This window comes from Endomicrobiales bacterium (assembly GCA_023228045.1).
In the GTDB taxonomy this organism is placed as follows: domain Bacteria; phylum Elusimicrobiota; class Endomicrobiia; order Endomicrobiales; family JALOBY01; genus JALOBY01.
This window is the reverse complement of the sequence record JALOBY010000005.1, coordinates 1-57,671: the sequence shown is the minus strand read 5'-3', so window position 1 is coordinate 57,671 and position 57,671 is coordinate 1. Positions and strand designations below refer to the sequence as shown.

At 39.2% G+C, this 57,671-nt stretch carries 55 protein-coding genes and 1 tRNA gene (1 of these 56 running past the window's edge); 44 read left to right on the top strand and 12 right to left on the bottom strand.

Features of this window, described 5'->3' with window-relative positions; all coding sequences use genetic code 11:
* The 11 genes from M0Q46_02140 to ppdK all read left to right on the top strand — a co-directional run.
* Positions 1 to 351, top strand: the end of a protein-coding gene (locus M0Q46_02140) for a hypothetical protein (protein MCK9582412.1). Its footprint begins 2,241 nt before the window's first position; only the last 351 of its 2,592 coding nucleotides appear in the window; its start codon lies beyond the left edge, outside the window; it ends in the stop codon at positions 349 to 351.
* Between the two features lie 847 nt (positions 352 to 1,198).
* The gene (rpsF, locus tag M0Q46_02135) at positions 1,199 to 1,597 is read left to right on the top strand and encodes a 30S ribosomal protein S6 (protein MCK9582411.1); all 399 of its coding nucleotides are present in this window, start codon (positions 1,199 to 1,201) and stop codon (positions 1,595 to 1,597) included.
* Positions 1,578 to 2,030 carry a single-stranded DNA-binding protein gene (locus M0Q46_02130; protein ID MCK9582410.1) on the top strand — a complete coding sequence of 151 codons (453 nt, stop codon included), beginning with the start codon at positions 1,578 to 1,580 and terminating at the stop codon, positions 2,028 to 2,030. The genes rpsF and M0Q46_02130 overlap by 20 nt, the downstream gene beginning before the upstream one ends.
* 386 nt (positions 2,031 to 2,416) lie before the next feature.
* Positions 2,417 to 2,647, top strand: coding sequence for a 30S ribosomal protein S18 (gene rpsR, locus M0Q46_02125; GenBank protein ID MCK9582409.1), 231 nt, complete (start codon positions 2,417 to 2,419; stop codon positions 2,645 to 2,647).
* 27 nt (positions 2,648 to 2,674) lie between these two features.
* Positions 2,675 to 3,154, top strand: a complete 480-nt coding sequence (gene rplI / locus M0Q46_02120; protein MCK9582408.1) for a 50S ribosomal protein L9 — start codon at positions 2,675 to 2,677, stop codon at positions 3,152 to 3,154.
* A 31-nt stretch (positions 3,155 to 3,185) separates the two neighbouring features.
* Positions 3,186 to 4,538 carry a replicative DNA helicase gene (dnaB, locus tag M0Q46_02115; GenBank protein ID MCK9582407.1) on the top strand — a complete coding sequence of 451 codons (1,353 nt, stop codon included), beginning with the start codon at positions 3,186 to 3,188 and terminating at the stop codon, positions 4,536 to 4,538.
* Between the two features lie 19 nt (positions 4,539 to 4,557).
* Positions 4,558 to 5,772: an alanine racemase gene (alr, locus tag M0Q46_02110; GenBank protein ID MCK9582406.1), complete on the top strand. Its 1,215-nt coding sequence runs from the start codon at positions 4,558 to 4,560 to the stop codon at positions 5,770 to 5,772.
* Positions 5,769 to 6,569, top strand: coding sequence for an ABC transporter permease (locus M0Q46_02105; GenBank protein ID MCK9582405.1), 801 nt, complete (start codon positions 5,769 to 5,771; stop codon positions 6,567 to 6,569). Before alr ends, M0Q46_02105 begins: the two co-directional genes overlap by 4 nt.
* Before the next feature lie 306 nt (positions 6,570 to 6,875).
* On the top strand, positions 6,876 to 7,637 hold the full coding sequence (locus M0Q46_02100) for an ABC transporter ATP-binding protein (protein MCK9582404.1): 762 nt from the start codon (positions 6,876 to 6,878) through the stop codon (positions 7,635 to 7,637).
* 57 nt (positions 7,638 to 7,694) lie between these two features.
* Positions 7,695 to 9,023: an MlaD family protein gene (locus M0Q46_02095; GenBank protein ID MCK9582403.1), complete on the top strand. Its 1,329-nt coding sequence runs from the start codon at positions 7,695 to 7,697 to the stop codon at positions 9,021 to 9,023.
* Positions 9,024 to 9,381: 358 nt separating this feature from the next.
* Positions 9,382 to 12,039 (top strand): pyruvate, phosphate dikinase, encoded by a 2,658-nt coding sequence (gene ppdK / locus M0Q46_02090; protein ID MCK9582402.1) that lies wholly within the window; start codon positions 9,382 to 9,384, stop codon positions 12,037 to 12,039.
* Positions 12,040 to 12,524: 485 nt separating this feature from the next.
* Here the strand turns inward: ppdK and M0Q46_02085 are convergent, their stop codons facing one another.
* Positions 12,525 to 14,660, bottom strand: coding sequence for a PBP1A family penicillin-binding protein (locus M0Q46_02085; GenBank protein ID MCK9582401.1), 2,136 nt, complete (start codon positions 14,658 to 14,660; stop codon positions 12,525 to 12,527).
* A 135-nt stretch (positions 14,661 to 14,795) separates the two neighbouring features.
* Between M0Q46_02085 and M0Q46_02080 the strand changes: the two genes are divergently transcribed.
* From M0Q46_02080 to tsaB, 23 genes are all read left to right on the top strand, one after another.
* Positions 14,796 to 15,239 (top strand): CBS domain-containing protein, encoded by a 444-nt coding sequence (locus M0Q46_02080; GenBank protein ID MCK9582400.1) that lies wholly within the window; start codon positions 14,796 to 14,798, stop codon positions 15,237 to 15,239.
* Between the two features lie 148 nt (positions 15,240 to 15,387).
* The gene (locus tag M0Q46_02075) at positions 15,388 to 17,229 is read left to right on the top strand and encodes an AAA family ATPase (GenBank protein ID MCK9582399.1); all 1,842 of its coding nucleotides are present in this window, start codon (positions 15,388 to 15,390) and stop codon (positions 17,227 to 17,229) included.
* Positions 17,226 to 18,023 carry a hypothetical protein gene (locus tag M0Q46_02070; GenBank protein MCK9582398.1) on the top strand — a complete coding sequence of 266 codons (798 nt, stop codon included), beginning with the start codon at positions 17,226 to 17,228 and terminating at the stop codon, positions 18,021 to 18,023. The genes M0Q46_02075 and M0Q46_02070 overlap by 4 nt, the downstream gene beginning before the upstream one ends.
* A 323-nt stretch (positions 18,024 to 18,346) precedes the next feature.
* Entirely contained in the window at positions 18,347 to 18,736 is a 390-nt protein-coding gene (locus M0Q46_02065) for a hypothetical protein (GenBank protein MCK9582397.1), read from the top strand.
* Positions 18,737 to 18,918: 182 nt separating this feature from the next.
* A complete protein-coding gene (locus M0Q46_02060) occupies positions 18,919 to 19,131 on the top strand; it encodes a helix-turn-helix domain-containing protein (protein ID MCK9582396.1) in 213 nt (70 codons plus the stop codon).
* A gap of 53 nt (positions 19,132 to 19,184) precedes the next feature.
* A complete protein-coding gene (locus M0Q46_02055) occupies positions 19,185 to 19,448 on the top strand; it encodes a hypothetical protein (protein MCK9582395.1) in 264 nt (87 codons plus the stop codon).
* A 148-nt stretch (positions 19,449 to 19,596) separates the two neighbouring features.
* Positions 19,597 to 20,583 (top strand): tRNA lysidine(34) synthetase TilS, encoded by a 987-nt coding sequence (gene tilS / locus M0Q46_02050; GenBank protein MCK9582394.1) that lies wholly within the window; start codon positions 19,597 to 19,599, stop codon positions 20,581 to 20,583.
* Positions 20,570 to 21,109 (top strand): hypoxanthine phosphoribosyltransferase, encoded by a 540-nt coding sequence (gene hpt, locus M0Q46_02045; protein ID MCK9582393.1) that lies wholly within the window; start codon positions 20,570 to 20,572, stop codon positions 21,107 to 21,109. The genes tilS and hpt overlap by 14 nt, the downstream gene beginning before the upstream one ends.
* Positions 21,109 to 23,004 carry an ATP-dependent zinc metalloprotease FtsH gene (ftsH, locus tag M0Q46_02040; protein ID MCK9582392.1) on the top strand — a complete coding sequence of 632 codons (1,896 nt, stop codon included), beginning with the start codon at positions 21,109 to 21,111 and terminating at the stop codon, positions 23,002 to 23,004. The genes hpt and ftsH overlap by 1 nt, the downstream gene beginning before the upstream one ends.
* Entirely contained in the window at positions 23,004 to 23,561 is a 558-nt protein-coding gene (folE, locus tag M0Q46_02035; GenBank protein MCK9582391.1) for a GTP cyclohydrolase I FolE, read from the top strand. Before ftsH ends, folE begins: the two co-directional genes overlap by 1 nt.
* A gap of 31 nt (positions 23,562 to 23,592) precedes the next feature.
* The gene (gene folP, locus M0Q46_02030) at positions 23,593 to 24,807 is read left to right on the top strand and encodes a dihydropteroate synthase (GenBank protein MCK9582390.1); all 1,215 of its coding nucleotides are present in this window, start codon (positions 23,593 to 23,595) and stop codon (positions 24,805 to 24,807) included.
* Entirely contained in the window at positions 24,807 to 25,574 is a 768-nt protein-coding gene (gene cdaA, locus M0Q46_02025) for a diadenylate cyclase CdaA (GenBank protein MCK9582389.1), read from the top strand. Before folP ends, cdaA begins: the two co-directional genes overlap by 1 nt.
* A gap of 159 nt (positions 25,575 to 25,733) precedes the next feature.
* Positions 25,734 to 27,092: a phosphoglucosamine mutase gene (gene glmM, locus M0Q46_02020; GenBank protein ID MCK9582388.1), complete on the top strand. Its 1,359-nt coding sequence runs from the start codon at positions 25,734 to 25,736 to the stop codon at positions 27,090 to 27,092.
* Positions 27,073 to 27,837, top strand: a complete 765-nt coding sequence (locus tag M0Q46_02015; protein MCK9582387.1) for a pyridoxine 5'-phosphate synthase — start codon at positions 27,073 to 27,075, stop codon at positions 27,835 to 27,837. Before glmM ends, M0Q46_02015 begins: the two co-directional genes overlap by 20 nt.
* A gap of 48 nt (positions 27,838 to 27,885) precedes the next feature.
* Positions 27,886 to 29,715, top strand: coding sequence for a glutamine--fructose-6-phosphate transaminase (isomerizing) (gene glmS / locus M0Q46_02010; GenBank protein ID MCK9582386.1), 1,830 nt, complete (start codon positions 27,886 to 27,888; stop codon positions 29,713 to 29,715).
* Positions 29,716 to 29,717: 2 nt separating this feature from the next.
* The gene (gene acpS, locus M0Q46_02005; GenBank protein ID MCK9582385.1) at positions 29,718 to 30,062 is read left to right on the top strand and encodes a holo-ACP synthase; all 345 of its coding nucleotides are present in this window, start codon (positions 29,718 to 29,720) and stop codon (positions 30,060 to 30,062) included.
* Positions 30,059 to 31,024: an NAD(P)H-hydrate dehydratase gene (locus M0Q46_02000; protein MCK9582384.1), complete on the top strand. Its 966-nt coding sequence runs from the start codon at positions 30,059 to 30,061 to the stop codon at positions 31,022 to 31,024. Before acpS ends, M0Q46_02000 begins: the two co-directional genes overlap by 4 nt.
* 118 nt (positions 31,025 to 31,142) lie before the next feature.
* Positions 31,143 to 33,209, top strand: a complete 2,067-nt coding sequence (locus M0Q46_01995) for an LTA synthase family protein (GenBank protein ID MCK9582383.1) — start codon at positions 31,143 to 31,145, stop codon at positions 33,207 to 33,209.
* Positions 33,210 to 33,237: 28 nt separating this feature from the next.
* A complete protein-coding gene (locus M0Q46_01990) occupies positions 33,238 to 34,389 on the top strand; it encodes a M20 family metallopeptidase (protein MCK9582382.1) in 1,152 nt (383 codons plus the stop codon).
* Positions 34,390 to 34,506: 117 nt separating this feature from the next.
* Positions 34,507 to 34,695, top strand: coding sequence for a hypothetical protein (locus tag M0Q46_01985; protein MCK9582381.1), 189 nt, complete (start codon positions 34,507 to 34,509; stop codon positions 34,693 to 34,695).
* A 21-nt stretch (positions 34,696 to 34,716) separates the two neighbouring features.
* Positions 34,717 to 35,718, top strand: coding sequence for a thiamine-phosphate kinase (gene thiL, locus M0Q46_01980; protein ID MCK9582380.1), 1,002 nt, complete (start codon positions 34,717 to 34,719; stop codon positions 35,716 to 35,718).
* A gap of 4 nt (positions 35,719 to 35,722) precedes the next feature.
* Entirely contained in the window at positions 35,723 to 36,163 is a 441-nt protein-coding gene (gene tsaE / locus M0Q46_01975) for a tRNA (adenosine(37)-N6)-threonylcarbamoyltransferase complex ATPase subunit type 1 TsaE (protein ID MCK9582379.1), read from the top strand.
* On the top strand, positions 36,151 to 36,837 hold the full coding sequence (gene tsaB, locus M0Q46_01970; GenBank protein ID MCK9582378.1) for a tRNA (adenosine(37)-N6)-threonylcarbamoyltransferase complex dimerization subunit type 1 TsaB: 687 nt from the start codon (positions 36,151 to 36,153) through the stop codon (positions 36,835 to 36,837). The genes tsaE and tsaB overlap by 13 nt, the downstream gene beginning before the upstream one ends.
* Before the next feature lie 410 nt (positions 36,838 to 37,247).
* On the opposite strand, the gene M0Q46_01965 is transcribed toward tsaB, so the two are convergent.
* From M0Q46_01965 to tmk, 7 genes are all read right to left on the bottom strand, one after another.
* The gene (locus M0Q46_01965; protein MCK9582377.1) at positions 37,248 to 38,084 is read right to left on the bottom strand and encodes a 3D domain-containing protein; all 837 of its coding nucleotides are present in this window, start codon (positions 38,082 to 38,084) and stop codon (positions 37,248 to 37,250) included.
* Positions 38,065 to 38,667, bottom strand: coding sequence for a TatD family nuclease-associated radical SAM protein (locus M0Q46_01960; protein ID MCK9582376.1), 603 nt, complete (start codon positions 38,665 to 38,667; stop codon positions 38,065 to 38,067). Before M0Q46_01960 ends, M0Q46_01965 begins: the two co-directional genes overlap by 20 nt.
* Before the next feature lie 177 nt (positions 38,668 to 38,844).
* Positions 38,845 to 39,618 (bottom strand): TatD family hydrolase, encoded by a 774-nt coding sequence (locus M0Q46_01955; protein MCK9582375.1) that lies wholly within the window; start codon positions 39,616 to 39,618, stop codon positions 38,845 to 38,847.
* Entirely contained in the window at positions 39,615 to 41,150 is a 1,536-nt protein-coding gene (gene metG, locus M0Q46_01950) for a methionine--tRNA ligase (protein ID MCK9582374.1), read from the bottom strand. The genes M0Q46_01955 and metG overlap by 4 nt, the downstream gene beginning before the upstream one ends.
* A 55-nt stretch (positions 41,151 to 41,205) precedes the next feature.
* Positions 41,206 to 42,018: a signal peptidase II gene (locus tag M0Q46_01945; GenBank protein ID MCK9582373.1), complete on the bottom strand. Its 813-nt coding sequence runs from the start codon at positions 42,016 to 42,018 to the stop codon at positions 41,206 to 41,208.
* Complete coding sequence (gene holB, locus M0Q46_01940) at positions 42,009 to 42,944, bottom strand: DNA polymerase III subunit delta' (protein ID MCK9582372.1); 936 nt, start codon at positions 42,942 to 42,944, stop codon at positions 42,009 to 42,011. Before holB ends, M0Q46_01945 begins: the two co-directional genes overlap by 10 nt.
* Positions 42,929 to 43,570, bottom strand: coding sequence for a dTMP kinase (gene tmk, locus M0Q46_01935; GenBank protein MCK9582371.1), 642 nt, complete (start codon positions 43,568 to 43,570; stop codon positions 42,929 to 42,931). Before tmk ends, holB begins: the two co-directional genes overlap by 16 nt.
* Before the next feature lie 88 nt (positions 43,571 to 43,658).
* On the opposite strand from tmk, the gene M0Q46_01930 reads away from it, so the two are divergent.
* Positions 43,659 to 45,221: a hypothetical protein gene (locus tag M0Q46_01930; GenBank protein MCK9582370.1), complete on the top strand. Its 1,563-nt coding sequence runs from the start codon at positions 43,659 to 43,661 to the stop codon at positions 45,219 to 45,221.
* Between the two features lie 36 nt (positions 45,222 to 45,257).
* Here the strand turns inward: M0Q46_01930 and M0Q46_01925 are convergent, their stop codons facing one another.
* Positions 45,258 to 46,412: a M23 family metallopeptidase gene (locus M0Q46_01925; GenBank protein ID MCK9582369.1), complete on the bottom strand. Its 1,155-nt coding sequence runs from the start codon at positions 46,410 to 46,412 to the stop codon at positions 45,258 to 45,260.
* A 106-nt stretch (positions 46,413 to 46,518) separates the two neighbouring features.
* On the opposite strand from M0Q46_01925, the gene M0Q46_01920 reads away from it, so the two are divergent.
* The 9 genes from M0Q46_01920 (at position 46,519) to M0Q46_01880 (ending at position 53,274) form a co-directional block, all read left to right on the top strand.
* Positions 46,519 to 47,730: a DUF1015 domain-containing protein gene (locus M0Q46_01920; GenBank protein MCK9582368.1), complete on the top strand. Its 1,212-nt coding sequence runs from the start codon at positions 46,519 to 46,521 to the stop codon at positions 47,728 to 47,730.
* Between the two features lies 1 nt (position 47,731).
* Complete coding sequence (locus M0Q46_01915; protein ID MCK9582367.1) at positions 47,732 to 48,220, top strand: CvpA family protein; 489 nt, start codon at positions 47,732 to 47,734, stop codon at positions 48,218 to 48,220.
* A 24-nt stretch (positions 48,221 to 48,244) separates the two neighbouring features.
* The gene (gene hisG / locus M0Q46_01910) at positions 48,245 to 49,117 is read left to right on the top strand and encodes an ATP phosphoribosyltransferase (GenBank protein MCK9582366.1); all 873 of its coding nucleotides are present in this window, start codon (positions 48,245 to 48,247) and stop codon (positions 49,115 to 49,117) included.
* 11 nt (positions 49,118 to 49,128) lie between these two features.
* Positions 49,129 to 50,616 carry a glutamate--tRNA ligase gene (gene gltX / locus M0Q46_01905; GenBank protein MCK9582365.1) on the top strand — a complete coding sequence of 496 codons (1,488 nt, stop codon included), beginning with the start codon at positions 49,129 to 49,131 and terminating at the stop codon, positions 50,614 to 50,616.
* 20 nt (positions 50,617 to 50,636) lie between these two features.
* Complete coding sequence (locus M0Q46_01900; GenBank protein MCK9582364.1) at positions 50,637 to 50,906, top strand: DUF1844 domain-containing protein; 270 nt, start codon at positions 50,637 to 50,639, stop codon at positions 50,904 to 50,906.
* 86 nt (positions 50,907 to 50,992) lie between these two features.
* A tRNA-Gln gene (locus M0Q46_01895) sits at positions 50,993 to 51,068 on the top strand.
* A gap of 166 nt (positions 51,069 to 51,234) precedes the next feature.
* A complete protein-coding gene (locus M0Q46_01890) occupies positions 51,235 to 51,867 on the top strand; it encodes a hypothetical protein (GenBank protein ID MCK9582363.1) in 633 nt (210 codons plus the stop codon).
* Positions 51,868 to 52,061: 194 nt separating this feature from the next.
* Complete coding sequence (locus M0Q46_01885) at positions 52,062 to 52,307, top strand: GIY-YIG nuclease family protein (protein MCK9582362.1); 246 nt, start codon at positions 52,062 to 52,064, stop codon at positions 52,305 to 52,307.
* Positions 52,294 to 53,274, top strand: a complete 981-nt coding sequence (locus M0Q46_01880) for a polysaccharide deacetylase family protein (protein MCK9582361.1) — start codon at positions 52,294 to 52,296, stop codon at positions 53,272 to 53,274. The genes M0Q46_01885 and M0Q46_01880 overlap by 14 nt, the downstream gene beginning before the upstream one ends.
* Positions 53,275 to 53,314: 40 nt before the next feature.
* Here M0Q46_01880 and M0Q46_01875 read toward each other — a convergent pair whose 3' ends face one another.
* The 3 genes from M0Q46_01875 to M0Q46_01865 form a co-directional block, all read right to left on the bottom strand.
* Positions 53,315 to 54,646 (bottom strand): TolC family protein, encoded by a 1,332-nt coding sequence (locus M0Q46_01875; protein ID MCK9582360.1) that lies wholly within the window; start codon positions 54,644 to 54,646, stop codon positions 53,315 to 53,317.
* Positions 54,647 to 54,841: 195 nt separating this feature from the next.
* Complete coding sequence (locus M0Q46_01870) at positions 54,842 to 56,461, bottom strand: DHA2 family efflux MFS transporter permease subunit (protein ID MCK9582359.1); 1,620 nt, start codon at positions 56,459 to 56,461, stop codon at positions 54,842 to 54,844.
* Between the two features lie 10 nt (positions 56,462 to 56,471).
* Entirely contained in the window at positions 56,472 to 57,458 is a 987-nt protein-coding gene (locus M0Q46_01865; protein ID MCK9582358.1) for an HlyD family secretion protein, read from the bottom strand.
* Positions 57,459 to 57,671: the final 213 nt, after the last annotated feature.

Below are 57,671 nucleotides of genomic sequence, written 5' to 3'. Positions count from 1 at the left end.
CCTACAGGTTCGTATGTTGGAACATATATGTTATTTGGCGGTACTACTACTTTGTGGGGACAGTGTCCACATGACTTTTCACAATATTCAAAGCTAAAGTTTAGAATGAAAGCAAACTCTAGTACTGAAAACCCTGAAACTTTTAAGCTAGAACTTGTGGACTCAGGCGGTACTCGTAATGTTGTACCTACAGGTATTACAACATCTTGGCAAGAATACTCAATAGATTTAACTTCATTTTCAGGCCTTGATAAAACCACAATACAAAAGCTTTCAACGGTTTTTGAAGATTGGCGTGTCGTAGATAAAACCGGTGTCGTTTATTTTGATGACATCAGGTTTGAAAAATAAATGACCTCTAATGTGGTGTCAGGCTTTACTTGCTTTACTTATTATTGGAAATTCCAATTTTATAGATTCCCGATTATCCGCCCGCCCACCCTCGCCTGTCATTGCAAGTGAAAATTTTAGTCATTGCGAGAAGCGGTAGCGACGAAGCAATCTTAAGTCATTGCGAGCGAAGCGCGGCAATCTGGTCGTTAAGACGAGATTGCTTCATCCAAAGTGGATTCGCAATAATGCAGTGTCAGGCCCGCCAACAACGAGTTGGCGAGGTCTAGCCTGCGGCTGACGCAATGACAACCAAACAAAAGTGTTGAAAATCCCGCAGTATGCGGTGAGGCGCAATAGTGCGACTTACAAAAATCTCCCACTTTGGCTGACAATGAGTGAGTATTTTTTTGGGGCATTCGTCGAGGATGTTTGAGCCCGCCACAAAGTGGCGAGGCGAGTTTCCGAAGACGCCAAAAAAATGCGAAAAAATAGCCACCGTGGGTGCATTTCTTTTGGTTACTTTTCTTTGGGCATTCAAAGAAAAGTATCACAGGGGTGCAGGGGCAGAATAGCCCCGCGGTTTAAATCAATTCTGTAATTTTATGATTTGCTTAAAAAATCTGTATCCCTCTCACCCTGCCTGTCATTCCCCCGCCTTGGGCGGGCAATAGGCAACATAGGCAGGAAAACAGGATAGTTGACATTTCCCGCCCGCCACTGCTTAGATAATTTGATACGCTGTGTTGCTAAATAAAAATGAATTTTCTATAATCCTACAATACCCGAAGCCCTTGCTCTAAGGCAGTGTTCTTAGGGCTAAACTTGTGCCGCAATGGCATAAGAAATCCAAAAAGGAGGTGCAGAAATGCCCAATTATGAGAGTACATTTATTTGCTCGCCAGAAACACCAGCCGAAAAGATTGAAGAACTTACCGAGAAAGCAAAAAAAATCATTGAGTCAAACGGCGGCAAGGTAACCTTAGTTCAAAACTTAGGTAAAAAACGCCTTGCTTATCCAATCAACAAACTTCGCGAAGGCAGCTATGTTTATTTTGAAATAACAGCTCCTGGCGTTATTGTGTCGGTGTTAGAAAACTTTTATAAGGTTAACGAACCTATTATCCGTTCTCTTACAGTCAAGGTTGAGAAAAAGGCCCCGCCAAAACCAGTTGTAGTTGCCGCGCCAGAAACAACACCAGAAGTTAAAGCGGATGCAGAAGTAAAAACTGTGGAGGTAAAAACCGATGGCGAACAGCAATCTTAGGTTACCCGAGCAAAATAGCGTAAACCTTGTGGGCCGTGTTGTTAGAGACCCTGAGGTAAAAAGTACAAAAACAGGCAGTTCAGTTTGCAACTTTTCTATTGCTTTAAACAGCCGCTACAAAGATAAGCTCACAGGTGTATGGAAAGACGGCGAACCTACTTATGTGCAAATAGTTGTTTGGGGTGATTCTGGCGTAAGGTGTGGTGAGCGTTTAAAAAAAGGCAGCCCGGTGCATATTGAAGGCCGTTTGCAAAGCCGCGCTTGGGAAACAAAAGACGGCGAGAAAAGAAATTCTTTGGAAGTTGTTGCAAAAAGGGTTCAGTTTCTTTCATTTGAGAGCGCGGATAAACAAGGGCAAGGCGCCGATTCTGACGATTCAAAACAAGTAAGTGCCCCGGCTGAAGTTGCCGACGATGAAGAGATACCTTTTTAATTTGTAATTTTGTCATCCCGATGAGCGAAGCGAAGAGGGATCTTAAATCAACAACAAGATACCTCATCCCGCAAAAGGCGGGATTCGGTATGACATAAAAAAATACTAAGTCCGCCGACAGGCGAGACGCGATAAATGTTCTTTTACAATTTAGGAAAGGGTTCAGTGAACGAAGTGAGCGACGACGAAATGGGAAAACCTAAGGTTTTCCCTTGTAGAGCGGTTTGGCGAAATCATATTAGCCAAACCAAGTATGAACGAAGTGAATACTAAGTCCCGCCTTGGCGGGACGCGATATAGGAGAATATAAAATGGTTCAAGGAAGAGCCCCATTTAAAAAAAGCGGATCTCACGGCTCCACGGCTTCTAAAGGTGCTGCGGGTGGCATGAGGCCGCGTAAAGGTGGCATGTTTGCCAAAAGAAAAGTTTGCCGTTTTTGTGCGGAAAAAATGGAGATAGATTATAAAAACTTAAACCTTATCCGCAGCTTTATGAGTGATAAGGGTAAAATAATTTCTGGCAGAGTTACCGGCGTTTGCGCAAAACATCAAAGACACTTAACAACAGCAATTAAAAGGGCAAGAATGCTTGCGTTATTGCCCTTTACCGTAGAGTAAATAATTACAAGATAAGGGGAATTATAAATGAAAGTAATTTTTCGTTCCGACATAAAAGGGGTGGGCCGCCTTGGCGATGTGAAAAATGTTGCCGATGGTTATGCCCGTAATTATCTTTTTCCAAGACAACTTGCGTTTGAGGCAACCGTTGCCAATGCAAAAAAGTGGGAACTGGAAAAAGCAAAGTTTGAAAAACAAAGAGAGCAGGTTGTGGAAGATGCCAAGAATTTAGCCACGCAAGTTGAGGCGACATCTTTAACGATTAGCGTTAATGTCGGCGAAAATGGCAAGCTTTTTGGCTCTGTTACAAATGCCGACATTGCAAAAGCATTGGCAGAGCGCGGTTTTATCGTTGAAAAACGTGATGTGCTTATGGCTGAACCTCTAAAAGAAATTGGTGCATATACAATTGATGTCCGTTTGCACCATGATGTAACTGCCAAAGTAAAAGTTTGGCTTGTTTCTGCAAAGCCCGCAGAGAAACAAGAAACTGCAGAAACAAAATAAAGTTATTGCGATTGGCAATACATAGGAAATTATGGCAGAGATGCTTGGTAAAATACCGCCGCAATCCCCTGAGGCCGAAATGGCTGTTTTGGGGGCTATGCTTATTGAAAAAGAAGCCGTAGTAAGGGCCATTGAAATCCTTGACTCAGGCGACTTTTACAAAAGCGCGCACAGGGCAATTTATAATGCCATAACGGAACTTTTTTCAAACAACGAGCCGGTTGATGAAATAACCGTGGTGGAAAAGCTGAAAAAAGAAAAAGTGCTTCAGGATATTGGCGGCGCAAGTTATATTACATCGCTTACCAACTTTGTTTCTACCGCCGCGAATATTGAAAACTACGCTAAAATTGTAAAAGAAAAATCCATCTTGCGTGCTATAATTGTTGCCGGTACAAATATGGTTGAGTTGGGCTACCGCGACGATTCTATCCCCGATGAAATTCTTGACCGGTCAGAAGCAAAGCTTTTTGAAATAAATAACAGCCGTACCCAAAAGGGTTTTTCAGACCTGCCGAAGGCCTTGCGAGAAACCCTTAAATATATGGAGCAGATTCACAAAGACCGGCGCGATGTTCCCGGCCTTGCAACAGGTTTTACTGACCTTGACGATTTAACCACTGGTTTTAACCCGGGCGAGCTTATAATAATTGCCGGAAGGCCTGGTATGGGCAAAACCGCTTTTGCACTAAACATAGTTGAGCATGTGGCTGTAAAAGAAAAAAAATCAGTGGCTGTTTTCTCGCTTGAAATGTCGGTTAGCTCTATGCTTACTCGTTTGGTTTGCTCGCTTGCCAGAGTTAACCTGCAAGATGTAAGAAAAGGCAAAATAGCAAACCACTGGGCAGATATTACAACTGTTGTTAGTAAAATTTCTGAAGCCCCTATTTTTATAGACGATAGTTCCAGTATTAATGCTTTAGACATTCGCGCAAAATCAAGGCGGCTTGCACTTGAGTTAAAATCGCAGGGTAAAAAACTTTCAATGATAGTTATTGATTATTTGCAGTTTATGACAACTTCCCGCAGGGTTGAATCACGCGAAAAAGAAGTGGCAGAAATGAGCCGTGCCCTTAAATCACTTGCAAAAGACCTTGCAGTTCCTGTTGTTGTTCTCTCTCAGCTTTCAAGAAAACCAGAAGAGGGTGGCAGAGAAGGCAAACCAAAACTTTCAGACCTTAGAGAGTCGGGTGCTATTGAACAAGATGCCGATGTGGTAATGTTCATTTATCGCGACGGTTACTATGATAAAAATGACCCGGATAAAGCTAAAACCGCGAGCATAATTGTGGCAAAACAACGCAACGGCCCAACGGGAGATATAAAGCTTGTATTTAATGGAGAGTACACCAGATTTGATAATCTTTCAGCAAGAGAAAGCTAAGCTAAAAGTAATTTAAACTATGCCAAGTAACGCGCCTTCTAACCATGAACAGGGAAGCAGGTCTAAAAAAGAAACTGTGTATACATGGCAGTTTACCCGCTCACGCAACAAAATACTCCGTCCCAACTACTCAGTTATTGATACCGCCGCATTCGCAGCTAATATAAAATCCATCAAAAAATTTCTTGAAAAAAAACTTGGCAAAAAGCCGGGCATTATTGCTGTTATTAAGGCAAATGCTTACGGGCATGGGGCAGTACCATTGGCAAAAGTTGCCGTTGAAAATGGTGTTGCGTATTTAGGTGTTGCGTCTATTGAAGAAGGCATTGCCTTGCGTGAAGAAGGCATTAAAGCGCCCATATTAATTCTTGGCAGTATATTTCCATTAGAAAATTTGCAGTATGCGGCGCGTTATAATCTGGTTCCTACAATTTCAAGTTTATATGGTGTTAACGCCCTTAGCCGTCTTGCAAAAAAATTAGGCAGAAAACTTAGTTTCCACTTGAAAGTTGATGTGGGTATGGGTAGAATTGGGCTTAGCGCGCCGTCTGCTTTTGCGGTTCTTAAAAAAATTGTTTCACTAAAAGAAATTGTTATGGAAGGGCTTTACACACATTTTCCGTGCGCCGATAACGATGTTGCCTGCACAAAGGCGCAGTTTGAAAAGTTCTTAGAGGTTGTAAAATTCGCAAAGTCGCTGAAGTTAAAGTTTGGCTCGCATTGTGCGAACTCATCAGCGCTTTTAAAAATGCCGCAAACAGCATTAGATTTAGTTAGACCAGGTCTTTTACTTTATGGTCTTGAGCCATTTGAGGGTGCCGGTAAAAAAATATCAATAAAGCCGGTTCTAAGTTGGAAGGCCGCGATAGTTTTTTTAAAAAGAGTACGCAAAGCCACGCCAATAAGTTACGGTGCGGCATTCGTTACAAAAAGAAATTCTGTCATTGCAACAATTCCAACTGGCTACGCCGATGGTTACGCACGGTTGCTTTCAGGCAAGGCGCAAGTTTTAGTTAGGGGTGTCAGGTGCCCTGTGCTCGGGCGTGTAACAATGGATATGATTATGGCAGATGTTAGCGATGTGCCGGGTGTTTCAATCGGCGATGAGGTTGTGCTGCTTGGTGTGCAGGGTGCTCAAAGAATATCCGCGCAAGAGCTATCCAAGTATTGTGATACAATAAACTACGAAATAACCTGTCAAATAAGTGCCAGAGTGCCAAGGGTTCTCATATGAAACATTATTTTAACACGATATTAAGGGTTATAGGCGCAAAGTTAATAGATACCGCCACCTCTTTAGGTGAAGTGACTAAACTTTTTACACAAACATTTTATTGGATATTCCGGTTAAAAATAGATGCAAAAAACACAGTTGCTCAAATGCTTGAAGTGGGTTGGGCATCGGTGCCGGTTATTGCTTTAACATCTCTTTTTACAGGAATGGTTTTAGCGTTGCAAACCGGCGCGTCTTCAAAAAACATTTTTAATGATCCTGTATACATAGGTACAATAGTTGGATTTTCTCTTGTTAAAGAGCTTGGTCCGGTGCTTACATCTGTAATAATTGCCGGGCGCGTTGGCGCTTCAATTGCTGCGGAACTTGGCACTATGAAAGTTACCGAACAGCTTGATGCCTTAAAAACACTTGGGACAAATCCTGTGCGTTATTTGGCTGTTCCCAGATTCTTAGCATTTATAACTATGGTGCCGTTGCTTAGCGCATTTGCAAATGTTGTAGGTATTTTAGGTGGTATGCTGGTGTGTTCATCAATGTGGCGAATACCCTCAACAATTTATTATGACGATATTTTCAACTATATGGTAATTGGTGATTTTTTTCATGGCATGATTAAATCTATGATTTTTGGGTTGATAATAGTAACAACCGCGTGCTATAAAGGTTTTAACTGTGAGGGTGGCGCTGAAGGTGTAGGTAAGGCAACAACAAGCGCGGTTATGATAGCAATGGTAATGATACTAGTTTCAGATTATTTTTTATCTGTCGCACTGGTTGCCATAGGCATTGGTTGATAGCAGATGTTTAACTAAAATTACAACTGTCAGGTTAAAAGTCGTCTCAAAACCGCAACTGTGTCATTCGATGAGCAGTAGCGACGAAACAATCTTGGTGTCATTGCGAGCGAAGCGTGGCAATCTGGTAGTTAAGACGAGATTGCTTCACCCCTTCGGGTTTCGCAAAGACAACAAAAAATAGATTGCTTCACCCAAAGTGGATTTCCGCCTTGGGCGGGGGCTGACGGGATGACAAATAGAAACAACTGATATTGCAATGGTTTTTAATGGGATTTGTTAATAGTAAATGTGTAACTAAAATATATGATTAAAGTACGAAATCTTTTTAAAAGTTTTAGAAATAATCAGGTTCTTTCCGGCCTTGATTTGGATATTGTTGACGGTGAAACTATAACAATTATAGGCGGCTCAGGCAGCGGAAAGAGTGTTTTGCTTAAAAATATAATGGGGCTTTTAAACCCCGATAGCGGCAGTGTTGAAATTGACGGCACTGAAATTACAACGCTAAATGACGAGCAACTCCTTGATGTGCAAAAAAAGTTTGGCTATCTTTTTCAGGGTGCCGCGCTTTTTGACTCACTTACGGTGCAAGACAATGTTGCTTTTGGTATAAGGAATATGGTTGATGCTGGTAAATTTGATATAACAAAAAGGGTTAGCGATTGCCTTGCAATGGTTGGGCTAAAAAACATTGAAGAGCTAAAACCTTCAGAGCTTTCCGGCGGTATGCGCAAAAGAGTTGGGCTTGCAAGGGCCATTGCTTACAGTCCAAAATACATTCTTTACGATGAGCCAACAACTGGTTTAGACCCCATAATGGCGGATGTTATAAATAATTTGATATTGCACCTTCAAAAAACAATAAATGTAACATCAATTGTTGTTACGCACGATATGAAATCGGCTTATAAAGTTTCAAATAGAATTGCTATGCTTTATCAGGGTAAAATAGTTGGCATTGGCACGCCAAATGAAATTGAAAATACAAAAGACCCTATAATCAGACAATTTATAGACGGCAAAAGTGATGGGCCGATTAAAATTGACACAGATATAACTTTGTGATGCAATAAAATTTTTAGATATATTCTAAGTCCAACGACCGCAGGAAATGGAGAAATTATGAAACAAGAAACTAAATTGGGCTTTTTTGTTCTGCTTGGCGTTGCAATTTTTGTAACCTCAATTATTTTACTTGGGGACTTCCAATTTCAAAGCCGCTATTACCTTAACATTCTTTTTGGAGATGTTGCCGGCCTGCCTGTGAAAGCAAAAGTGAAAATTGCAGGTGTTGAGGTTGGTGCAGTAAAAGACATAACCCTTGAGGGGGATAAGGCAAAAGTTAGAATTTGGCTTAAAAGCAATATAAAAATTCGCAAAAATGCGCGAGCGGGCATTGTTTCAACAGGCATTATAGGATCTAAGTATCTTGAGCTTACAATGGGTAGCAAACCATTTGAGTTTTTTAAAAATGAAGATGTTTTTGATGGTGTTGACCCTGTGCAGTTAGATAAAATGATTTCTAATGCTACGCAGCAACTTAATGAGTTGGTTCAGTCGTTAAAAAGTTATTCGGGCAAATCTCCGGGTGAAACAATTGGGGAAATACTTGAAAATATTCGCCTCACATCAAGATCGCTTAAAACTATTGTTTCAGAGCATGAGAACAACTTTGTAAATATAGTTAAAAATATTGAAAATGCCACCTCGGATATTTCAGATATTACATCTGAAAATAAAGATGACATTCGCAGTGTAATTGCTAGTATGAAAAATGTCAGTCAAAACCTAAATGCAATACTCGCAAAAATTGAAAGCGGCGAAGGTATGCTTGGTAAAATTGTAAATGATAAAGAAATGGGCGAAGACCTTAAAACAGCCGTTGTGGAAATAAAAGAAACCATAAAAGAAACAAAGAAAGTAATGCGCCGGTTAAACCTTATAGAAACCGACTGGGATTACACTATGCGCTATGACAGTAAAAATGATGTTTATCGTAGCGATGTTGGCCTTAGAATTTACCCGGTACCTGATAAGTTTTACTATATAGGTGTTTCAAACCTTGGTGATAGTTCGGTTGTTACTACCGACCCAGAAAAAATAAACACTATAAACCTTATGCTTGGCAAACGCTGGAAACCGCTTGAAATTTATGGCGGTATTATGCGTTCTAAAGGTGGTGTAGGCGCAAGAATAAAGCCGTTCTGGCGCTTTGAGCCATGGCGCAGGGTTGAAATAACAGCCGAAGCGTATGATTTTCCACGAAAAATACCCGTAGCTAAAGCAAATGTTAATTTAGGTGCCAGAGTGGAGCTTTTACCATGGGCATTTGTTGGCGCTCAAGTTGAAGATACCTTCAACACTTCAAGTATAAATTCTTATGTGAACTTGGTTGCAAGAGACGACGATATCGCATACCTGCTTGGCCTTGTAGGCCTTGCAAAACCGTAAAAGATAAACAATGTGTAAATTTGCATAAATACTATTTTGTGGTTTTTTGTTTGACAATAATCGGCGGAAATTGTAAAATCTGCGCCAATGGTTTGTGAATAATAAGGTTGAACATATCTGGCTAAATCAGCCAATCACCGATAATTAACAAAACCCCATCGTTGGGAACCATTCAATAACCTCAGAGCTAACCCTAATAAGCACAGGGTAAGCCCCTTGGTGAGTTTAATGTGTATAGCGTTAAAACAAAATGAAATACAAAGTCTCGCCATAGGCGGGACGTCCGCCTCGCCAAATTTGAAGAACAAATTTGGAGGGCGAGACCTCACCCAAAGGGTGGGCGATATAGGAGAAAAAGATGGTTAAGAAAGCTATGAAGTACATTTACCATTTCGGCAACGGAAAAGCTGATGGTACAGGTAAAATGAAAGATTTGCTCGGCGGCAAAGGTGCCGGCCTTGCGGAAATGTCCACAATCGGAGTTCCAGTTCCAGCCGGTTTTACCGTTACCACAGATGTTTGCCGTTACTATTATGCGAACGGAAGAAAGCTTCCTGTTGAATTTAAAGCTCAGTTTGAAGCGTCTGTTAAAAAACTTGAAATTATGACTGGTAAAAAGTTTGGTTCAAATACATTTCCATTGCTTGTGGCTGTTCGTTCTGGCGCGAAGTTCTCAATGCCCGGAATGATGGACACTATTTTAAACCTTGGTATGAACGATACCACTGTTGAAGCAATGTCTAAGGCAACAAACAACCCTCGTTTCGCATGGGATGCCTACCGTAGATTTATTCAAATGTATGGCAATGTGGTTATGGGCATTGAAAAAAGCGAGTTTGAGCATGTGCTTGAAGCTCAAAAGAAAAATAAAGGTGTTAAGTTAGACACCGATCTTGACACAAAAGACCTGCAAGAAATAGTTATTAACTATAAAGAGCTTTTCAAAAATAAAACCGGAAAAACATTCCCGTCAGATCCAATGGAACAGCTTGCCGGTGCAAGAGACGCGGTTTTTAAATCGTGGATGAATGACCGCGCAATTTATTACCGCAAAATGAATAGAATTGACGATAACCTTGGTACTGCTGTTAATGTTCAATCAATGGTTTTCGGAAATATGGGTGAAGATTCAGCCACAGGCGTTGGTTTTACAAGAAATCCCTCTACCGGCGAAAAAATGTTTTATGGTGAGTTCCTTACAAATGCGCAAGGCGAAGATGTGGTTGCTGGCGTTCGTACACCGCGCCCAATAATAGAGCTTAACAAAGTTCTTCCGCCAGCATACAAACAACTTAGAGAAATTACCTCAAAACTTGAACAACACTATCGCGATGTGCAAGATTTTGAGTTTACAATTGAAAAAGGCAAACTTTATATGCTTCAAACCAGAACAGGTAAACGCACCGCTCAAGCCGCAATAAAGATTGCCGTAGATATGGTTAAAGAAAAGCTCATCACAAAAGAAGAAGCCCTTATGCGCATTGAACCGCAACAAATAGACCAGCTTTTACACCCTATTTTTAACCCAAAAGCGAAACTTGAAGTTATTGCAAAAGGCCTTCCGGCATCACCGGGCGCGGCTGTTGGTAAAGCTGTTTTTGATGCAGACGATGCGGTTATAGAATCAGCAAAAGGCCCCGTTATATTGATTCGCCAGGAAACTTCTCCCGATGATATTGAAGGTATGGAAGTTTCAAAAGGTATTCTTACCGCAAGAGGCGGTATGACTTCTCATGCGGCTGTTGTTGCCCGCGGTATGGGTAAGCCATGTGTTGCAGGTTGTGAAGACATAAAGGTTAGCGAAGCAAAGAAAGAGTTTGAAGTTAACGGCAAGGTTATTAAAGAGGGTGAATGGATTTCGCTTGATGGTGCAACCGGCCGAGTAATTTTGGGCAGAGTTGAAACTATGGAAGCTACCGTTTCAGGCGAGTTTGGCGTATTTATGAAATGGGCTGACGCAGTGAGAAAACTTAAAGTTCGCGCAAATGCCGACATTCCAAGAGATGCCGTTACCGCCAGAGGTTTTGGAGCTGAAGGTATTGGTCTTTGCCGTACAGAACATATGTTTTTTGCCGCCGAGCGTTTACCGTTTATGCAAGAGATGATTCTTGCCGATAACGAAGCTGATCGCAGAAAAGCACTTGCAAAACTCCTGCCATTTCAAAAAGACGACTTTAAAGGGCTATTCAAAGAAATGAAGGGCTACGGAGTTACAATTCGATTCCTTGACCCGCCACTTCACGAGTTCCTTCCTAAAACTATGGAAGATGCGCAGGAGCTTTCGCATAAAATAGGTATTCCAGCCGAAAAAATTATGGATAAAGCTCACGAGTTGCATGAGTTTAACCCAATGCTTGGCCACAGAGGCTGCCGCCTTGGGATAACATATCCAGAAATAAGCGAAATGCAGGCAAGAGCAGTTATATCTGCCGCTTGTGAGCTTGCAAAAGATAAAATTAAAGTTATTCCAGAAATAATGATTCCTCTTGTTGGCAATGTCAACGAGTTTAAGAATCAAAAAGACATTGTTGATGCTGTAGCGCAGGAAACAATGAAAAAGTATGGTGTGAAAATTCAATATATGGTTGGTACAATGATAGAAGTTCCCCGCGGAGCTATAACCGCCGATGAAATTGCGGAAGTTGCGCAATTCTTCTCGTTTGGTACCAACGACCTTACCCAAATGGGTTTTGGTTTCTCTCGCGACGATGCCGGCAAGTTCATAAAAATCTACTTGGACAAAAAAATATTCTCAGATGATCCATTTCAAACTTTAGATCAGGTGGGTATTGGCGGCCTTATGAAAATCGCAATTGAAAAAGGTAAAAAGACCCGCAAAGATATCAAGCTTGGAATTTGTGGCGAACACGGTGGAGATCCGGAATCGGTTAAGTTCTGCCATAGAATTGGGCTTGACTATGTTTCTTGCTCGCCATTTAGAGTTCCTGTTGCCCGCCTTGCCGCGGCTCAGGTCGTAATTGAACAAAAGAAAGGAATCAGCTACACTTCAAAATAATAGTTATTGATAAGTTTTTTGGTAACTTAAAGTTTAATAAGAAAGGTTGAAAAAAGAACGGTTGAATGCTTTTGCATCCAACCGTTCTTTTTTAGTCAAAAAATTCAATGAAGTATTGGAAAGTTAATGCATCTTTTCACATTTAATTGTCATGCCGAAACCTCGCCAAAGGCGGGGATGGATCTTGATATTGATTTAAGATCTCTCCGCGCTTTGCTCGTCGAGATGACAGAATGATAAACCCGTCAGCCCAAGTGGGGGGTCTTGGTTTTACTGTCATTGCGAACCCATCAGGGGTGAAGCAATCTCGTCTTAACTGTTAGATTGCCACGGGCTAAAGCCCTCGCAATGACACCAAGATTGTTTCGTCGCTACTGCTCGTCGATGACAAGAGGGACAGTTGTCATCCTAAGATGACAACTGAAAGAATGAGAAGCAATAGGGTAACAACTGAAAGAATTAGAACCAATGTGTGCGAATCTTTCTTAAAATCCGCTGGTATCTTCTGTTATTGCGGTTACTTTTTCAACTTTTCCGCCTTTTCCAAAAACAGATGCTTTTTGGGTTTTGTTCATATAATAATCTTTTGGCTCAGTTCCTTTTATAAATGCTTCTAAATACGCACCCGGAGTGTTTTCAAATGCAAGTAGCCCGGTAGCAGGGTCAATTAATTTAAATATCACATCTTCGGGTGGTGTAAAGTCAACTTTTGGCTCGTTATTTAAGGCATCACGCATAAAATCGGTCCAGATTGGGCACGATATTCTTCCGCCAGTATTTTTGGAACCAAGTTGTATGCTTCTATCGTCATAACCCACCCACACACCGGCAACTATCTGAGGGGTATAACCAATAAACCATGCGTCTGTAAAGTCGTTGGTGGTTCCTGTTTTGCCAGCGCAGGGCCTGTTGAGCGCTAAAGCGCCCATACCAGTGCCGTGTTGCACAACGCCTTTTAATAAGTTTGTTATTATATAAGCACTTTGCGCATTAAGCACGCTTTCTTCTTTTGGGGAGTGTTCTTCTAAAATCTTACCGTCTTTGTCTTGCACTCTTTCAATTGCGTATGGCTCTGCAAGTATGCCGTTGTTTGCAAAAACTCCAAAAACGCCTGTAAGTTCTATTAATGTTACATCACTTGAGCCAAGAGCAAGTGATAGTGTGTTTGTAAGAGGTGTTGTTATGCCAAGTTTTCTTGCGTATTCAATGGCTCGTTGTGGACCTATTGCCATAAGTAGTTCAATTGAGCAGGCGTTTAGCGAATGTTCTAACGCCGAACGCAAAAGCACTTTTTCGTAATATTTATTTTCATAGTTTTTGGGGTGCCAGTACTTCATTGGGTCTTTTAAGGTTTCTGCACTTTGGCTTTTTGCAAAATCTACATCGCGTGATTGTAGTTTCCAGTCGCGCCCGTCATTTAAAAAAAACATTGGTTTATCGGTTAATATTGATGTTGGGGTGTAACCGTTTTCAATTGCCGCGGTATAAACAATTGGTTTAAAAGATGAGCCCGGTTGCCTATGCGCCTGCATAGTGCGGTTAAACTGTGACTCTCTAAAATCTCTGCCGCCAACCATGGCTACTATGCCACCGGTTTTTGGGTCTAATGCAATTAAACCACTTTGTGCCGGTATCGGTGTTGACTTTGTGGTTTCAAAATCAATTTTTCTTTCAATGTCAAATGCGCTAAGGTGCTCAGAAACAGATTTTTCAGCGGCGTTTTGTGCTTTTAAATCTAATGTTGTGTATATAGATAGCCCGCCCTGATAAAGCATTTTTCCGTATTTAGGTTCAAGTTGTGTGCGTACGAATTCAACAAAGTATGGCGCTACGGCACTTGGTACGCCAACGCTGTGTGAGAGTATTTTTTGTTCATTTGCGGTTTTTTCCTGTTCTGGCGTAATGTATTTAAGTTCACGCATTCTTCTAAGCACTGTTGCGCGCCTGTTCTGAGCATTTATTTCGTTTTTAAAGGGTGAGTACCTATTTGGTGAACGAGGCAACCCGGCAAGCATTGCGCATTCTGCAAGGTTTAACTCACTTATGTGTTTGGCAAAGTATATTCTTGAGGCTGCCTCAATACCGTAAGCGCCCGAGCCAAAATAAATTTGGTTTAAATAGAGTTGTAAAATTTCTTCTTTTGAGTAATATCTTTCAAGCTGAAGGGTAAGAATAACTTCTTTTATTTTTCGGCTAAACTTTTTTTGTGGTGATAGGAATATAGTTTTTGCCAATTGTTGTGTTATTGTTGAGCCGCCTTGGGCCTTGCGCCTTTTAAGCACATTGCTTAATGCCGCTCGCACAATCCCGCTTGGCGAAATACCCCAATGTCTGAAAAAATTATCGTCTTCAATTGCAAGCACGGCATTTTGCAGGTCAACTGGAATGTCTTTTAGTTGTGTAATTGTACGGCGCTCGGTAAATAATTCTGTAATAAGCATGCCGTTTTTATCATAAATTTTTGTTGCTTGAATTGGTGTGTAATCTTCAAGCTTGCTTATTGAAGGTAAACCTAAGTTAATTTTGCCGCTAGTTACTCCCATATAAAAAATAAATAAAGCAGCTGTGATTATGAGTGGAGTGGCAATAAGTGATATGATTGCTGCAGGTTTGCGTTTCATAACGCTATTATATAAAATTTGAAAAGGAAATATATCAATAAAAATACTAAGTCCCGCCTTGGCAGGACGTCCGCCTCGCTCTTATGAGCGGGCGAGACCTCGCCCAAAGGGCGGGCGATATAGGAGCGTAACAAAATGAATGCAAGTGAGATAATGACCTCAAATGTTTTAACAGTTGTTCCAGGCATGGGCATAAAAGAGCTCGCCGCTATTTTTATTGAAAAAGGCATAAGCGGCGCGCCGGTGGTTGATGCGTCCGGTAAATATCTTGGCGTTGTTTTGGAAGAAAGTTTAATTGTACAAGATAAAAAAGTGCATCTGCCGACATTTATCAATGTGATGTTTGGTTATCTTACAATTGGTGAAAAGCGTTTTGAAGACGAGCTTAAAAAAATTGCCGCAATAACAGTTGAGGGCATAATGGACAAAAACCACGCAACCCTTAAACTTAATAGCGAACTTGAAGAGATTGCAACACTTATGATTGAAAAGGGTGTTAACTACTTTCCTGTAATTGATAGTGGTAAAGTAGCTGGGGTTATTACTCGCAGAGATATTGTGCGAACGATGGTAAAATAAATTTTTAGCGGTTATTTTAGTGTTATAATTTTTGTTATGCTTTTTTGCACTCAAGGATACCTGCAAGTTTCACAATAATTTCACAAAGAAAGATTTAAACAATATCATAAACATATTGGACAATAAGAACAATTTAAAAGGATATGCTATGCGTAAATTAAGGATATTTTGGCGAAATCACTGGGTGATGGTGTTAATAATATTTGCTGTTGTTGTGCTTATTATTACATGTATTTGGGGTCTTTTAAGTTTAGAGTCGTTTTACCGCAACCTCACAATTGCAACAATGCCTATAAATATGCTCTTTGCTATAGCTAATGCCGCGATATTTGTATTTTTGTATATGACGGTATTTAGTGGAGGATTTAGCAAATTAAAAAAGAAAAAAATTAAAGGTTCAGATATTAGCGCGTCAAATTCCGCAATAAAGTTTAGCGATATCATAGGCCTTGAAGGCGCAAAAAAAGAGGCAATGGAAGTTGTTTCGTTGCTAAAAGACCGCGCTCGTGTTAAAAAAATTGGTGGTAAAATAATAAAAGGTATTTTGCTGCTTGGCCCCCCTGGGTGCGGCAAAACACTTCTTGCAAAAGCTATAGCCACAGAATCGCGTATACCGTTTATATCTATATCTGGCAGTGAGTTTGTAGAGGTTTTTGTAGGAGTTGGTGCATCAAGGATGCGCAAGCTGTTTAAACAAGCCAGAGAGCACGCTTATGAATCGGGTGCGTGTATAATTTTTATTGACGAATTGGATGTTATTGGCCGCGGTAGAACATTTTCAAACTTTGGTTCAGGGGAAGAAACCAACTCAACTCAAAACCAATTGCTTGTTGAAATGGACGGCCTTGAGGGTTCACAGTTCAATGTGCTTGTAATTGGCGCTACAAACACTCAGGAAAGCACATTAGATAAAGCTTTATTGCGGCCAGGCCGCTTTGACCGCAAGCTTCAAGTAAACCTACCAAATCTAAAAGAGCGCGAAGATATAATAAAATATTACCTAAAAAAAGTTTCTTACGACCAAACCAGTATAAATACACTTCGCATAGCACAAAAAACGGTTTATAAATCTCCGGCTGAAATAGAAAATGCCATCAAAGAAGCGGCACTAATAGCCGCAAGAAAGCAAAAAGATAAAATTGACAAAGACGATATAATTGAGGCGCTTGATAGAATAGACCTTGGCTTAGAAACGCATCTAACTATGACCAAAGAAGAGTTAGAGCAAACCGCCTATCACGAGGCAGGCCATGCGGTTGCACTGTATTATTTGCACCCCACAGATGATGTTTTTAAGGCAAGCATTAAATCGCGTGCTGGTGCGCTTGGCATGGTTTTACATCACCCTATAAATGAAATGCATAGTGCCAACAGAGAAAAACTTCTTGCTGATATTGTTGTAAGCGTTGCCGGTTTTGCGGCAGAAAAAATTAAGTATAACACAACAACCACTGGCGTTTCTGCCGACTTACGCCATGCAAGCACTGTTGCGCACACAATGGTTTGGACACTTGGTATGAGTGATGACCTCGTGGGCGATTTTACAGCAACCCCCGAAGTTTGGCTATCCGAATCGTTCAAGCAGAAACTCAATGAGAAAACCAATCAGATAATAAAAACTTCCCTGGCTCAAGTAGATGAGTTCCTTAGAAAGCGTTGGCAGATAGTTGAAACATTCGCGCAGGAACTTCTTCTAAAAGGTGAGCTTGACTACGAAGCAATGGAACAAATTTTTGCAAAATACAGCCAACAAGAAAATATGAAAAGAAATATTGTACAAGACCTGTTTTCATTGGAAAAAAAGACAGACAGTGATGCTTTAAAGAATGCTCAAAACGACAACAGCGAACCACAGAAAACTGTTGTCGTAAGTAAAGAAACAGCTGACAAAAACCCACAAGATAAAACAGAAAACATTCAAAAGCCTGCAGAGGAAAAACAAACTCAGGAGAAACCACAAGAAAAACAAGTTGAAGAAATAAAACCATGAACAAAAAAATAATATTTTTAATGTTTGTTAGTGTTTTTGCAATTAGCGCTTGCGCTCCAACATACCCTAAAGGCAGTGTTACAACTGCCGTAGAAAAAATGTTGCAAAAGGAAGAAAAACTTGAAAGTAAAGCAACACTTGTGGGCAAAACACTTTATTTAGATATGCAATTGCCAGAGCTTTCAGAGTTTAAAACTGAAATAAAACAACAGTCAATGAAACGCTTGCAAGCCGCAATTTTGGCGACAATGCGTGTTGCGTTAAGTAGTGACGAAAAAATAAACTTTATAGTTATAAATGCCGTAGTACCAAAGCTAAATATTGGTATAAAAGTTGTGCAGATGGTAAATGATATTAAATGGTATATTTATCAGCGTATATCAAAGGCAAACTACGAAGATAGAATGATATTTGAAATAGCTCCATTAGATAAAATTAACCCTGATATAAAAACCGACCTTAACGAACAAGAATACTTGGCTTCAATGATAGTGTCGCAGGTCAATATGATGACGCGAGTAAACCCATTTATCGGTTCCGCCCTAAACAACGCAAAGCTACGACTTGAAAGTGTAAAAGCAAATTCCATTACACTTAGTGTTTCCGACGAAATTAACCCGGAGATTTTTGCTTTTTGGCAAAAAGCCATAAAGGAAAAAATAAATAAAGTTCTTGAGTTTTATGATAATTGGCGGCCAGAGAGCATAACTTTGTATGACAGAAACGGCAAAAGTTTTGAGATAAAACTTGACGGTGCAGAATTAAAAGTAGTGCAAAAAAAGTTAAATACCTAGTATTTTGTCATTCCCGCATGTCTTTAGCGGGAATTTATACCAAGTATTAACGAAGCAACCATAGGCCTTGCAATAAGTGTTAGGAGCGGGCGATATAAATGTTCTCTTACAACTTAGGAAAGGGTTCAGTGAGCAGAGTGAGCGACGACGAAACGGGAAAACCTAAGGTTTTCCCTTGTGGAGCATTCTGGCGAGCGGACTCCCACCCGAGCCAGAACAATCCCGCAAGATGCGGGATAAGTCCCGCCAATGGCGGGATGTCCGCCACGCTCTTATGAGCGGGCGAGACCTCGCCCAAAGGGCGGGCGACATAGGGAGGAAAAATGCCAATAATTCATATTCCAAAATTTAGTCTGACAGTTTATGCTGTAAAACTTTTCTTGCTGTTTTTTTTAATTTTTATTATTTTACAGATTATAATGTATATTGTATCAAAAGCAATTTTGCCATATCAAATCTTTGTTGAAGCAGGCGGCTGGGTTTTTAAAACAACGATGCTTATTTTTATAGAAACGGTAATAACTTCGTTTATATCTGCTGGGCTTTGCCTTATATTTGTGCACAGAACAATCGGGTCAATACCACGCTTAACTAATCAGCTTGCAGAAATGGAAAAAACGGGCAAAATTACACAACTTCGTATTCGTGACGACGATAAATTGAGTGAGTTTGTAAGTGTAATAAATAGGATAATTGAAAAGAATAGTAAATAATTTAGAAGCGATAAAAGTAAAGGCGCCGCGCACAAAAATGCGTGGTTTTTTTGTTATTAATAAAGTATTTGGCAAAGGGTGGTACTTATTGCAAGAATATGGCATTTAGCTATTGACAACAGATGGTGTTTGATGTATAATCTTAGCAACAAAAGAAAGAATAAGTTACAAGGTGATAAAATATGGAAACAAAAAACGAAATCAAAGAAGTAATGGATATAAAAGAACTTGCAATTTATTTAGGAATTGGAAAATCAAAAATATATAGTTTAATAAGAACAAAAAAAGTACCTGCATCAAAAATAGGCAGGCAGTATAGGTTCTCAAAATCTGTTGTTGATGCTTGGCTTAAAGAAAAAATAATTACAACCAAACAGGAGCCGACGCTTCTTTAAGTGGTGGTAATTAGTATATTTGCAATAAATAAAAGAAAGGGGGGGTGAGAAACATGGCAGAAAAAGTAAAAAAAGTAGGTATTAAAAGAAAAGAAGGTTATCTTTACTACATCGATAAGGCTGGCGATATTTCTTGCGTAAAGATGGCTCGTGGCGGTAAAAAGGGCGGCAAAGCCGAGAAAGTTGAAAAAGTTGGTGTAAAAAAAGAAGATGGTTTTCTCTATTTCATCGACAAAGCCGGCGATGTGGCTCGCGCAAAGATGGTGCGCCGCGGTAAAAGCAAAGCAAAACCCAAAGCAAAAGCGAAAAAGAGATAATTGTTTAACTTTTTTGAGGGACCGGTGTTACCGGGTTTCACCTCACCAAATAAAATAGAAGAGCTCCGCGAGGGGCTCTTTTATTTTATTTGGTAGTTTGATAAAATCCATGGGAGTTGCAAAAATATTTTCTTGTTTATCAATCAATATGAGAGCATGGGCAAAGTTTAAGAAATCAATTGCAGACAACAATCTAATTACCCAAAATTCAGCGGTGCTTGTTGCTGTTTCAGGTGGGCCGGACTCTGTTTGTCTTTTGCATATGCTTTGGCGGTTAAAAAAAACATTACCTTTTAAGCTTTTCGTTGCAACTTTCGACCACGCTTTAAGGAAAAACTCCGCAGGCGAAGCAGCATTTGTGCAAAAACTCTGCTCGAAACTTAAAGTAAAATGTATGTCGGAAAAGTTGGAAGTTTTAAAATACTCAAAGAGGCACAAGCTTTCACTTGAAACCGCTGGGAGGCAAATGCGATATAACGCGCTTGAAAAGTATGCGAAACTTTTTAAATGCGATAAAATTGCAACGGCTCATAATGCCAATGACAATGCCGAAACATTGCTGATGTGGCTAATTCGTGGTACTGGTTTAGACGGCCTTGCCGGCATTCCAATTCGTCGAACTTTTTCTAATATGGGATTAATTCGCCCATTGCTTAGCATAGAGCGCAACGAAATATTGTCATACCTTAAAAATCAAAAGTTAAAATACCGTATTGACCCAAGTAACAAAAGCATAGAATTTACAAGAAATAAAATTAGAAAAGCTATTATCCCTGTGTTTGAAAGCATTAACCCACTTTTTGTTGAACACGCGTTTAAACTTTCAAGAATAGTTGAAGCGCAAAACATCGTGTTAAACTCAATGGCACAAAGCGCTAAAAAGCGGTGCTTAAAAGTTTCCAAAAATGGTCGTATTTTTCTTGATTTGAGAAGGTTTTTAGAGTATAATAAATTACTTAAACTTCACATAATCAAAGATTTGTTAAGTTATGGGCGAACTTCAAATAATATTGAAAGAACTTACCGTTGGTTTTGTTCTTGCGAAAATGGCACATTGGTTTTAAATAAATCAACGCAAATTATAAAAAAAGCCAATCAAGCAGTATTTGTGTTTAAGAAGAATGAAAAAATATAGAAAACATTTGTTGTTCTCGTCTAAAAAGATAAAAAACAGGGTTTGCTCGCTTGGTTGTGAGTTATCTAAGGTATATAAGGGTAAAAACCCACTTGTTATTTCTGTTTTAAAGGGTAGTGTAGTTTTTCTATCTGACTTAATAAGAAGTTTCGACTTTGATTTTGAATTGGATTTTGTGCATGCGCAATCATATAGCGCTATGCGTTGTGGTAAATTAAAGGTTGCGGGCTCAATATCCTGCGTTGTTAAAAATCGCAGCGTGCTTATTATTGAAGATATAATTGATAGCGGCCGCACACTGGAAGCAATAATTTTGTCTCTAAAAAAACAGGGCGCAAAAGATGTAAAAAATTGTGTTTTGCTTGATAAACCAAGTGTTAGAAAAACACAAGTTATTCCAAATTACATAGGTTTTACGGTGCCAAATTATTTTGTTGTCGGTTATGGGCTTGATTATAATGGTAAATTTAGAGGGCTACCATCAATATATTATTTAGATAGGCAGATAAGGAAGGTAAAAAAGTAATGAAAAATAAAAACGCATGGCTTTCAATTTTGTTATGGCTCGGTCTTTTCTTGATTCTTCTACAGTTTATGACTTTTTCCGGGCGCGCAAAGAAAGAGCAAGAGCTGTCTTACTCCGATTTCAAAAAATTTGTAGCCGAGAAAAGAATTGAAAATGTAACAGTTGCTGATGAGATTATTAAGGGTCAACTTAAAGGAGCCGATGGTAAAATTGTTGGTTTTAAAACCGTTCCAATGAACGACCCTGAACTTATAAAAGACCTGCAGGCAAACAATGTGGCAAACTTTTCTGGTCGAAAAGAAACCGGCTGGCTAATGCCTCTGTTAATGAACTGGGGCCCTGTGCTTATACTTATAGTATTTTGGTTATGGATGTTAAAAGGCATGCAAAATGGCGGTAAACAGATGATGTCTTTTGGCAGAAGTAAAGCGAAACTTCAAAACGCGAATAAAAAAATAAAAATAACATTTGACGATGTTGCTGGCTGCGATGAGTCAAAAGAAGAACTGCAAGAAATAATTGAATTTTTAAAAGACCCTGCGAAATTTCAGCGCCTTGGCGGTAAAATACCAAAAGGTGTTTTGCTCTATGGTGCGCCAGGCACAGGTAAAACATTACTTGCAAAGGCTGTGGCTGGTGAAGCGGGAGTGCCATTTTTTTCATCAAGTGGCTCTGAGTTTGTTGAAATGTTTGTAGGCGTTGGCGCAAGCCGTGTGCGTGACCTATTTGATCAGGGGCGCCGCAGTGCGCCGTGTTTGCTTTTTATCGATGAAATAGACGCTGTCGGCAGGCGTCGTTTTGCCGGCATTGGCGGCGGGCATGATGAGCGGGAACAAACATTAAACCAGTTGCTTGTGGAAATGGACGGGTTTGATACAAAAGAAGGCGTAATATTAATTGCCGCCACAAACAGGCCAGATGTTTTAGACCCTGCGCTTATGCGCCCAGGCCGTTTTGACAGGCAAATTTCTGTTCCAAGCCCCGACTTAAAAGGTAGGGAGCAAATTTTAAAAGTGCATTCAAAAAATGTAAAACTTTCCGCGTCTGTTGACCTTGGCATAATTGCCCGTAGAACGCCCGGCTTTGTTGGTGCCGACTTAGCAAATTTAATAAACGAGGCGGCGTTGCTTGCATCGCGTAACAATAAACAAGCTGTTGAAATGGAAGAGCTAGAAGAGGCAATAGACAGAGTTCTTGCCGGCCCAGAAAAGAAATCAAGAATGATTGCCGATAAAGAAAAGAAAATAATAGCTTATCACGAATCTGGACATGCCTTGGTGGCAAAGTTTATGCCAAACTCAGACCCAGTGCACAAAGTTTCAATAATTTCAAGAGGCCCTGCTTTAGGTTATACTCTTCAGTTACCAACCGAAGACAAATATTTAGTTACAAAACAAGAGTTACTTTCAAAGCTTGCGGTTCTTATGGGTGGCAGGGCGGCAGAAGAGATAATTTTTGGTGATATTACAACAGGTGCTCAAAATGACCTCGTAAAAGCATCTTCCATTGCACAGCGAATGGTTACAGAATTTGGTATGAGTGAAAAACTTGGCCCAGTTGCTATAGGCAGACCTGAGAGCGAAGTATTTATGGGTATGGACATAAATCAAGAAAAGCGACACTCCGAAAAAACATTGGATACAATTGACTCCGAAGTCAAAAGAATTATTGACGAGGCAAAAACAATAGCCACCAGTTTGTTAAAAGAAAATATGGGCAAGTTGGTGCTTTTGGCAGATGCTCTTATAGAAAGGGAAGTGTTAGACGCTCAGGAAGTTGAAAAAATACTCGGTAATGGTATTGAGCCAGTGTTAGTAGATGAGTCAAAGCCAGCTAAAGAAAACGTGCAGGAAATTCTTGTTAAAAAGACGCAGGTTCAAGGGGAGTTAATTTAATGGATATGCTAAAGGCGCAAAAGGCAGTAAAACTTTTGCTTGAGTCATTTGGTGAAGATATAGGCAGAGAAGGCCTTAAAGATACACCAAAGCGTGTTGCACGGTTTTACGAAGAGGCACTCGTCGGTGCGAAAGCAAGCCCAAAAGATGTTCTTACAGTTTATTATGAAAAAGAAAATCACGAAGAAATAGTTCTTGTTAAAGATATTCCATTTTACTCTCTTTGTGAACACCACCTTTTACCATTTTTTGGCAAGGCACATGTGGCTTATATTCCCAAAAAAGATCGGCTATTGGGGCTTTCAAAACTTGCCCGCCTTGTAGACCTTTACTCAAAACGCCTTCAGTTGCAGGAAAGAATTACAAAGCAAATTGCCGATACTATAATGGAAGTTGCAAAGCCATATGGTGCGATGGTTATTTTGGAAGCCGAACATTTGTGTATGACTATGCGTGGCGTTAAAAAGCCAGGCGCGAAAATGGTAACATCGGCAATGCGCGGCATATTTTTAAAAGATGCCCGTACCCGTTCAGAGGCACTTGCACTAATAAAATAAAGAACTTAATAGCTCTAAACAATTCAAAATTATGCAAACTACAATTGTGTCAATAAACAACTTGCAAGATGCCAAAAACTGGATTGCAAAAACAGGTGCAGACCCGTATGCGCTTAGCATAATGGCGCAAAAGAGCATTTTTAAAACTGTATATGTTCAGGACATAGATAACCGTGCGGCCAATATCTTAAAACAAGAAATGCTCTCGGTAGGTGCTGAGGCATCAATAAATGCAAATATTTCTCGTTTTAAACGAGGCACTTCAAATGTTCTTTTAATGGGTACAATTAAGCATTTTGAAATTATTTATTTAAAGTTGGTAAAAGAGCCGTTTGGTTTAAAAGAACTTGCCGAAAATATAAAAAGCGCCATTTCTAATTCTCAATTAAATAGCTTTGAACTCAGTTTGCCTGATTCAAAATTAAAACTTTCAAAAACATTGGTTATGGGTGTGCTAAATGTAACACCCGATTCGTTTTCTGGCCAAAACTCTATGCTTAAAGTTGATGATGCGGTTGTTTTTGGCATTAAGCTTGCCAAAGATGGCGCAGACATTATTGATATAGGCGGAGAATCTAGCAGACCGGGTGCAAAGCCCGTTTCTTTAAAAGAGGAGTTAAGCAGGGTTATTACGGTAATTGAAAAATTAGCAAAAAAAGTAAAAGTTCCCATATCAATTGATACATACAAACCGGAAGTCGCAAGCGCGGCTTTAAGTGCTGGCGCAAGCATAATAAACGATATAACCGCTTTGCGCCATAAAAAAGGTGCTATGGCAAAAGTTGCATCGGCTAAAGGTGCTCCTGTAGTTTTAATGCATATGCAGGGCACACCAGCTACAATGCAAAAACAAACAAAGTATAGCGATGTGATTATAGATATTTGTGCTTTTTTTAAAGAACGAATAGTTTTTTGCCAGGAAAATGGAATAAGTAAAAACAAAATTATATTAGACCCTGGTTTTGGTTTTGGCAAAACAATTGCACAAAACATTGAAATACTTAACAACTTAAATATATTTAATAGTTTTGGTTTGCCTGTGCTTGCCGGAACTTCAAACAAGAGTTTTATTGGCGCAATTACCGGTGTAAAAGAACCGCAAAAAAGAGTTGTTGGCTCTATCGCATCGTTTGTAATTGCTGTTATAAATGGTGCAAAAATTATAAGAGCACATAATATTTTAGAGGCCAAAGAGGCAATAAAACTTGTCGATGCAGTAAGATGTGCGGAAAATAAGGAAATTTAATGCACTTATTTTTGAATTTATGGTCTAATTTTTTTGTGCATGTAATTGACATATTGTTAATTGCCTATATACTTTACCGTCTTTTATTGCTTATAAAGGGCACTATGGCCGTGCAGATGATACTTGGCATTTTAACAATAATCATTGTTACGGTTATCGCGCAGGTTGTGCTTGATTTAAAAACACTCAGCTGGTTGCTTGAAAAGTTTTGGATTGCCGCGGTTGTTGTGGTTGTTGTAGTTTTTCAGCCAGAAATTCGCTCTGCGCTTGCCCACCTTGGAAGTCATAGGTGGGGAAGAGTTTTTTTACCTTCGGGGAATTTTATTGACGAAGTTATCGATGCTGTAATTACCGCTTCAGAACAAAAAATAGGAATGCTTATAGTTTTTGAAAAAGAGCTTGGTTTAAGGAACTTTGCCGATACGGGAACACATTTAAATGCCGATGTCAGCAAAGAATTAATTCTTTCTATATTTAATACCCGTTCGCCTTTGCACGATGGGGCGCTAATTTTAGTAAACGGAAGGGTAATGGCCGCGGCGTGTTTACTGCCTTTAAGTGAAGACCACTACATTGCTAAAACATATGGAACGCGCCACCGTGCCGCAATTGGCATTACAGAAAGTACCGATGCAATAGTAATAGTTGTTTCAGAAGAGACAGGTAAAATATCAATAGTTAACGACGCTAAAATGGTACAAACTGACTGCGAAGAGTTAAAAGTGCGTTTTCTTGAGTTATATATTAAAACACCCTCGGCCATTTAAAAAATGTGTAAAAGCAGGAATCTATTATGAAGCGCAATTACTTAAAAATTATAACAACAAATTGGCAGTTGAAACTGCTTTCATTTTTGCTTTCTCTTTTGTTGTGGTGTTATGTGCATTTTTTTGTGAAATAGTTTAATATCACTTTGGAAGGTGTAAATGCCGCAGGAAAAAAAACTTTTTGGCACAGATGGCATAAGAGGTCGTGCGCTTAAGTATCCGCTTGATAATAAAACTGTGCAAAAAATTGGCCTTGCCGCGGGCGTAGTTCTGGGCTCTTACAGAAACAGCAAATTTATTGTAGGTATAGATACAAGGAAATCATGTCCTGGAATTGCATCAGTACTTTCGAAGGCACTTTGTGCTTATGGCGCTCAAGTTTGGAATGTCGGCGTAGTGCCGACCCCGGCGGTGGCATTTTTAGTTAAAAAAAATAAGGCGAGTGCGGGTGTTGTAATATCTGCATCGCACAACCTGTACAAAGATAACGGCATAAAATTTTTTGGGCCGGACGGTAAAAAACTTTCTGATGAGAAAGAAGCACAAATAGAGCGGTTGGTATTTAACAACACAATGCCAATTAACAAAAAATTACAATGTCGGGTTGTTAATAAAGAAAATATTGTCGCGCAATATATTGAGTTTATTTTAAAAACAGCCGGGAAAAAAATTAAGACAACAGGTAAACTAATAGTCATTGACTGTGCCAATGGGGCGGCTTCAAAAATTGCTCCTGTAATTTTTAGAAAACTTGGCTTTAAAGTTGTAGCAATTAATGCTAGTCCAAACGGTGTAAATATAAACAAAAATTGCGGGGCACTGCACCCTCAAAATTTGGTTAAGGAAGTATTAAGGCGTAATGCCTATTGCGGTTTTGCTTTTGACGGCGACAGTGACCGTGTAATTGCCGTAGATGAAAAGGGTATAGTGCGCGATGGCGACTACATAATTGCAATTTTAGCTAAAAGCTTAAAGCAAATAGGGGAGCTTGCAAATAACACAGTTGTGGCAACTGTTATGGCAAACCTTGGGTTTTTTAAGACAATGCAAAAAGCAGGTATAAAAGTGCTTAGTGCGAAAGTTGGAGACAGGTATGTGCGCGAGGCAATGGACTCTTCCGGTGCAGTGCTTGGCGGTGAGCAATCAGGCCATTTTATTTTAAGCAAATATCTTCCAACAGGTGACGGCATTTTAAGTGCTTTGCAGGTGCTTGTTGCGCTTAGCGTATCTTCCAAAACATTCTCAGAGTTTTGTTCAATAGTAAAAAAATATCCTCAGGTATTATTAAATGTATCAGTTACCAGTAGAGTTCCTTTAGAGAAACTTGCAAACACTTCATTAGCAATAGAATATGCCAGTATGCAGTTAAAAGGCGATGGGCGCGTGTTTGTGCGCTATTCGGGCACCGAAAACCTTTTACGCGTAATGATAGAAGGAAAAGAAAAAGAAGCAATAAATAAACTCGCGAAAAACATAGCTCAAATAGCACAAAAAGAAATTGCAAATTATAAAAGTTAAAACTATCGCTAATTCTAAAAAAACTATGGTAAAACTTGGCGTAAATATTGATCACATAGCAACACTGCGGCAGGCGCGGTTAGAAGGTTTTCCAAGCCCATTGCTTGCGGCACTTGAGTGCGAAAAAGCTGGCGCGAACGGTATTACGGTACACTTGCGTGAAGACCGCAGACACATTCAAGATGCCGATGTTTTTGAGTTAAGAAAAAAAATCAAAACAAAACTAAACCTTGAAATGGCAGTTTGCAACGAAATAATTTCCATTGCCATAAAAGTTAAACCCGATTTTGTTTGTTTAGTTCCAGAGAAAAGGAGTGAGCTTACTACGGAAGGCGGGTTAGATGTTATTGCCGCCAAAAATAAAATTACCAAGGCAATAAGCGTACTTAAAAAAGCAAATATAAAAGTCAGTTTGTTTATTAACCCTGATGTTAGTCAGGTAATGGCCGCATCAAAAGTTGGCGCGGATTGTGTTGAACTTCATACAGGTAAATATGCCCAGTGTTTTGCCAAGTCATCAGGCAAAAAAGAATTCAAACGAATAGAGTTAGCGGCATCATTGGCCCTTAAATTAGGCATGTTAGTTAATGCTGGGCATGGTTTAGATTATAAAAATGTTTCGCAAGTTGTTTCAATAAATGGCATAAATGAATTAAACATAGGTTTTTCTATAATTGCCCGTTCTGTTTTTGTTGGTTTGCCAAAAGCTGTAAAAGAAATGAAAAAGCTTATGCAGGTTTTATAATAAATTTGTTCGTTGCGGTTTTGCAAATTGTATTTTGGGAGCGTTATTATGTGTGGCATAGTCGGCTATATCGGACCAAAATTAGCAGCAGATGTAATTCTTGAGGGGCTTAGGCGCCTTGAGTATCGCGGTTACGATTCAGCAGGCATTGCGGTTATCTCTAATGGAAAAATTGAGCTTAGACGAAGCGTTGGAAAACTTGTAAATCTTCAGGCAAACCTGACTAAAAATCAGTTAATTGGCAACATAGGCATTGGACATACCCGATGGGCAACACACGGCAAACCATCTGAAGAAAATGCCCACCCTCACACCGACTGTTCCGGCAATATAGTGGTTGTGCATAATGGCATTATTGAAAACTATTTAGAGCTTAAAAAAGAGCTTGTGGCGAAAGGCCACAAATTTAAGTCAGAAACCGATACTGAAGTAATAGCACACATTGTTGAGAAAAATTTCTCAGGTAATTTGCTTGAGGCCGTAAAAAAGACCGTATTAGAAATAAAAGGCGCTTTTGCAATTGGTGTTATATACGCTCACGACCCGCAACGCATAATTGCCGCGCGCAAAGATGCCCCGCTTATTGTTGGTTTAGGAGATGGGGAAAACTTTCTTGCGTCAGATATTCCTGCAATTCTTCCTTACACAAGAAAAATGATTTTGCTTGAAGAGGGTGATATAGTTGAGTTAAAAAGCTCAGGTGTAAAAATATTTAATTTCTCAGGTAAAGAAGTTACGCGCAAGCCGCAAAACATTCTTTGGGACCCTGTCCAGGCGGAAAAAGGCGGTTTTAAGCACTTTATGCTTAAAGAAATTTTTGAACAGCCGGAAACAATACAAGACACAATTCGCGGCAGAATATACCCGGAAGAAAATAGAATATATTTAGAAGAAGTTAAACTTTCCGATGACTTTTTAAAAAAACTCTCAAAGGTAAATATAATTGCTTGCGGCACTTCTTATCACGCGGGGCTTGTTGGCAAGTTTCTTTTTGAAAATCTTGCCGGCATTGCCACAGAGGTTGATATTGCTTCTGAGTTTCGCTACCGCTCACCATTACTTTCAAAAGATATGCTTACCATAGTTATCTCTCAAAGCGGTGAAACCGCTGACACCCTTGCGGCATTGCGACTGGCAAAGCAAAGCGGCTGCCCAACACTTGCTATATGCAACGCGGTTGGTTCAACTGCAAGCAGAGAGGCGGACAATGTTTTATACACTCATTGCGGCCCTGAAATTGGTGTTGCTTCAACTAAGGCGTTTACTGGTCAGCTTACAAGCATTTATTTATTAGCACTTGACTGGGCACTAAGAAGAAAAACCATCTCGGCAGAACGCTTTAAAGTTTTAATTAGTGAGCTTTGGAATGTTTCTGTGCGTGTTAAAGAAGTACTAAATAATGCCAGATTGATTGAAAAACTTGCAAAAATATACTCCGACAAAAGAGATTTTCTTTATTTAGGGAGAAACATTAACTACCCCATAGCTCTTGAAGGTGCCCTGAAACTTAAAGAAATATCTTACATACACGCAGAGGGCTACCCGGCCGGGGAAATGAAGCATGGACCGATAGCTTTGATAGATGAAAATATGCCGGTAATGGTAATAGCCACAAAGAGCGCGGTTTATGAAAAAATATTAAGCAATATTGAAGAAGTAAAAGCCAGAGGTGGAAAGGTAATTGCAATAGCAACTTGCGGCGATGAACAAATAAAAGTAAAAAGCGACCACCAAATATTTTTGCCTGATATGGATGAGTTATTTTATCCGTTTTTTACTGTAATCCCTATGCAGTTATTTGCTTATTATGTTTCTGTTCACCTTGGCTGCGATGTTGACCAGCCAAGAAACCTGGCAAAGTCGGTAACGGTAGAATAAATATGGAAATTGGAATAGATATAGTAGAAGTAAAACGCATTGAACGATTAATAAAAGACAAGGCGTTTTTGGCGAGAGTATATACGCTTCAAGAAATTGCGTATTGCTCAAGTAAAAAAATAAAGGCACAGCACTTTGCCGTGCGCTTTGCCACAAAAGAAGCGGTTTGGAAGGCGATTTGTAAAAACGGTATTGCTCTAAAAGACATTGAGGTAAAAAACCTTTCAAACGGCAAACCAGTTGTACTAATAAAAAATACTCCCGCAAAAAATATCTCTATATCGCTTACACACACCAAAAACTATGCGGCAGCAGTTGCCGTTGTTAAAAAAACAAAAACAAAATGAAAGAAATACAAGTTAAAGTTCTGCAAATAACAATGTCGCTTGTGCGCAAACTTATGCCTGTGCGCAAAAAGAACTCAAACAAAAAAGATTTTGGGCATGTTCTTATTTTAGCAGGCTCAAAAAATATGGCTGGCGCTCCGGTGCTTTGCGCGAATGCCGCAATAAGGTTTGGCGCAGGGCTTGTAAGTGTTGGTGTGCCAGAAGTAATCAGGGATATTGTTGTCAAAAAAACAAGGTCTGAGGTAATGGTGCGTGGTTTTAATGCAAACATAAATGACGGCACATTTGGCTTAAAAGCTTTTAAAGAAATTAAAAAATTTATTATTGAAAGAAAAATAGATGCAATTGCAATTGGGCCTGGCATATCGGTAAATAGTTCAACAATTGCCCTTGTAGTGAAAATTTTACAAACATTCAAAGGTTTTATTGTTTTAGACGCAGATGCGCTAAACTGCATTGCTAAAAGTAAATATGACCTTTCAAGCTCCAATGCGAAAATTGTAATAACGCCGCACGAAGGTGAGTTTTCAAGGTTAAGCGGTCTATCTTTGAAAAACATAAGTTCAAGAAGATGTCAGAGTGCTTGCGAATTTGCAAATAAAAATAAGGTTGTCTGCGTTTTAAAGGGTTCAGCCACAGTTGTCAGTGATGGCAATAAAATATTTATAAATACAACAGGTAACCCTGGCATGGCAACAGCTGGTTGTGGCGATGTTCTTACTGGAATGATTGTAGCTGCCCTATGCCAAATAACTCAGCCGATTATGGCAAGCGTTTTTGCTGTTTATATACACGGGCTTGCCGGCGATATTGCCGCGAAAGATAATACTCAAATTGGCATGGTTGCAAGTGATATATCAGGACGGCTTCCTTTGGCGTTAAAGAGAATAGTCGGTTACAAAATGCTCCCCCTCACCTCAATCCTCTCCCTCGAGGGGAGAGGAAGCCCGAAGGGCAGGTGAGGGTGATGTAAAAGTATCGTTGGATGTGGTAGGATGGCAAAAATATTTTGACCTTTAAAATCATCGACAGAAAATGAGTTTTGTGACAGGTAATTAAAGAGAATACTATAGAGAAAAAATGCAAAAGAACAAAAAAATAAATTTCGCAATGGTTGTTGATACAACACTATGGCTAATAGCAATGAATGCTATATTCCTTTTGCTGATGTCAGCTTTTAGAGTTGTGTTTTTTATCACTTACGCGCCAATGGATCAAATTAGAGGCCTTGGAAAATATGTTTTTGATGCTTTTGTGCTTGGCGCTCGCTTTGACCTAGTTCAGGTAGCATTTATAAATTCGCTTGTAACGCTTACACTTTTGCTTTTGTGGGCATTTGCAAACAAATCTTTATTTAATAAGTGGCTCTCAGTTCTAAAATACTATTACACCGTGCTATATTGCATAGTTTTTACACTCTTAATTGTTGATATAGGGTTTTATTCATTTTTTAATGACCATATAAATATAATGTTTTTTGGTTTTTTTGAAGATGATACAAAAGCACTTATAACCACAATATGGGAAAACTATAATGTTGTGCTCGTTGCTCTTGCGTACTCGGCGCTAATTGCAATTGTATATTTTATAAGTTCGCGTTTTATAAAGTTAATTGCAAAAAGGGAGAATGAAAATAAAACTCACCACCCCGTAGTTAAGACTATATTTGTAGCATTATTGCTTTTTGGTAACTTTGTTGCCGCGCGTGGCACTTTAAGTATGTTTCCTTTAGATATTATGGATAGTGCAATATCACCAAACGCGTTTATAAACAAAGTACCACTAAACGGTGTTTACACATTTTATAGGGCATTGGAGTTTCGTTTAAAAGAAGATAAAAGCTTTAACTTGGCTAGCGAGCTTGGCTATGGTGATGGCTATGAACGCGCTTTTGCCGACTATCTTAGAAAAGATGTTAGCCAAATAAATAAAACCGACCTGCTTGAAAACATCGCGCGCACTACCCCAAAAAATATATTTGTCAAAAACAACCCGCCTAATGTTGTGTTTTTTGTTATGGAATCGTTCGCGTCTCATTTGACCTATTATAACTCAAGTAATTTTAATGTATTAGGGGAGTTTAAAAAACATTTTGATTCAGATTGTACTTTTATGAACTTCCTTCCTGCGGATATTGGAACAATTGGCACATTTGAATCGATAATAATGAATATTCCAAAGCGCCCTGAATCAAAGTATATAACTCAATCGGCTTACGCGTACAGCTCATATAAAACCTCAATGGCATTGCCGTATAAAAACGCAGGGTATGAAACAATTTTTATTTATGGTGGGAACATCGGCTGGCGTAACATAGGTGAGTTTGTTGCTTTGCAGGGTTTTGACCAGGTTGAAGGTGAGGGTGCTATGGATCCATCATTTGAGCGTAACCAGTGGGGCGTATATGACGAGTATCTTTTTGATTATGTTTTGCAAAAGCTCAACGAAAATACAACTAAACCAAAGTTTATTTTTGTGCTTACAACAAGCAATCATCCGCCTTATAAACTGCCATCTATATATAAACAATTGCCGCTAAATGTTTCGGCTGATATGAAAAAAGACCTTGCATCCGACACTGATTTAGTTGAAAAGCGCATGATTGCATATCAGTATGCAACAAGAAAGTTAGGTAAATTTATGGATGAGCTTAAAAGTTCACAGCTTGGTAAAAAAACAATTGTTGCCGTTACGGGTGACCACAGTTTCCATTTTTTCAACTATGGTAAAGAAAAACTATTGAAAACTCTATCCGTGCCATTTTACCTTTTTGTTCCAAGTGCGTATAAAACGGATAAGTACGATAAAAACACATTCGGCTCGCATATAGATATTATGCCAACGCTTTATAACCTCTCGCTTTACGAACAAAAATACTATGCTCTTGGGCAAAACATTTTTGATACAAAAGCGGAACACTTTAGTTGTAATGCCATTGGCGTTGTAATTTCAAAAGATGGGGCAATAGAGTATAGCCAACACGATAAGGTGAAAAATTTTTATACATGGCAAAATAGTGAAAACTCTGCATTGCAAATCTCAAATGAAACAAAAAAGTTGGGCAAATTGTTCAAATGTTATAAAGCATATCTTGCTGTTGCCGACTATGTTGTCAAAAACCCCGATAAAAAAAAGGTTATTAAGTAAAATAAAGGAATATGTTATAATCTAAAACGTGAAAACATTTGAGCGTAAACTTATTAATGTAAGAAGGGCAATTCACTCTAATCCTGAGCTTGGAAATTGTGAGTTTAAAACGAGCGCCTTGCTTGAAAGGAAACTCAAAGGTGCCGGCATAAAAACATATCGTATCGGTAAAACAGGACTTGTTGGCTTGTTGCAAGGTAATAAATCAAAATCGACAAAGTGTGTTGCTTTGCGTGGAGATATGGATGCTTTGCCAATTATCGAGCAAACAAATAAAAGTTATGCTTCAAAAGTTCCAGGTGTAATGCATGCCTGCGGGCACGATGCCAACTCAACTATGGTGCTTGGCGCGGCGCTATTGCTTGCCAAAGATAGAAACTTTAGCGGAAGTGTAAAATTTATTTTTCAGCCCAATGAAGAGTCATCAGGTGGGGCAAAAGCAATGGTAGATGGCGGGGTGCTTTCTAACCCTAAGCCCTGCGGCATAATTGGAATTCATGTAAACCCATGGCTTGCTTTTGGTAAGGCCGGTTTTAAAATTGGCGCCATGATGGCTTCGGTTGATAAATTTGAAGTTGAATTAATTGGTACCGGCGGGCATGGAGCATACCCGCACTATTCAAAAGATCCTGTTGTTGCTTGTGCAACCTTAATAAGTGCGTTGCAAAGCGTTGTTTCAAGGCAGATAGACCCTGTTGAGCCAGTTGTGCTTTCAATTGGCAAAATAGAAGGCGGAGAATGTTTTAACATAATTCCAAAAAGTGTAAAACTGCTTGGCACGGTGCGCACGCTCAATGAGGGTGTACACAAAGAAATTCCAAAGCAAATAGAAAAGATAATAAAAGGCATTGCTTTGGCGTATTCTTTAAAGTATAAATTTAATTATAAAATGCTCGGCCCAGTTCTTGTGAATGATAAAAAAGTGTTAAATGTATGTTATAACTCTGCCAAAAATACTTTAGGCGGGCATAATGTCATAATGCTTGAAAAACCGTCTATGGGTGGTGAGGACTTTGCGGAGTATCTTAAAGAAGTTCCTGGTTGCTTTGTTTACATAGGAACGGCCGGAAAACAAACATATCCATGGCATCATGAAAAGTTTGACATAGATGAAAGAATACTGGGTATTGGCGCGAAATTACTTGCGGCAATGGCAAAAGATGGGTTGTATAAGTTGTAATATTTGTCTGTCGCTGTGAAGTTTTATGGTGCGGTTGTCAAGCTCCCCTTTGGCTGACCCGCCTTGGGCGGGCAGGGGCAGAAAGCCCCGAGACTTATTTTTAATGGAGGAATTAATATGCTTGCTATTTTAGTTGGTATTTTATTTATTGTAGCCGGTTGTTTGGGAGTTTTAGTTTGGGCATCAGATTTTATTGTTGTTGTGCGTGGCTTTATGCCATTTATGATTGCCATAGGTGGGATTATATCTGTGGTTGCCGGCATTTCAAGCATTAAAGATAAATTAGATAAATCCACAAAAAAGTAAGTGAGTTAATCCACTAAACTTGTGAAAATATCCTCTCTTGGCGAATTTCGCCTCATTGAAGAAATCAAAAAAAAACTCTCAAGTTTTAACCCAAATTTTGCAAATGTAGTAATTGCTTCGGGTGATGACGCCTTTGCGGGTTTTTTACCAAAAGGTAAAATCCTTGTTGCAACAACTGATGCTCTCGTGCAAGGCGTACACTTTCGTCTCTCGTGGATGAGCCCGCAAACCCTCGGTAAAAAAGCTGTTGCTGTAAATGTTAGCGACCTTGCGGCTATGGGCGGGGCAAAACCGTTGTTTTGTTTAGTAACTATGGGTTTGCCAAAAAACACAACTGTAAGTTTTGTAAAACAACTTTATAGCGGCCTTAATTCTGAGGCAAAAAAATACGGCGCGGTTATAGTTGGCGGCGACACAGTTCGCTCAAACGGCGGTATTTTTTTGTCGCTAACATTACTTGGCTCAATAAAAAAAGCTCAGATAATTAAAAGGTCTGGCGCAAAGGTTGGCGATGTTGTATGTTCAACTGGAACATTTGGCGATGCCGCTGCCGGGCTTAAAATATTAGAAAGCGCGAAAATAAAGCTTACGCGGAGTGAAAAATATCTTGTTAACAAACAACTTTTGCCGCAAGTTAGTTTAGAAAATGCCAATTTGCTTTCAAAATTTTCATATGCGACAAGTATGCTTGACTCTTCAGATGGGCTTGCGATATCAATTAATTTAATTGCACAAGAAAGTAGTGTTGGTATAAGCGTTGCCTTGCAAGCTGTACCTGTTTCAAATGAGTTTAATAAATGGGCAAGTGAATTTAGTGAAAACGAAAAATATGAAAAAGTTATTAACGGTGGGGAAGAATACTGCCTTGTTTTCACCACAAACCCCAAAAACCTAAAAAAAATACAACGCCTTATTCCTTCTGTCAAAGCATTTGGCATAGTAACAAGCACAAAGGGTGTAAATTACACATTAAATGGCAAAAAGTTTGCCTTGCGTGCTAAGGGTTTTTCGCACTTTGGATAAATAAATGGCCGTTATTAAAACGACAACATACATAGTTAAAACCTTAGAAGATACTGCCATGGTTGCATCAAAGCTTGCAAAAGAGCTGAGTGTACCGGTTTTGTTACTTTTTTACGGTAATCTGGGTAGTGGAAAAACAGCATTTATTAAGTTATTAGCTAATGCGCTTGGCGCAAAAGCCGTGGTTCGTAGCCCAAGTTTTACACTTATCAATGAGTATAAAATTAAAAATTCTAATTTTTTTCATATTGATTTATATCGCTTAAAAGCTGGTAAAATTAGCGAGCTTGGTCTTGAAGAGTATATTTATGGTAACGGTGTTTGTGCAATTGAGTGGGCAGATAAATTAAATAAAAATATTTTTGCCGGTAGTGCCTATTGCGAAATTTCTATAACGCTTTTAGAAAATTTAGAGCGGGAGATTAAAATAACTTGGAACAAATAAAAAAAGAAATAATTTTAGGGATAGATACTTCAGGTGCATCGTTTAGCGTGGCACTTGCACGCGATGGAAAGCTTATTCACGAGGTTTTTATAATTAAACCAGAATTAAATCACTCCGAATTATTACTGCCAGAAATAAAAAAGGCATTAAAATTATGCGGCATTAATTTAAGTGAACTCACAAAAATTGCAGTTTGCATTGGACCTGGCAGTTTTACAGGAATTAGAATTGGTTTAGTTTGTGCTAGAACCTTAGCACAAGTACAAAATATTCCGGTTGTGGCGATAGATTCGTTAAGAATTATATCGTGTGGAATTAAAAAACCAGGAGTAAATGTTGTGCCAGCACTGGATGCTTTAAGAGAGGAATTGTATGTTTTACGCAATAAAGTGGCAGGTATTGAACGATTTAAAAATTTTGTTAAAAAACTTAAAGTTATAAAAACCCCAACTCTTATAGCAGGTTCTGCCGCAAAACTTTACGCAAAAGAGATAAGCGCCATTAAAAACAAAAATATTATGCTTGCGGATGAAATTTATAACTATCCAAAGGCAGGTGTTTTATGCCTTATGGCGCAAAACATTAAAGGGGTGCATTTTTCAAAAGTGATGCCCTGCTACATAAAGCGTTCATGGGCAGAAGAAAACTCAAAGAATCAAAAGAGAAAAAAGTAGTTGTAATTCGCTATACCCCATTTGGCTTACCCGCTCAAAGCGGACAGGCCCGCCTAGGGCGAGGGCTGACTATACGAGGGAAATGATCCGCCAATGGAACTTGGCGAGATTTACAGCTTTTTCTTTTTAGTTGTCATTGCGTCAGCCCAAAGGGGCTAGATCTCGCCAAAGGCGGAAATCCTGAAAAAGGGTGAAGCAATCTCACTTAATTATTAGATTGCTTCGTCGCTACTGCTCCTCGCAATGACGTCAAACTTAGAATGTGGATGATAGTTAGCAAAATAAATGATCTGCCATTAAAAACATTTTTACAGTTTTAGATGATTTTTTGAACGGATAGGTATGATATTATAATTATTTTCAATAGTTATAATTTAAGTAGACAGTAATTGTAAACCCTTCATAATCACCTACCAAGTATCTGCTTTTTCCAAAATGTAAACAGTCACTTTTTTATGCATCCAGTGCTTTTCTTCTGCAGCGTTATTAACACCTAAATCAATTCTGTTGCCTTTAATTGCAGAGCCTGTATCACCGGCGTAGCCATAACCATAACCGGGCACATAAACTCTTGTGCGAAGTGGTATTACCCTCGGGTCTACAGCTACAATTCCCTGTTGCATTTTGTTGCCAAGCCGTGTTATTGTGCCGTCTTTCCATGCTAAGGGGTCGCCAGGGTAGTAGGCGGTTGCAATCATTTTTATTTTTTTTGCGTTAGATAAATTATAAGTGTTTTCAACACTGCCGTTGGGGTTTAAAAGATTTAAAAGGTTAAGCGTTCTTTTAATGATGTTTTCGCTAAGTATTTCTCGGGTACTTTCAACTCCGTCGTGATATGTTACCTTTATTTTTGAGGTCTTTGTTTTTTTTAGTTGTTTAATAAGCTTTACTGGCCTTAGGTTTGCAACATATTTCTTTTCCCAAATGTTTTCACTTGGCAGTTCTTCTTCAATAAATATCTCTTTAGTAGTTACGCGAGTTAAGTGTATAAGTCCTCGTTTTGGAAAGTTTTCATTTATCGCAGGCACTATTAAATCTTCTTTCCCAACACTTATGCCAGCTTGTCTTAGAACCTCGCCAACTGTTTTGCTTTTTGGTCTTACAACTATATTCTTACCATCGGCAGTTACTATAACCCTATTTGTTTGCCAAAGGTAAAACTCCAACGCGCTAAAAGCAGCGCAAACAATAATTACCGCAATTAAAAGAGGTTTAATTCTTAACTTATCAATCATTTTTACTTTCATCAAGGTAAGGTCTTAAGCGAAATTTAACGCCAACGCGTTTTGCAATAGCTTTAAATTTATTTTGGTCTGAACCCGGGAAGTCGATGAAGGTTATAGTAGTGTCTTTAATTACTTTTTTACATGCTCTTGCAAACGCAAGCACACCGCGGTATGAAGCAATGCCAAACATGGGTCTGTGCAGTTTTAAATATTCTTTTGAATTTAGTGCGTTTACGCTTATAGATATGGCATCAACAAGGTTTTTAAGCTTTGGAACAATATTTTTTTTGTAGTAAAGGTTTGCAAGGCCAGAAGTGTCTACGCGCACTTTGCCGCCATTTTTTTTAACATATTTTGCAACTTCCAATAAAACATCAATGCGCAAAAGCGGCTCTCCGTAACCGCAAAAAACAATCTCTTTATACTTTTTTGGGTCTTTTATGCGTTTAATAACATCTTCAGCTGTCGGCTCGGTTTTAAGGAGCAGTTTGTGCCCGTGGAACTTCCAGCCCCATTTATTTTTTATGCAAAATGTGCAGGCAGAGGCGCACTTGTTTGTTAAATTTACATAAAGGCTGTTTTGAAATTTGTAGGTTATTTCCATTTTATTATCCTTTTGAATATTATCAAAGTCATGGTTTCCGGGCAAATATGGTCTTAGACAAAAGCCGTGTCATCCCGAAACGCAGTGAGGGATCTTAAAGATACCTCATCCCGCAAAAGGCGGGATTCGGTATGACAACGGTAAAATATTTATATTTCAATAGCCAAGCTGTGTATTTTAAAGTTTAAATAAATTGCGCGCGTTTTTTGTTGTTGTATCGGCAACAACTTCTAATGAAATATTTTTTAATAACGCAATCTCGCTTGCTGTTATTGGAATATACGACGGTTCATTTCTTTGCCCACGGTAAAGTTGAGGCGGCAGGTAAGGGCAATCTGTTTCAAGCAGCAGTTTTTCTAACGGTGTAGCGAAAACCGATTCTTTCAGTGAGTTAGATTTTGGGTATGTAACAGGGCCGTCTATTCCAAGCAAAAAACCAAAGTCAACAAGTTTTTGCGCTTCTTCTTTTGTGCCCGAAAAGCAATGCACAGAAGCGTTTGGCAAAGCGTTTTTTGAGGCAAATTTCTCTAACAGCTCAATCATATCAGGGTAAGCGTTTCTGCAGTGTATTGTTAATGGTTTCTTTAGCTTTAACGCAAGGTGTATATGTTTTAAAAAAAGCTCTTTTTGAAAATCGTATGGAGCTTTAGCGTGGTAATAGTCAAGCCCTGTTTCGCCAATGGCTTTAACTTTTTCATTTTCGCAAAGTTTTTCTAAGAGTTTCCAGGCGTCTTGCGAAAAAGTTTCTGAATATATCGGGTGTATGCCCAAAGCGCAGTAGATATTTGAGTGTTGTTGGCATAGCTTAAGTACACTCTCCCACTCTTCTATTTGGCAACCAACTTCAATAATTATATCAACGCCTTTTTCGCCGGCTCTTTTTATAACCTCTTCGCGGTCGTTATCAAAGCGCGGGTCCATAATGTGAGCATGGGTGTCAATTAGCTTCATTTTTCTAAAGATATCCTTGGGAAAAGTGCTTCTGGCTTTTTTACCGGTTTAAAAGGGAAGAAAACTATTTTTTTGTTTATAAAATATTCCTTTGATGCTTCTTCAATTGAGTGTTCAAAGCCGCAACACTCCCAAATTGCTTTTGCTTTTTGCGGCATAAATGGCTGAAGGTAAAGCGCAATAAGCCCTATTGAGTTTAAAAGTGAATAAAGTACACCGGGCAAACGCGGAGAGTTTTCTTTTGCAAGTTTCCACGGGGCGGTTTCTTCAATAAACCTGTTTGCCAAATCAACTGCGATGCGAATTTGTTCGCAGACCTTATGCAACTCTATTAACTCATAGTGTGCGCAAATTGTTGCAAGCTGTTGTGAAATATTTCCAAACAGGTTTTCATTACCTTTAATGCTTAAAACTTGGCCCGGAAAATACTTTTCAATCATAGTTATCGTACGGGAAACAAGGTTGCCTATATTGTTTGCAAGATCTGCGTTGTAGCGTTCGTTAAGCGCGTTCCATGATATATCTCCGTCGGTTCCAAATGGGAAAAGTACCTGGCAAAGGTATCTGGCGCCATCTACGCCAAACTTTAAAACCATTTCATTAGGCAGTATTACATTGCCAAGTGTTTTAGACATTTTTTCGCCATTTATTGTAAAAAATCCGTGAGAAAAAACCATTTTAGGGAGTGCCATACCGGTTGATAAAAGCATAGCAGGCCAAATAACGCTGTGAAACCATAAAATATCTTTTGCCATCAGGTGCACATCGGCAGGCCAGGTTGAAGCAAGTTCTTTTTCGCCTTTTTGAAAGCCGGCCGCTGTCGCATAATTAATTAACGCGTCCACCCAAACATAGGTTGTTTGTGTTTTATCAAATGGCAGAGGTATGCCCCATTCTACTTTCGCGCGTGAAATGCTTATGTCGTCTAAAGATATCTTTAGTTTTCCAATAATTTCATTGCGCCTTTCCTGAGGCAAAACCTTTATGTAGTTTTTGTCCATAGGGTTTGTAAGAATTTCAAGCAGACGGTCTTTATATTTTGAAAGGCGGAAAAACCAATTCTCTTCGTGGTGCTCAGATGGTTTTTGCTTGTGGTCGGGGCAAAGCCCGTCTATCAAATCACCTTCTGTTAAAAATTTTTCACAATGAATGCAGTATAACCCGGAATAGGTATGCTTGTATATATCGCCGTTATCGTACATTTTTTGCAGCATCGCGCTTACTGTTGCTTCATGGTCGGCATCTGTTGTTCTAATAAAGTAATCATAAGTTATTAAAAGCTCGTTCCAGCATTTTTTAAACTTGCCGGAAATTTCATCGCAAAAAGCTTTGGGTTCAATACCGCGTTTTTGCGCTGCCTGCGATATTTTTGCTCCGTGTTCATCGGTACCTGTGGCAAAAAAAACTTCTTTACCGTTTAACCGCTGCCACCTTGCCAAAACATCCGCGGCAACTGTTGTGTACATATGTCCTATGTGGGGCGAGTCGTTTACATAATAAATTGGAGTGGTAATGTAGTATTTCTTTTGCATAAAACTCCCTAAGTAAGCACATCAATTTGTAATTTCAGTTTGAATATAACTGTTCTTAAATTCCTATTTTATCTCTTAAAGTGTATGTTATTTCTTCTGCCTTAAACTTTTTTACTGATTTATCGTCAAACTCAACAGCCACTTCTTCTTTTAGCCGCTCTACTCCAACAACAGTTCCATGACCTGTCGGAGTATGTACTTTTGAGCCAAGCGCTGGCAGTTTTTTGCGCGCGTTTTTGTAGCACTCATTTTCGTAAGCAAGGCAACACATAAGGCGTCCGCAAAGTCCAGAAAGCTTTGCTGTGTTTAAAGAGAGGTCTTGTTCCTTTGCCATATCTATGGTTACTGATGAAAACCCTTTTAAAAATTCCTTACAGCAAAGTTTTCTGCCGCAATGGCCAAGGCCGCCGATAAGCTTTGCTTCGTCGCGCACGCCAATTTGTACCATTTGAATGCGGGTTTTTAAAATATGCCCTAAATCTTTTATTAATTCTCTAAAATCAATGCGGTTTTCGGCAGTGTAATAAATAAAAAGCTTTGAGCGGTCATGCGTGTACTGCACGCTGGTAAGCTTCATATCTAACTCATGGTCTTGAATTTTTTGTAAAACGGTTTTATGCGCCTGTACATTTTTTTCTTCATTTTCTACCTGGCATTTTGCATCATCAGAGTTAAATTTGCGTATTACCTGGTGCACCGGTTCTTTTGGTTTATCTTCAATCCTTTCTTTTTCATAAACGGTTGCCATCTCCAAGCCATGCTCGGTTTCTACAATAACACGCTCTCCAACGCTTAGGTCTAAGTGCCTGGCATCGGCGATAATTTTATCTTTCATCTTTCTTACAATAAGTCCGGCAACTATTGGCATCTATTCCTCCGTGTAAGCCCAAGTAACATACTGTCTAAGGCAATTTTTGCGTTTGCATTTTTAGATAAAGAGGCAAGGCAGTTTGTTATAAGTGCCAAACTTTCTCTAAATTGTTCCGGGTTTTTGCGAAAATCAACTTTTGCTTCGTTTAACAGTTTTTGCAAAAAAACTTCCGCGTCTTGTGCGAATTTTGTTGAAAGGTCAAGCGCTTGCAAAATAGTTAGCGTGCCTTCTTTAACCAAACGCCATAATGCAACAACTTTATCGTCTTTGCTTTCAATAATTTTAAGTGCCTCTGTAATTGAACCATCGGCGCCTTTTACAGCTGATATTGCGCTGTCGTGGTCCATTGCGTAGTTATCGGTAAGAAAAGCCATCAGCTCCCCATCACTTAGCGGGGAAAAGTTAATAATTTGTGTTCTGGAAACTATAGTTTGCGGCAAGTTATGTCGGTTTTTCGCAAGCAAAATAATAATAGTTTTTTCAGGCGGTTCTTCAAGAGTTTTTAAAAGCCGGTTTGCGGCATCAAGTGTAAGTGCTTCGGCCGGGTCAATTATTACAACTCGGTATTTTGCTTCATTTTTTTTAAGTGATATTACTTTTTGAACTTTCTCAATGGTTTTAATGCCAATAGAGCTTTCCTTTTCTTCTTCGTCTAAAGCCAAGGCCTGCCATTTAAAGTTTACAACTGTAACATCGGGGTGGTTGCCATTATCAATTTTACGGCATGACTCACATAAAGAACAAGGCAAAGTGTTAATTGAGTCGCTTGCGCAGTTAAGTGCTTTTGCAAACTCAAGTGCAGTTTTTTTTCGGCCAACACCCTCCGACCCAAGGAATAAATAAGCATGCCCAACTCTAGCAGTTTTCAGCTGGCTTTCAAGTATTGATTTTGCTTTTGTTTGCCCTATTATATTTTCAAACATTTTTTTATAGTTTCAAATACAAGTTTTTGAGTTTTCTCAATAGTGTTTGCAACATTTATTACTTTTACTCTACCAGGGTAAGTTTTTGCAACTGCAAGGTAACCATTTCTTACTTTTTTATGAAACGCCAAGCTTTCGCGTTCAATTCTATCTCCTGCCTTATGTCCACTTTTTTCAAGGCCTCTTGCGCGCGAAAGTCCTTTTTCAACAGAAGTATGTAAATAAATAGTTAAATTCGGGGTAATACCCTGTGTTGCTATTTTATTCAGCGTTTTAACCAGCTCAACTCCAAGCCCACGGGCATAGCCTTGATAGGCAAGTGTTGCATCGCTGAAACGGTCGCAAACCACCACAAAACCTTTTTTTATGGCCGGCTCAATAACTTCTTTTACAAGTTGTGCGCGGCTTGCTTCATAAAGCAAAAGTTCCGCAATTGGTGTTATGGTATTTGCCGGGCTAAGTAGTAGTGTTCTTATCTTTTCAGAAACTTCATTTCCGCCGGGTTCGCGTGTGTGCAAAACGCTAAATCCAAGTTCGCGCAAGCGTTTGCACAAAAGTTTTGACTGGGTGCTTTTACCGCAACCCTCTATGCCTTCAAAAGTTATAAATATTCCTTTCTTAACCATTATTTGTTTATTATACAAAAACTTGTTGCAACTTGCACAGTATTGGCAAATTACATACAACCCTTGATTTTTTTGTATAATATACAAAATGAAAAAAACAATTTTTATTACATGTTGCCTAACACTTTGTTGTTTCTTTGCAACAAAAGCTTTAGCTAACGATATATATCTTATTTACAACCCTGCTGGTGCGGTATATTCGGCAGAAACGCTAAAAGCTTTATTAGTAAACCCAAAAATAAAGTTCTCGTTTGTTTTAAACTCATCTCAAACGCGCACGCCTGATTTACTTATTAAACTTTCAGAGCAAAAGATTGCCGAGCCAATTGTAGCTTTTAACCCAGAACCGGCGCTTGCTCAAATTTGCGAAGTAAAAAAATCAAGCTCGTCTGAAAATATTTTTTCCTGTGTTGAAGATGCTGCCGAAATTACCGCAAAAGTTCAAGAAAATATTTACAAAACTTTTGGTAAAAGCGCAAAATCAGCCTACTTGCAAGATATATCGTTAAATGAAAAATTGGCAGATTGTTTTTTGGCATTTGGCATTAAAACAGTTGTGAGTCCAAATGGTCCAAAAACACTAAAGCGCATTGACAATGTTTTGCTTATAGGTGCAAATGTAATAGATAGTAAGTATTCCTCTAAGGATTTATTTGATGCTTTAAATTCGCAAAGTGTTTTTGTTGTGGTTAATACAACTTCGTCAAAGGAAACAGCAGAGCTAATTAAAGATATTGCAAGCACATTTTCTGGGTGGGAGTTTAAAACTTTATCTGAATTTAACGATATTGCTTTGAATGATGTTGAGCGGTATGAAAATATGGAATCATCAAATACCGCTTCAGATGCTACACTTTGGCAGAAATTGTATGTTACACGCAAAGCGTTGGAAGATTATAAAAACTCCGGTTTTGCAAAATTGCCTGTGCTTGAGGTCGCAAAGCAACAAATGTTTTCGCTTTATAATTATAAGTTGCTAAGTGCTGCTGGTGCAGGTAATACAGACGCTAAATTAGAGTTTAATGATAAGTTGTTATCGGTTTGGAAAGCTCTTGACGTAACACCCCCGGCAGACCTAACTGCCACGCAAAGCGCAGGTTCTTACTTTTTTGAAGTTGATCAAAGCTCTCAGATACTAAAAATTGACAATGCTGTTTTTTCTTCCACAGCATTGCTCAATGGGTTTGAAGTTAAAGTAACTTCTGATGTTGTAGATTTTTTTGTAGACATTTCAACAGATAGTCAAATATTTGCCGGCTCTGCCGATATTTACATTGATTTAAATGGGTTAAGCGGTGCCGGTTCAACAGCTTTGCTTGCACCAATTAGCGGTGCTGCTTTTCCAACCCAAAGTGGTTGGGAGTATGCATTGCGCATAAATGACAGGAAGGCAAAGCTGTACACATTTAGCGAGTATTCAGAGCAGATTATATCAGAGTTTGCCGTAACAGGTTCTTTTAATGTTTCAATACCGGTAGGTTTATTAAGGGGAACGCCGCTTTCTTGGGGCTATCAGGTTGTATTATTTGAAAATTTTGGCCCAACCGTAAAAATTATAGATTACATCTCGCAAGACGCCGCGGCACGGGCTAACGCAATTAAAACCACTCCAATCATTCTTCAATCTTTCCGCGCAGAAAATCACCAGTAATAAAAAATCAGATCTAATTGATAAAATAATTTAATGTTATTTTATGAGAGGAGCGTACTGCTCAACGGTTTTAGCAAAGTTACTTTTTTCAGAAGATGGTATGCGGTTTGATGGCGGTAGTTTCATTTTAAGAAAGTTAAAAAACTTTCCACCTTGTTCAATGCGAAAATCTAAGTGTGGTCCGGTTGCAAGGCCAGTAGCGCCTACATAGCCAACAAGCTGGCCCTGCGCAACATGCGCGCCAACCCTTATTCCTTTTGCAAAACCTTTCATGTGACCATAAAATGTTATGTATCCGTTGGGGTGCTGTATTTTAACCAGTTTGCCAAAACCGCCCGACCAATTTGCAAAAATAACTTTTCCAACACCTACCGATGAAATTGGCGTTCCACTTGCGGCGGCGTAGTCAATTCCCAAATGCGGCCTAAAATGCTTTAAAATAGGGTGAAACCTTTTAAGTGTAAAAAAAGAACTAATGCGCCTAAATTGTAAAGGAGCCCTTAAAAACATTCTACCCATTGAATCGCCCTGAGGCGAGTAGTATGAACCGTCCGCTCCAGTGCCTTTATAGTATATTGCCAAGTTGTCTTTGCCCGATGCGCTGTAGCGTGCTGCAAGCACTTTTCCGTTTAATATTTTACCATCTTGCGTTACAAATTTTTCTTGCACAAATTTAAATGTATTGCCGTTTCGTGTTTCCGTAAGAAAGTCAATGTGAGATGCAAAAATGTCGGCAAAGTCAAGGATAGTTTCAGCCGATATATTTTCTTTAATCATTGACTCCCAAAGAGAGTTTGCAATAGTGCCAGAGGAAACAACAATCACTTTTGTTGCTGACCTCGTTTTTTTAAGCGCATTAATTCCATTTGAAGATTTTTCAAGCGAGTAGTAGTCAAGTCCAGGTTTGTAATAGTTAAAAGTTTGCCACACACCACAGGTGTCTGCGGTAATTTCATAATTATCGCCTACACGGCAGTAGCGCGGGTCAAACACTTTTGAAAGGTTAGTTATAATTTCAGCTTTGCTCTGTGGCGCTATGTTTGTGTAATCTAAACTTTGGCTAAGGGTGTCTCCCTCGTTAATAGTCATAGCTATCTTTTGTATTTTTGGTTCGTTTATTTTTTGGCCGCATGCCGCAAAAGTACAAACACAAAGCCCAAAAAAGAAAAATAGTTTGATAGTGTTTTTCATAGTTTAATCCTATTTTGTTCGTATTTTACAACTTTTTTCGCTTTTTGACAAATACTTTTTTATTATGGTAAAATCAACGGAAATTAAATCAATTTTCGGGGGAATAGTGGCAGAAATTAAAAGTTTCAATGGTGTGCGTTACGCTCAAAGTGAAATATCAAAACTAATTTGCCCGCCATACGATATTATTTCAGCTAAAGAAAAAACTAAGTTGCAAAAAAACTCGCCATATAATATGGTACGCTTAGAACTTTCAGACCCATCTGGCACAAAAAACAAATACGCAAATGCCGCCATGCTTTTTAATAATTGGCAGGCAGATGGGGCTCTCATAACCGACAACAAACCATCTTTCTATATATATGAACAAACATTTAAAGATGACGGCAAAACACACAAACGATGTGGTTTTTTTGCAGCATTAAAAGCGCAAGACCCTCAAAAAGGCGAAGTTAAGCCGCATGAAAAAACGCTCTCAAAACCAAAAGCAGACCGCCTAAAGTTGTTGCGTGCGGTAAAAGCAAACTTAAGCCCCATATTTGGTTTGTTTAACGATAAAAATAAAACTTTCAACAAGGTTGTAAAAGCAGTAACATCGGGTAAACCTGTTTCGGTTTGTGTAGATAAAGACGGCACAAAACAAAAACTTTGGCAATTATCCGATAAAGCTTCCTGCAAATCGCTGGAGCAGTTGCTAAAAAACCAAAACATATTTATTGCCGATGGGCATCATCGTTATGAAACAGCTTGGAACTATGCCTGTGAGCGCGCGAAGAAAGATAAAAACAGTAAAACCGCCGAATATAATTTCGTAATGGCTTATGTTTGCCCCATGGAAGATACAGGCCTTGTAGTTTGGCCAACTCACAGAGTTTTTACAAAACCTGTAAATTTTGACTCAAGAGTTGCAGAGTATTTCAAAGTTCTTTCTGCAAGTGCTTATGCGAAACTTTCAAAAACAAGTGGTTTGCAACCGTTAATGGTTTATGAAAATGCCAAAGCAAAAACACTTGTATTAAAAGATGAAAAACTTCTTGCGCGTTTTATGCCCGATAAGTGCAAGGCATATCGCAACCTTGCGGTAAGTGTGTTGCACTCAATTTTAATACCGGAACTTGTACCCGAAAAAATAACTTTTGTAAAAAATGGCAAAGAAGCGATTGCACTTGCGAAAAAGCAAAAGAACATAGCGGTACTTGTGCCGGCAACACCGGTAATTGCAATTAAAAAAATTGCGCTTGCAGGGCAAACAATGCCGCAAAAATCTACTTACTTTTACCCAAAGGTTTCAACCGGTATAGTAATACATAAGGTATAAAATGTTTAATATTTTTGACGGCGCTGTAATTGCAATAATATTTTTAATAGGCATTTTTGGTTTTAGAGTAGGTGTTTTAATGAGCCTGTTTTATTTTATTGCCGGCTTTGGCGGTGCGTGGGTTGCCCAAAGCTACGCCCGTATGCTTGGCATCAACTACTACATAGTTTTTATTGTTGCGGCACTGTTACTTTTAATTATTGGTTTTGTAATAAAAAGAGTTGTTGGCGCTCTGTTCCTTGGTTGGCTGGACAAGTCTTTAGGTTTTATAATGGGCGCGATAATTGCGTTGTGGCTTGTAATATCTGTAATGTATCCATATACTTTAAATATGGATAAAGCCGTGCGAAAAATAACATCTGCTTCTTACTTTTCGCAAAAAGTGCTGCCATGGTTAAACAATAAATTTCCGGTTTTACAAAAATTTTCAATTGGTGATGCAAAAAATGCCTTTCCACCAGTCAAAGAAACCTTTAAAAAAGAAGAATAAAAATAACCTTACCTTGGAGAGAAAATGAAGAAACTTAAACTTGGTTTGCCAAAAGGAAGTCTGCAAGAATCAACAATTGAAATTTTTAGAAAAGCAGGCATAAGGGTATCGTCAAGCGACCGCTCGTATTTTCCAGGTTGTGACGATGAAGAACTTGAAATAATGCTTGTTCGCTCGCAAGAAATGGCAAAGTATGTGCAAGATGGTGTTTTTGATGCTGGCATAACGGGCTATGATTGGATATGTGAAAGTGGCGCTGATGTAGAAGAAATTTGCGAACTGCTTTACTCAAAGTCGGGTTTTCGCCCTGTGCGCTGGGTTCTTGCCGTACCAAAAGATTCAAAAATAAATTCCCTAAAAGACCTAAACGGCAAAAGGGTGGCAACCGAGCTTATTAGTTATGTTAAAAAATATTTTGCTTTAAAAAAAATAAAGGCAGAGGTAGAATTTTCATGGGGTGCAACAGAGGCCAAAACACCTGCCCTTGTAGATGCCATTGTTGAGTTAACCGAAACGGGTTCATCGTTGCGCGCAAACAAACTGAGAATTGTAAAGGAAGTTCTTACATCTACCACTCGCCTTGTAGCAAATAAGAGCGCGTTAAAAAATGCATGGAAGCGTGAAAAAATAGAAAACTTGGCAATACTTTTAAAAGGCGCCTTAGCCGCCGAAGGCAAAGTGGGAATAAAGCTAAACTTAGAACGCAAAAATCTTAAAACCATTTTGGCAATGTTACCGGCATTGCGCAAGCCCACAATATCACAGCTTACCGATGATGGCTGGATTGCACTTGAAGTAATAATGGAAGAAAAAACACTTAAAAAACTAATACCAGCCCTTAAGCGCGCTGGTGCGGAAGGCATAATAGAGTACCCGTTGAATAAAATAATTTACTAAGGTTGAAATAAATGGAAAATAATTTTCGCGTTCGTTTTGCTCCAAGCCCAACTGGGTATTTGCACATTGGAGGTGTTCGTACAGCGCTATTTAACTGGCTATTGGCAAAACAAAAAAAAGGCACATTTATTTTGCGTATAGAAGACACCGACGAAGCCCGCTCAAATGAAGAATCGGTTGGCGCAATAATTGATGGCATGAATTGGCTTGGCTTAACTTGGGACGAAGGCCCTGGCAAAGAAAACCCAAAGTACGCGCCCTATTACCAGATGCAGCGCAAAGAGCTTGGCATATATCAAAAGTACATTGACATATTATTAGCTGAGGGCAAGGCGTATCCATGCTACTGTACCCAAGAAGAAGTAGAAAAAATGCGCCATGACGCCACTGCAAGCAAACGCCCTCCAAAGTACAACGGTACCTGTTCTTGCCTAAGCGCGGAGCAAAGAAAAGAAAAAGAAGCACAAGGCCGCACTGCGGTAATTCGTTTTAAAATGCCGCAAGAAGGCAGAGTAGAGTTTGAAGATATTGTGCGCGGTCATATGGCATTTGAAAACTCTCTTTTAGATGACTTTGTTATAATGAAAACTAATGGTGTACCAACATATAACTTTGCCTGCGTAATAGATGACCACCTTATGGAAATAAGCCATGTAATTCGCGGTGACGACCATCTTTCAAACACCCCAAGGCAGGTGCATTTATTTAAAGCACTCAATTGGAAATTGCCAATATTTGCGCATTTATCAATGATTTTAGGGCCAGACGGTTCACGCCTTTCAAAGCGCCATGGCCACACCTCAGTTTTGGAATACGAGACCGAGGGCTACTTACCAGAGGCAATGATAAACTATCTGTCATTGCTTGGTTGGGCAACTGAAGACAGCCAAAACCTATTTAAACTTGATGAGTTAATTTCAAAGTTTTCGCTTGAACGATGCTCCAAAAGCCCCGCAACATTTGACCCTCAAAAATTAGTTTGGATGAATGGGGAATATGTTCGTTCAATGGCTGCTGCTGAACTTGTTAAGCGTTTTTTCGCATGGGCTGATAAAACACCAATAAAAGACAAAATTGCTGCTTGGGACCGCTCCTTAATGGAAAAAGTAATAACACTTGAACACGAAAAAACAAAATTGCTAAAAGATGTTTATGGTTTAATTGACTTCTTTTTTAGCGAAAATGTAGAATATGTTCCCGAAGCGGTATCAAAGGTGCTTAAAACACCAACCGCGCTTGAAGTATTAAAAGAATCCGCCACGCGCCTTGCAAACAAAGACAATTTTTCTGCTGAGGCACTTGAAAAATTCGCACGCGATTTAGCGGTAGAAAAAGGCCTTAAAAACGGGCAAATATTTCACCCATTAAGGGTTAGTGTTTCGGGTAGAACGCAGGGGCCAAGTTTATTCCATATGATGGAGGTTTTGGGCTCGCAGGAAACATTGCGCAGAATAAATGTGTGTATTGAAAAATTAAGTGCGAACCCGCCATTAATTTAAACCCATAAGCGGAGAATAGTATGGAAGAAAAAAACATAAACAAAGATTTTTTAAATTTGCTTTTAATGCTTTCCTCAGCAGCATGGCAGCACCTTGGCAAAATGCCAAACGCAGTAAACGGCAAAACAGAATTAAACCTTGAAATGGCCCGCGCCATGATAGACATAATCGCAATGTTTAAAGAAAAAACACTCGGCAATTTATCCGACGAAGAAGAACAATTTTTAACAACAAATCTTGCCGATTTGCAAATTAATTATGCAGATGAAGTAAATAAAAAAATGAATTAGCTGTAATTAGTAATATTTGTCATCCCGAAACATAGTGAGGGATCTTTAAATTCCTAATCCAGAGAAGTAATTGTAATTTGTATACTTGCCCGGTGGTGTAATTGGTAACACATCTGCCTCTGGAGCAGAAGTCTCCTGGTTCGAGTCCAGGCCGGGCAGCCATCTTTCGCTAAAGCTTCAGAATGGTTTTGCCAATAATAACCAAAGCCTCATAATGGCTTGCCATCCAAAATTTCAAAATACTTTACCTGCCAAATTAAAGGTGTTAGAAGTTCAATAGATTATTCGCTTTGAACAAACAAAAATAGATTAAATAATAGGAGAAAAAATGAAAAAGTACATTGTGTGTTTGCTCCTTTTCTGTTCGTTGTTTTCTCTTTGTAGTCTTGTTGTTTACGCGGATATTGACAGTGGCAAGAATTCATATACAAGCAAAGAAGTTGAGATGAAAACCTCTACAAGAAAACTCTTTTCCGATTACCTAACATGGCAAAGGATATTTGTAGTTGAAACACTTGCCGGAGCTCAGGATGTAAGCAAGGCACAGGTCAGGCTTCAGCAAAGTCAAGATGCCATCAGCGGGATTTTCACGACCTACTACGGAGAGCCGACAGGGCCACGGATGACTAATCTTTTTAATCAGTATAATATGTTAATGGTTGATTATATGAATACGGCAAAAATTCATGGTGACAAAACTATGATTATTAATAAAATATACGATAAAATTGATGAAATTTCCGGACTCCTGAGCATGGCCAATATCAATTGGTCAAGCAATGATATATCAACCATGTTAAAGAAGTACTCCGACTCATTTATAAATGAAATTGACCTTCAAGCCAATAGCATAGGTTCTATAGATGCAAAACTTTTTGATACAACTTTTGATCAATGTATGCAAATGGCCGACACTTTTTCTTCAGGGATAGTTAAACAACATTTTTCAAAATTTTGGTAATAATGGAGTTCCGCAATCGTTAAATTGTCTTGGTTTTCAAAGAAAGCATGATATTTTAAATTCTTTTTGGATTAATAGATTATTAGGGAAGTATTATTGAAAAAGCCAAAAATAAAAACATATTTGGTAATTTATGGTAACCCCGTGGTCGCGTAGCGACTTTACGGGGATTTTTATTTTTAAGGGGCTAAAGTATGTGGTATATGTACATTCTTGAGTGTTGCGATGATAGATTTTATATTGGTATGACAAACAATGTGCAAAAGCGTTTAAGCGAACACCAATCAGGCAAAGGTGGGCGTTTCACCCGTTCTTTTGGCGTAAAAAAGTTACTCTATCAGGAAGAATACACCACCAAGCAGGAAGCAATGAAGCGAGAAGCACAGGTAAAAGGTTTTACAAAAAAACAAAAAATAACTTTGATTAATGGAAAACATTAGATATTTTGAGATGATGAAAATGACAACTGCTAAAATAATTATTCTTTCAACACTATTTCTGTTGCCTGTGTTTCTTCATGCGCATGGTCACGAGTACTTGGTTAGTAGAAAAAATATTGTTGAACAATTCAAAGGCAGGATACCTAAAGCATGGGGCGAGAAGTTGCCTGGTGTGAAAACGAGGCTTAAACCCGAACTTTGCAATGGGTTTGAGAACAGAGACAAAAGAGATGGAGGTAGTTTTGACGCAAAAACTGCAGCGAATGGTAATTCCATTAGCAAAGGTTTTGCGGATAAAAATGCCCCATATCTTTTGACGAATTCCGAATCCCATTACAAAATTCGGGTTAATACTAATGACAAGGTAATCGCTTTAACATTTGATGCTTGTGGGTCAAAGAATGATGGATATGATGAACAATTAATCAACTTTTTGGTAGCGCAAAAAGTACCGGCAACGCTTTTTATAAATAGCAGGTGGATAGATAAGTACCACAAAGAGTTTAATGGTCTTGTTGCCAATAATCTCTTTGAAATAGAAAACCATGGGCTAAATCACAGTCCTGCGTCAGTTAATGGGAAAAGTCAGTATAAAATTAAAGGTACTGCAAGCGTTGGTGAGTTGTTTGATGAAGTTGAAAAGAATGCTTTAAAAATTGAAATTTTGACTGGGAAGAAACCGCATTTTTACCGCTCAGGAACCGCTTATTATGATGATGTGGCTGTGGATGTTATCGGTGCGCTTGGCTACGAGATAGCAGGTTTTAGTGTTTTAGGCGATGCAGGTGCTACATATAAAAAAGAACAAGTGAAAAATACTCTTTTGAGTGCACCGCCCGGGTCAATAGTAATATTTCATATGAACCACCCAGAAGGCGAAACCGCAGAAGGGATAATTGAAGCAATTCCATTGTTGAAGCAACAAGGTTTCAAATTTGTTACGCTTTCCGCATATAAACTTGAGTGAAAGTATTCAAAAATAGAGTTTAGAAGCTAACTGCAATCAACTAATTTTTAATATCACTGGTTATACCAGCAGCTTTCTTAAGCATATCCATACTGATGATATAATTAAAATTTGCCTGTAGCTGTAGTAACTTCGCCTCATCAAGTGCGGTTTGGGCATTGATCATATCAAGGTTTGTTATTACGCCGTTTTCAAAACGCACTTTTGCCTGTGTGACGGCTTCAAGGGCAAGTTTTACATGAATTTCGGCAGCTTCTATTTTTTCAATGTTTGTTTCCACATCTGATATCGCCTGTTTTACCTCGGCAACAACCATATTCTCAATATCTTTTTCCTTTGATTGAGTGGAGGCGTAGTTTGCTTTTGCTTCCTTTACTTTGTTGTAGGTTTTAAAACCGCTGAATATTGGCATTTCAAATTGCGCGCCAGCTACAGTGTTTTCCAATATTGCCGACATATCGGGGAAATAAGCATTTTTGTAACCGTACTCATAAAAAAGATTGATTGTTGGATATCGTTCGGAGCCCGTTGAGCCAAGTTGCATTTTTGAGCTCATAACAATGTTCCGTGCGGCTTTTAGTTCAGGCCTTTGCGTTAGCGCAAGTGATACAAAATACCCTGCATCAACTTTCTCTTGTTGTACCTGTAATTCACCACTTACTGTAAATGGAATATCGTCGCTAAGGCATATCAGTCGCCTTAGTGTTATTGATTGTTTAGTAAGATTATTTTCTAGGTCAACTTTTTTGTTTTTCGCTTCCTCAACTTTTACCTGTATCGTTAGTACATCAAAACTTGTAGCGGAACCGCTTGCCAGTTTCTTTTGTGTGATATCTAAATATTCGCGAAGGGCGTTTAACTCCTGTTCCTGAACTTCAATACTTTTTTGCAGTAATATTATTGAGTAATATGTGTATTGAGTTTGTAGAATAAGATTTGATTTAACTGCTGTCGTATTGTTTTGCACAGCTTCAGAAGAATACTTCGCGGCTTTGTACGAATCCCATTTTTTCCCAAAATCAAAAAGTGTTTGTTTGGCGGTTATATGCGCATCGTAATTTTGTTCTGGGAAAAACTGTATCGTACCGAAACCCGGAAATGCGATTTCCGGGTCGGGTGAGAGTTTTGTGTAGCTTGCTTGAATATCAATTTGCGGTAACAACTCGCCTGCTTTTTGTTTGCTGCGGGCGATGGCTGCTTGTGCGGATTGTTCGGCATCTTTGAGTGCCAGATTATTTTCAATTAGCATGCTGATGGTTTTTTCAAGTGTCAGTTCCTTGTTTCCGTTAGATGTCTGGTTTACAAGTTCTGAGCAAAATGATGCCTGAGCTAAAACCGCCATTACCGACAGAATAGTAAATATTTTTTTCATTGTTTAACCACCCTAATATCGCGTCCCGCCTTGGCGGGACTTAGTATTTCACTTCGTTTCATACTTGGTTTGGCTAATATGATTTCGCCAAACCGCTCTACAAGGGAAAACCTTAGGTTTTCCCGTTTCGTCGTCGCTCGCACAGCTCGCTGAACCCTTTCCTAAGTTGTAAGAGAACATTTAAAGTTTAACTTTCTACTCTACTATATTATTTTTAGAATTTGAGTTGTTTCTGCTTTTGCTAAGAAATATTACTGGAAATACTGCCAGTACACTTATTACAGCCGCAACAAAGAACGCATCATCTACAGCTTGTACAAATGCTTGTTGAGCGACATGGGTACCAATAATTGCATTAGCCTGCATTGAGCTCCAATTTATTGTGTTTCCACCAGTCCACTGTACAAGCCGTGCAAGATTGGAAGAAACAGCTTTGAAAACAGCCGAGTTGACATCAACCGCTTGCCCATATAGCGCCATATGATAAATGTTTCTTTGGGTAAGAATTGTGCCGAATATTGCAATGCCAAAACTACCGCCAATTTGTCTTATAACATTAAACAACCCCGATGCCTGCGCCATTTGATGCTTTGATATGCCTGATAAGGCAAGTGAGCTTAGTGGTGTGAATAGAAGACCCATTGCAAGTCCTCGTAAGTATAGGGGAATCATTATTTGCGTATGTTCAGAAAAAAGAGATAGAGAATTATTGAGGAAAAAGCTTAAGGTTAATAATATAATGCCGGTAATTGCAGGGATTCTTGCGTCTAATTTATCCGACATTATGCCAGATATGGGGGATATCATACCCTGCAATATTCCAACAGGCAGGAACACTAATCCTGATTGATAGGCTGTATATCCAAGAGCGTTTTGTAGGTAAAGTGGCAACAGAAATGTGCTCCCGAACATGCTTAGGCCGAATATGAATAGAATAATGTTTGTGACGCCGAAATTAAAATTTTTGAATAGTTTTAAATCAACGAATGGGTGTTTAGCATTCATTTCAACAAATATGAATACCACAAACCCTATTAGAGAAATCGCAAAGCAGGAAAGTATGAAGTTTGAAGACCATCCGCCAGTATTCCATGAGGCATTTCCTTCAGATAAAGCCAGAAGCAGCGATGTTAAAAACACCGCCATTGAGAAAAACCCCCAGAAATCAAAATCGCGAACTGATTCCGACCTATATTCGCGTTGTATTACCCAAGTTGCTAACATTCCGAATATTCCTATAGGGACATTGACATCGAATATTGCCTGCCAACTAACGTTGTCAATAAGATAACCGCCTATCAAAGGCCCGAATGAAACGGAAGCCGCCGCCGCAATACCCCAAAAACCAAGCGCCATACCTCTTTGGCGTGCAGGAAACTCCCTCATAACTATTGCCATACCAACTGGCATAATAAAACCTGCACCAATTCCTTGAATTACCCGAAACGTTATCAGTGATGTTTCGTTCCATGCCAAACCGCACAAAAATGAACCTAATGTGAAAATTCCCAATGCTATAAAATATGTTCTTTTATATCCGATGTGATCGGCAACCCAACCGCATGCGGGCAGTACGATTCCGAAAGCTAGCATATAGGCGGTTATAACCCATTCAATTTTATCAATACTTGTTCCGAAAGATGCCATAATGTCCGGCAGCCCGACATTGACGATAGTTGAATCAAGCACTGCTATGAATGTACCTATCATTATGTTGACGAGTACCCACCATTTATATGAATCATGTCCGTGATGGAGCGAAGGGATACGCGCTACTAAATTATGTTTTACCGCATGATGTGGAAGTTTTGCCATATATAACCTTTTATTTAGTGTTAAGTCTTACTTCCGCGGACATTCCTGGAAGAATTCTTACCGACTCAATTTTATTGGAATCCTGGTTTAAATCAATAGATATTTTAACCGGTATTCTTTGAGTTACTTTCGTAAAGTTTCCAGAGGCATTATTTGGGGGAATCAGCGAAAATTGCGATGCTGTGTTCGCGCCGAGCTGAATTACTTTACCGGTAAATTTATGTTTTTTGTATGCGTCAATGTAAACATAAACAGTTTGGTTTAAATGAATGCGCCCAAACTTTGTTTCCTCAAGGTTTGCTGTAATCCATAAATTGGATATGTCATATACTGTCAGAATTGGCTGAGCCACTTGAACAACATCTCCTGGCATAGCCCATTTTTTGGCAACAATACCGTTCATAGGAGATTCTATTACTATGTTTTTCAGTTGGGCCCTGATAACGCCAAGCTGTGCAGATGCTGAATCAATTTGCGCTTGAGCAATGGCATCTTGCGCTTTTGCAGCCTCCAGCGACTTTTTCGCGTGATCAAACTGCTCCTTGGTAATAACATTATTTGTGAATTGGTTTTCAGCCCTTGCATAATCTTCTTCATTTTTTGAAGAGTTAACTGTTGCCAGTTCAAGGTTTTGGCGGGCGTATTCAAGCGCAGATTTTGACTGTTTTTCCTGAGCGCTGAGGTCGGAATCATCCAATTTTACAAGCACTTGCCCTGTTTTTACATTATCTCCTTCCTCTGCCTTAAGCTCAGAAATCCTGCCTGTGTATTTTGAACTAACAATAACCCTGTTGCCATCAACATAAGCGTCGTCTGTGTAAATAGTCCCAGCAATACTGAGATACCAACAAACAATTGCTATCATTACCACAGCAGCAGAAATTATAAGCGGTATCATCACCCTTTTCTTGCTGTACAATGGAACCTCGTCAATCGGCTCGTCAATTTTGCCGTTATCAGTTGATTTTTTAAGCGTTTCTTTTTTTGCATCAGCCATAATTTTCTCCTAATTTCGCCCGCCCCCTTGGGCGAGGTCTCGCTCACTCATACGAGTGAGGCGGACGTCTCACCTATCGGTGGACTTAGTATTCACTTCGTTCATACTTGGTTTGGCTAATATGATTTCGCCAAACCGCTCTACAAGGGAAAACCTATGGTTTTCCCGTTTCGTCGTCGCTCACTTCGTTCGCTGAACCCTTTCCTAAGTTGT

Coding starts and splice junctions, on each gene's coding strand:
- M0Q46_01900 (MCK9582364.1), top strand. CDS start 50,637: ATGGAAGAAAAAAACATAAACAAAGATTTTTTAAATTTGCTTTTAATG.
- holB (MCK9582372.1), bottom strand. CDS start 42,944: ATGTTTGAAAATATAATAGGGCAAACAAAAGCAAAATCAATACTTGAA.
- M0Q46_02070 (MCK9582398.1), top strand. CDS start 17,226: ATGAACAAAAAAATAATATTTTTAATGTTTGTTAGTGTTTTTGCAATT.
- cdaA (MCK9582389.1), top strand. CDS start 24,807: ATGCACTTATTTTTGAATTTATGGTCTAATTTTTTTGTGCATGTAATT.
- tsaE (MCK9582379.1), top strand. CDS start 35,723: ATGGCCGTTATTAAAACGACAACATACATAGTTAAAACCTTAGAAGAT.
- hisG (MCK9582366.1), top strand. CDS start 48,245: ATGAAGAAACTTAAACTTGGTTTGCCAAAAGGAAGTCTGCAAGAATCA.
- M0Q46_02060 (MCK9582396.1), top strand. CDS start 18,919: ATGGAAACAAAAAACGAAATCAAAGAAGTAATGGATATAAAAGAACTT.
- ftsH (MCK9582392.1), top strand. CDS start 21,109: ATGAAAAATAAAAACGCATGGCTTTCAATTTTGTTATGGCTCGGTCTT.
- rplI (MCK9582408.1), top strand. CDS start 2,675: ATGAAAGTAATTTTTCGTTCCGACATAAAAGGGGTGGGCCGCCTTGGC.
- M0Q46_01890 (MCK9582363.1), top strand. CDS start 51,235: ATGAAAAAGTACATTGTGTGTTTGCTCCTTTTCTGTTCGTTGTTTTCT.
- M0Q46_02100 (MCK9582404.1), top strand. CDS start 6,876: ATGATTAAAGTACGAAATCTTTTTAAAAGTTTTAGAAATAATCAGGTT.
- M0Q46_01915 (MCK9582367.1), top strand. CDS start 47,732: ATGTTTAATATTTTTGACGGCGCTGTAATTGCAATAATATTTTTAATA.
- M0Q46_01870 (MCK9582359.1), bottom strand. CDS start 56,461: ATGGCAAAACTTCCACATCATGCGGTAAAACATAATTTAGTAGCGCGT.
- M0Q46_01930 (MCK9582370.1), top strand. CDS start 43,659: ATGAAAAAAACAATTTTTATTACATGTTGCCTAACACTTTGTTGTTTC.
- M0Q46_02075 (MCK9582399.1), top strand. CDS start 15,388: ATGCGTAAATTAAGGATATTTTGGCGAAATCACTGGGTGATGGTGTTA.
- M0Q46_01865 (MCK9582358.1), bottom strand. CDS start 57,458: ATGGCTGATGCAAAAAAAGAAACGCTTAAAAAATCAACTGATAACGGC.
- gltX (MCK9582365.1), top strand. CDS start 49,129: ATGGAAAATAATTTTCGCGTTCGTTTTGCTCCAAGCCCAACTGGGTAT.
- acpS (MCK9582385.1), top strand. CDS start 29,718: ATGGAAATTGGAATAGATATAGTAGAAGTAAAACGCATTGAACGATTA.
- rpsF (MCK9582411.1), top strand. CDS start 1,199: ATGCCCAATTATGAGAGTACATTTATTTGCTCGCCAGAAACACCAGCC.
- M0Q46_01955 (MCK9582375.1), bottom strand. CDS start 39,618: ATGAAGCTAATTGACACCCATGCTCACATTATGGACCCGCGCTTTGAT.
- M0Q46_02130 (MCK9582410.1), top strand. CDS start 1,578: ATGGCGAACAGCAATCTTAGGTTACCCGAGCAAAATAGCGTAAACCTT.
- M0Q46_01960 (MCK9582376.1), bottom strand. CDS start 38,667: ATGGAAATAACCTACAAATTTCAAAACAGCCTTTATGTAAATTTAACA.
- M0Q46_01875 (MCK9582360.1), bottom strand. CDS start 54,646: ATGAAAAAAATATTTACTATTCTGTCGGTAATGGCGGTTTTAGCTCAG.
- M0Q46_02055 (MCK9582395.1), top strand. CDS start 19,185: ATGGCAGAAAAAGTAAAAAAAGTAGGTATTAAAAGAAAAGAAGGTTAT.
- M0Q46_02000 (MCK9582384.1), top strand. CDS start 30,059: ATGAAAGAAATACAAGTTAAAGTTCTGCAAATAACAATGTCGCTTGTG.
- M0Q46_02105 (MCK9582405.1), top strand. CDS start 5,769: ATGAAACATTATTTTAACACGATATTAAGGGTTATAGGCGCAAAGTTA.
- M0Q46_01985 (MCK9582381.1), top strand. CDS start 34,507: ATGCTTGCTATTTTAGTTGGTATTTTATTTATTGTAGCCGGTTGTTTG.
- M0Q46_02095 (MCK9582403.1), top strand. CDS start 7,695: ATGAAACAAGAAACTAAATTGGGCTTTTTTGTTCTGCTTGGCGTTGCA.
- metG (MCK9582374.1), bottom strand. CDS start 41,150: ATGCAAAAGAAATACTACATTACCACTCCAATTTATTATGTAAACGAC.
- tmk (MCK9582371.1), bottom strand. CDS start 43,570: ATGGTTAAGAAAGGAATATTTATAACTTTTGAAGGCATAGAGGGTTGC.
- M0Q46_02085 (MCK9582401.1), bottom strand. CDS start 14,660: ATGAAACGCAAACCTGCAGCAATCATATCACTTATTGCCACTCCACTC.
- M0Q46_02080 (MCK9582400.1), top strand. CDS start 14,796: ATGAATGCAAGTGAGATAATGACCTCAAATGTTTTAACAGTTGTTCCA.
- M0Q46_01925 (MCK9582369.1), bottom strand. CDS start 46,412: ATGAAAAACACTATCAAACTATTTTTCTTTTTTGGGCTTTGTGTTTGT.
- M0Q46_01885 (MCK9582362.1), top strand. CDS start 52,062: ATGTGGTATATGTACATTCTTGAGTGTTGCGATGATAGATTTTATATT.
- M0Q46_01965 (MCK9582377.1), bottom strand. CDS start 38,084: ATGAAAGTAAAAATGATTGATAAGTTAAGAATTAAACCTCTTTTAATT.
- hpt (MCK9582393.1), top strand. CDS start 20,570: ATGAAAAAATATAGAAAACATTTGTTGTTCTCGTCTAAAAAGATAAAA.
- folE (MCK9582391.1), top strand. CDS start 23,004: ATGGATATGCTAAAGGCGCAAAAGGCAGTAAAACTTTTGCTTGAGTCA.
- glmS (MCK9582386.1), top strand. CDS start 27,886: ATGTGTGGCATAGTCGGCTATATCGGACCAAAATTAGCAGCAGATGTA.
- glmM (MCK9582388.1), top strand. CDS start 25,734: ATGCCGCAGGAAAAAAAACTTTTTGGCACAGATGGCATAAGAGGTCGT.
- dnaB (MCK9582407.1), top strand. CDS start 3,186: ATGGCAGAGATGCTTGGTAAAATACCGCCGCAATCCCCTGAGGCCGAA.
- M0Q46_01995 (MCK9582383.1), top strand. CDS start 31,143: ATGCAAAAGAACAAAAAAATAAATTTCGCAATGGTTGTTGATACAACA.
- M0Q46_02065 (MCK9582397.1), top strand. CDS start 18,347: ATGCCAATAATTCATATTCCAAAATTTAGTCTGACAGTTTATGCTGTA.
- folP (MCK9582390.1), top strand. CDS start 23,593: ATGCAAACTACAATTGTGTCAATAAACAACTTGCAAGATGCCAAAAAC.
- M0Q46_01880 (MCK9582361.1), top strand. CDS start 52,294: ATGGAAAACATTAGATATTTTGAGATGATGAAAATGACAACTGCTAAA.
- M0Q46_01945 (MCK9582373.1), bottom strand. CDS start 42,018: ATGCCAATAGTTGCCGGACTTATTGTAAGAAAGATGAAAGATAAAATT.
- tilS (MCK9582394.1), top strand. CDS start 19,597: ATGAGAGCATGGGCAAAGTTTAAGAAATCAATTGCAGACAACAATCTA.
- alr (MCK9582406.1), top strand. CDS start 4,558: ATGCCAAGTAACGCGCCTTCTAACCATGAACAGGGAAGCAGGTCTAAA.
- rpsR (MCK9582409.1), top strand. CDS start 2,417: ATGAGGCCGCGTAAAGGTGGCATGTTTGCCAAAAGAAAAGTTTGCCGT.
- ppdK (MCK9582402.1), top strand. CDS start 9,382: ATGGTTAAGAAAGCTATGAAGTACATTTACCATTTCGGCAACGGAAAA.